This window comes from Mesorhizobium sp. A556 (assembly GCF_054489545.1).
The window spans coordinates 1-56,101 of record NZ_JBTMXA010000011.1 but is presented as its reverse complement, the minus strand read 5'-3'; the positions used below and the strand labels follow the sequence as shown (position 1 = coordinate 56,101).

Annotated in this window: 53 protein-coding genes, 1 other RNA gene and 2 pseudogenes (1 of these 56 cut by a window edge); 26 read left to right on the top strand and 30 right to left on the bottom strand. The window is 61.7% G+C overall.

The genetic code is table 11. The features are described 5' to 3' along the window. Positions 1-1,101, top strand: partial view of a DNA methyltransferase gene (locus ACX3P0_RS19380; protein WP_459091041.1) — the 3' portion only. It extends 624 nt beyond the left edge of the window; the window shows 1,101 of its 1,725 coding nt (coding positions 625-1,725); the start codon falls outside the window, past its left edge; its stop codon occupies positions 1,099-1,101. A 31-nt stretch (positions 1,102-1,132) separates the two neighbouring features. Here the strand turns inward: ACX3P0_RS19380 and ACX3P0_RS19375 are convergent, their stop codons facing one another. From ACX3P0_RS19375 to ACX3P0_RS19355, 5 genes are all read right to left on the bottom strand, one after another. Then, complete coding sequence (locus ACX3P0_RS19375) at positions 1,133-2,251, bottom strand: hypothetical protein (RefSeq protein ID WP_459091039.1); 1,119 nt, start codon at positions 2,249-2,251, stop codon at positions 1,133-1,135. Positions 2,252-2,312: 61 nt separating this feature from the next. Next, positions 2,313-2,642 (bottom strand): hypothetical protein, encoded by a 330-nt coding sequence (locus ACX3P0_RS19370; protein WP_459091037.1) that lies wholly within the window; start codon positions 2,640-2,642, stop codon positions 2,313-2,315. Positions 2,643-2,806: 164 nt separating this feature from the next. Further along, entirely contained in the window at positions 2,807-3,160 is a 354-nt protein-coding gene (locus ACX3P0_RS19365; RefSeq protein WP_459091035.1) for a DUF6074 family protein, read from the bottom strand. Continuing rightward, positions 3,144-3,917, bottom strand: coding sequence for a DUF1376 domain-containing protein (locus tag ACX3P0_RS19360; protein ID WP_459091033.1), 774 nt, complete (start codon positions 3,915-3,917; stop codon positions 3,144-3,146). The genes ACX3P0_RS19365 and ACX3P0_RS19360 overlap by 17 nt, the downstream gene beginning before the upstream one ends. 271 nt (positions 3,918-4,188) lie before the next feature. Further along, the gene (locus tag ACX3P0_RS19355) at positions 4,189-4,353 is read right to left on the bottom strand and encodes a hypothetical protein (protein WP_459091031.1); all 165 of its coding nucleotides are present in this window, start codon (positions 4,351-4,353) and stop codon (positions 4,189-4,191) included. A 346-nt stretch (positions 4,354-4,699) separates the two neighbouring features. On the opposite strand from ACX3P0_RS19355, the gene ACX3P0_RS19350 reads away from it, so the two are divergent. Then, positions 4,700-5,173, top strand: a complete 474-nt coding sequence (locus ACX3P0_RS19350; protein WP_459091029.1) for an Arc family DNA-binding protein — start codon at positions 4,700-4,702, stop codon at positions 5,171-5,173. Here the strand turns inward: ACX3P0_RS19350 and ACX3P0_RS19345 are convergent. Next, complete coding sequence (locus ACX3P0_RS19345) at positions 5,170-6,450, bottom strand: tyrosine-type recombinase/integrase (protein WP_459091027.1); 1,281 nt, start codon at positions 6,448-6,450, stop codon at positions 5,170-5,172. The two genes, ACX3P0_RS19350 and ACX3P0_RS19345, sit on opposite strands and share 4 nt — an antisense overlap. A gap of 172 nt (positions 6,451-6,622) precedes the next feature. Here ACX3P0_RS19345 and ACX3P0_RS19340 point away from each other — a divergent pair. Continuing rightward, positions 6,623-7,054, top strand: a pseudogene (locus tag ACX3P0_RS19340) (magnesium chelatase domain-containing protein); the annotation flags it as partial. 284 nt (positions 7,055-7,338) lie between these two features. Here ACX3P0_RS19340 and ACX3P0_RS19335 read toward each other — a convergent pair. Genes ACX3P0_RS19335 through ACX3P0_RS19325 form a run of 3 tightly spaced genes read right to left on the bottom strand, consistent with a single transcriptional unit; the run spans position 7,339 to position 10,687 of the window. Beyond that, positions 7,339-8,235: a plasmid partitioning protein RepB C-terminal domain-containing protein gene (locus ACX3P0_RS19335; RefSeq protein ID WP_459091025.1), complete on the bottom strand. Its 897-nt coding sequence runs from the start codon at positions 8,233-8,235 to the stop codon at positions 7,339-7,341. After that, positions 8,232-9,125: a plasmid partitioning protein RepB C-terminal domain-containing protein gene (locus tag ACX3P0_RS19330; protein WP_459091023.1), complete on the bottom strand. Its 894-nt coding sequence runs from the start codon at positions 9,123-9,125 to the stop codon at positions 8,232-8,234. Before ACX3P0_RS19330 ends, ACX3P0_RS19335 begins: the two co-directional genes overlap by 4 nt. After that, positions 9,122-10,687, bottom strand: a complete 1,566-nt coding sequence (locus ACX3P0_RS19325) for a recombinase family protein (RefSeq protein ID WP_459091021.1) — start codon at positions 10,685-10,687, stop codon at positions 9,122-9,124. Before ACX3P0_RS19325 ends, ACX3P0_RS19330 begins: the two co-directional genes overlap by 4 nt. Positions 10,688-10,729: 42 nt before the next feature. On the opposite strand from ACX3P0_RS19325, the gene ACX3P0_RS19320 reads away from it, so the two are divergent. After that, entirely contained in the window at positions 10,730-11,158 is a 429-nt protein-coding gene (locus ACX3P0_RS19320) for a hypothetical protein (protein WP_459091019.1), read from the top strand. 367 nt (positions 11,159-11,525) lie between these two features. After that, a pseudogene (locus tag ACX3P0_RS19315) lies at positions 11,526-12,437 on the top strand (YifB family Mg chelatase-like AAA ATPase); the annotation flags it as partial. Between the two features lie 170 nt (positions 12,438-12,607). Here the strand turns inward: ACX3P0_RS19315 and ACX3P0_RS19310 are convergent. The 7 genes from ACX3P0_RS19310 to ACX3P0_RS19280 all read right to left on the bottom strand — a co-directional run bounded on the left by ACX3P0_RS19310 (position 12,608) and on the right by ACX3P0_RS19280 (position 22,140). Next, a complete protein-coding gene (locus tag ACX3P0_RS19310) occupies positions 12,608-13,549 on the bottom strand; it encodes a 2-hydroxyacid dehydrogenase (RefSeq protein ID WP_459080860.1) in 942 nt (313 codons plus the stop codon). Between the two features lie 35 nt (positions 13,550-13,584). Next, a complete protein-coding gene (locus ACX3P0_RS19305; RefSeq protein WP_459091017.1) occupies positions 13,585-15,216 on the bottom strand; it encodes an ABC transporter ATP-binding protein in 1,632 nt (543 codons plus the stop codon). Beyond that, positions 15,213-16,367 carry an ABC transporter permease gene (locus ACX3P0_RS19300; protein ID WP_459091015.1) on the bottom strand — a complete coding sequence of 385 codons (1,155 nt, stop codon included), beginning with the start codon at positions 16,365-16,367 and terminating at the stop codon, positions 15,213-15,215. Before ACX3P0_RS19300 ends, ACX3P0_RS19305 begins: the two co-directional genes overlap by 4 nt. After that, positions 16,367-17,470 carry a microcin C ABC transporter permease YejB gene (locus tag ACX3P0_RS19295; protein WP_459091013.1) on the bottom strand — a complete coding sequence of 368 codons (1,104 nt, stop codon included), beginning with the start codon at positions 17,468-17,470 and terminating at the stop codon, positions 16,367-16,369. The genes ACX3P0_RS19300 and ACX3P0_RS19295 overlap by 1 nt, the downstream gene beginning before the upstream one ends. Positions 17,471-17,500: 30 nt before the next feature. Beyond that, positions 17,501-19,369, bottom strand: a complete 1,869-nt coding sequence (locus ACX3P0_RS19290) for an extracellular solute-binding protein (protein ID WP_459091185.1) — start codon at positions 19,367-19,369, stop codon at positions 17,501-17,503. Then, positions 19,369-21,252 (bottom strand): extracellular solute-binding protein, encoded by a 1,884-nt coding sequence (locus ACX3P0_RS19285; protein WP_459091011.1) that lies wholly within the window; start codon positions 21,250-21,252, stop codon positions 19,369-19,371. The genes ACX3P0_RS19290 and ACX3P0_RS19285 overlap by 1 nt, the downstream gene beginning before the upstream one ends. A gap of 156 nt (positions 21,253-21,408) precedes the next feature. Next, entirely contained in the window at positions 21,409-22,140 is a 732-nt protein-coding gene (locus ACX3P0_RS19280) for a c-type cytochrome (RefSeq protein ID WP_459091009.1), read from the bottom strand. Positions 22,141-22,334: 194 nt separating this feature from the next. Here ACX3P0_RS19280 and ACX3P0_RS19275 point away from each other — a divergent pair, with 194 nt between their 5' ends. Beyond that, on the top strand, positions 22,335-23,063 hold the full coding sequence (locus tag ACX3P0_RS19275; RefSeq protein WP_459091007.1) for a 3-deoxy-manno-octulosonate cytidylyltransferase: 729 nt from the start codon (positions 22,335-22,337) through the stop codon (positions 23,061-23,063). A gap of 11 nt (positions 23,064-23,074) precedes the next feature. Further along, positions 23,075-23,956, top strand: a complete 882-nt coding sequence (locus ACX3P0_RS19270) for a prephenate dehydratase (protein ID WP_459091005.1) — start codon at positions 23,075-23,077, stop codon at positions 23,954-23,956. Between the two features lie 3 nt (positions 23,957-23,959). On the opposite strand, the gene nudC is transcribed toward ACX3P0_RS19270, so the two are convergent. Both nudC and ACX3P0_RS19260 read right to left on the bottom strand, forming a co-directional pair. Beyond that, a complete protein-coding gene (nudC, locus tag ACX3P0_RS19265; RefSeq protein WP_459091183.1) occupies positions 23,960-24,904 on the bottom strand; it encodes an NAD(+) diphosphatase in 945 nt (314 codons plus the stop codon). A 59-nt stretch (positions 24,905-24,963) separates the two neighbouring features. After that, entirely contained in the window at positions 24,964-25,383 is a 420-nt protein-coding gene (locus ACX3P0_RS19260; RefSeq protein WP_459080831.1) for an HIT family protein, read from the bottom strand. A 184-nt stretch (positions 25,384-25,567) separates the two neighbouring features. On the opposite strand from ACX3P0_RS19260, the gene ffs reads away from it, so the two are divergent. The 6 genes from ffs to ACX3P0_RS19230 all read left to right on the top strand — a co-directional run bounded on the left by ffs (position 25,568) and on the right by ACX3P0_RS19230 (position 31,024). After that, positions 25,568-25,664, top strand: an RNA gene (ffs, locus tag ACX3P0_RS19255) — signal recognition particle sRNA small type. A 116-nt stretch (positions 25,665-25,780) separates the two neighbouring features. Then, on the top strand, positions 25,781-27,673 hold the full coding sequence (locus ACX3P0_RS19250) for a DNA polymerase III subunit gamma/tau (RefSeq protein ID WP_459091003.1): 1,893 nt from the start codon (positions 25,781-25,783) through the stop codon (positions 27,671-27,673). 33 nt (positions 27,674-27,706) lie between these two features. Further along, a complete protein-coding gene (locus ACX3P0_RS19245; RefSeq protein ID WP_459080833.1) occupies positions 27,707-28,030 on the top strand; it encodes a YbaB/EbfC family nucleoid-associated protein in 324 nt (107 codons plus the stop codon). 210 nt (positions 28,031-28,240) lie between these two features. Further along, the gene (locus ACX3P0_RS19240) at positions 28,241-29,116 is read left to right on the top strand and encodes a cell wall hydrolase (RefSeq protein WP_459091001.1); all 876 of its coding nucleotides are present in this window, start codon (positions 28,241-28,243) and stop codon (positions 29,114-29,116) included. A gap of 59 nt (positions 29,117-29,175) precedes the next feature. After that, a complete protein-coding gene (gene recR, locus ACX3P0_RS19235) occupies positions 29,176-29,781 on the top strand; it encodes a recombination mediator RecR (protein ID WP_459090999.1) in 606 nt (201 codons plus the stop codon). A gap of 10 nt (positions 29,782-29,791) precedes the next feature. Further along, on the top strand, positions 29,792-31,024 hold the full coding sequence (locus ACX3P0_RS19230) for a lytic murein transglycosylase (RefSeq protein ID WP_459091181.1): 1,233 nt from the start codon (positions 29,792-29,794) through the stop codon (positions 31,022-31,024). A gap of 5 nt (positions 31,025-31,029) precedes the next feature. On the opposite strand, the gene ACX3P0_RS19225 is transcribed toward ACX3P0_RS19230, so the two are convergent. Then, the gene (locus ACX3P0_RS19225) at positions 31,030-32,031 is read right to left on the bottom strand and encodes an LLM class flavin-dependent oxidoreductase (RefSeq protein ID WP_459080836.1); all 1,002 of its coding nucleotides are present in this window, start codon (positions 32,029-32,031) and stop codon (positions 31,030-31,032) included. A gap of 177 nt (positions 32,032-32,208) precedes the next feature. Between ACX3P0_RS19225 and argB the strand changes: the two genes are divergently transcribed. Continuing rightward, on the top strand, positions 32,209-33,102 hold the full coding sequence (gene argB, locus ACX3P0_RS19220; RefSeq protein ID WP_459090997.1) for an acetylglutamate kinase: 894 nt from the start codon (positions 32,209-32,211) through the stop codon (positions 33,100-33,102). 24 nt (positions 33,103-33,126) lie between these two features. On the opposite strand, the gene ACX3P0_RS19215 is transcribed toward argB, so the two are convergent. Next, positions 33,127-33,747, bottom strand: a complete 621-nt coding sequence (locus ACX3P0_RS19215) for a glutathione S-transferase family protein (protein ID WP_459090995.1) — start codon at positions 33,745-33,747, stop codon at positions 33,127-33,129. Between the two features lie 111 nt (positions 33,748-33,858). Continuing rightward, positions 33,859-34,308: an Lrp/AsnC family transcriptional regulator gene (locus ACX3P0_RS19210; protein WP_459080840.1), complete on the bottom strand. Its 450-nt coding sequence runs from the start codon at positions 34,306-34,308 to the stop codon at positions 33,859-33,861. A 129-nt stretch (positions 34,309-34,437) separates the two neighbouring features. Here ACX3P0_RS19210 and rocF point away from each other — a divergent pair, with 129 nt between their 5' ends. Together rocF and ACX3P0_RS19200 are read left to right on the top strand one after the other, a co-directional pair. Then, positions 34,438-35,364: an arginase gene (gene rocF, locus ACX3P0_RS19205; protein WP_459090993.1), complete on the top strand. Its 927-nt coding sequence runs from the start codon at positions 34,438-34,440 to the stop codon at positions 35,362-35,364. After that, the gene (locus ACX3P0_RS19200; protein WP_459090991.1) at positions 35,361-36,407 is read left to right on the top strand and encodes an ornithine cyclodeaminase; all 1,047 of its coding nucleotides are present in this window, start codon (positions 35,361-35,363) and stop codon (positions 36,405-36,407) included. Before rocF ends, ACX3P0_RS19200 begins: the two co-directional genes overlap by 4 nt. 2 nt (positions 36,408-36,409) lie before the next feature. On the opposite strand, the gene ACX3P0_RS19195 is transcribed toward ACX3P0_RS19200, so the two are convergent. The 8 genes from ACX3P0_RS19195 to fba all read right to left on the bottom strand — a co-directional run bounded on the left by ACX3P0_RS19195 (position 36,410) and on the right by fba (position 45,918). Next, entirely contained in the window at positions 36,410-38,386 is a 1,977-nt protein-coding gene (locus tag ACX3P0_RS19195; protein WP_459090989.1) for a 3-hydroxyacyl-CoA dehydrogenase NAD-binding domain-containing protein, read from the bottom strand. A 25-nt stretch (positions 38,387-38,411) separates the two neighbouring features. Beyond that, complete coding sequence (locus ACX3P0_RS19190) at positions 38,412-38,807, bottom strand: RidA family protein (protein WP_459091179.1); 396 nt, start codon at positions 38,805-38,807, stop codon at positions 38,412-38,414. 20 nt (positions 38,808-38,827) lie between these two features. After that, positions 38,828-40,024 (bottom strand): acyl-CoA dehydrogenase family protein, encoded by a 1,197-nt coding sequence (locus ACX3P0_RS19185; protein ID WP_459090987.1) that lies wholly within the window; start codon positions 40,022-40,024, stop codon positions 38,828-38,830. A 3-nt stretch (positions 40,025-40,027) separates the two neighbouring features. Continuing rightward, a complete protein-coding gene (locus ACX3P0_RS19180) occupies positions 40,028-40,870 on the bottom strand; it encodes an enoyl-CoA hydratase family protein (RefSeq protein ID WP_459090985.1) in 843 nt (280 codons plus the stop codon). A gap of 2 nt (positions 40,871-40,872) precedes the next feature. After that, a complete protein-coding gene (locus ACX3P0_RS19175) occupies positions 40,873-41,652 on the bottom strand; it encodes an SDR family NAD(P)-dependent oxidoreductase (RefSeq protein ID WP_459090983.1) in 780 nt (259 codons plus the stop codon). Beyond that, the gene (locus ACX3P0_RS19170) at positions 41,649-43,973 is read right to left on the bottom strand and encodes a bifunctional salicylyl-CoA 5-hydroxylase/oxidoreductase (protein ID WP_459090981.1); all 2,325 of its coding nucleotides are present in this window, start codon (positions 43,971-43,973) and stop codon (positions 41,649-41,651) included. The genes ACX3P0_RS19175 and ACX3P0_RS19170 overlap by 4 nt, the downstream gene beginning before the upstream one ends. A gap of 158 nt (positions 43,974-44,131) precedes the next feature. Further along, positions 44,132-44,680 (bottom strand): MarR family winged helix-turn-helix transcriptional regulator, encoded by a 549-nt coding sequence (locus ACX3P0_RS19165; protein ID WP_459090979.1) that lies wholly within the window; start codon positions 44,678-44,680, stop codon positions 44,132-44,134. Positions 44,681-44,853: 173 nt separating this feature from the next. Further along, positions 44,854-45,918: a class II fructose-bisphosphate aldolase gene (gene fba / locus ACX3P0_RS19160; RefSeq protein WP_459090977.1), complete on the bottom strand. Its 1,065-nt coding sequence runs from the start codon at positions 45,916-45,918 to the stop codon at positions 44,854-44,856. Positions 45,919-46,152: 234 nt separating this feature from the next. Here fba and ACX3P0_RS19155 point away from each other — a divergent pair, with 234 nt between their 5' ends. The 10 genes from ACX3P0_RS19155 to ACX3P0_RS19110 all read left to right on the top strand — a co-directional run bounded on the left by ACX3P0_RS19155 (position 46,153) and on the right by ACX3P0_RS19110 (position 54,663). Further along, positions 46,153-46,857 (top strand): Crp/Fnr family transcriptional regulator, encoded by a 705-nt coding sequence (locus tag ACX3P0_RS19155; protein WP_459080851.1) that lies wholly within the window; start codon positions 46,153-46,155, stop codon positions 46,855-46,857. 282 nt (positions 46,858-47,139) lie between these two features. Continuing rightward, a complete protein-coding gene (locus ACX3P0_RS19150; protein ID WP_459090975.1) occupies positions 47,140-48,453 on the top strand; it encodes a tyrosine-type recombinase/integrase in 1,314 nt (437 codons plus the stop codon). Between the two features lie 89 nt (positions 48,454-48,542). After that, entirely contained in the window at positions 48,543-49,235 is a 693-nt protein-coding gene (locus ACX3P0_RS19145; RefSeq protein ID WP_459090974.1) for a hypothetical protein, read from the top strand. 169 nt (positions 49,236-49,404) lie between these two features. Continuing rightward, positions 49,405-49,626 (top strand): helix-turn-helix transcriptional regulator, encoded by a 222-nt coding sequence (locus tag ACX3P0_RS19140; RefSeq protein WP_459090972.1) that lies wholly within the window; start codon positions 49,405-49,407, stop codon positions 49,624-49,626. A 210-nt stretch (positions 49,627-49,836) separates the two neighbouring features. Next, positions 49,837-50,664, top strand: a complete 828-nt coding sequence (locus ACX3P0_RS19135; RefSeq protein WP_459090970.1) for a ParB/RepB/Spo0J family partition protein — start codon at positions 49,837-49,839, stop codon at positions 50,662-50,664. Continuing rightward, positions 50,664-51,233 carry a hypothetical protein gene (locus tag ACX3P0_RS19130; RefSeq protein WP_459090968.1) on the top strand — a complete coding sequence of 190 codons (570 nt, stop codon included), beginning with the start codon at positions 50,664-50,666 and terminating at the stop codon, positions 51,231-51,233. The genes ACX3P0_RS19135 and ACX3P0_RS19130 overlap by 1 nt, the downstream gene beginning before the upstream one ends. Then, positions 51,230-52,447, top strand: coding sequence for a DEAD/DEAH box helicase (locus ACX3P0_RS19125; protein ID WP_459090966.1), 1,218 nt, complete (start codon positions 51,230-51,232; stop codon positions 52,445-52,447). The genes ACX3P0_RS19130 and ACX3P0_RS19125 overlap by 4 nt, the downstream gene beginning before the upstream one ends. Next, positions 52,444-52,716, top strand: a complete 273-nt coding sequence (locus ACX3P0_RS19120) for a hypothetical protein (RefSeq protein WP_459090964.1) — start codon at positions 52,444-52,446, stop codon at positions 52,714-52,716. The genes ACX3P0_RS19125 and ACX3P0_RS19120 overlap by 4 nt, the downstream gene beginning before the upstream one ends. Then, positions 52,706-53,662, top strand: coding sequence for a DUF7146 domain-containing protein (locus ACX3P0_RS19115; protein ID WP_459090962.1), 957 nt, complete (start codon positions 52,706-52,708; stop codon positions 53,660-53,662). Before ACX3P0_RS19120 ends, ACX3P0_RS19115 begins: the two co-directional genes overlap by 11 nt. Beyond that, positions 53,659-54,663: a winged helix-turn-helix domain-containing protein gene (locus ACX3P0_RS19110; protein WP_459090960.1), complete on the top strand. Its 1,005-nt coding sequence runs from the start codon at positions 53,659-53,661 to the stop codon at positions 54,661-54,663. Before ACX3P0_RS19115 ends, ACX3P0_RS19110 begins: the two co-directional genes overlap by 4 nt. A 901-nt stretch (positions 54,664-55,564) precedes the next feature. Here ACX3P0_RS19110 and ACX3P0_RS19105 read toward each other — a convergent pair. Further along, a complete protein-coding gene (locus ACX3P0_RS19105) occupies positions 55,565-55,861 on the bottom strand; it encodes a hypothetical protein (protein WP_459090958.1) in 297 nt (98 codons plus the stop codon). Between the last annotated feature and the right edge of the window lie 240 nt (positions 55,862-56,101).

Sequence of the window (56,101 nt, the reverse complement as noted above, 5' to 3'; positions counted from 1 at the left end):
GATGGTGACGGACGCCTCTACCAACTCGCTGACCTTCTCAACCCAAATCCCGACAGGCCAAACCTTACGTACGAATTTCTAGGGATGACGCGTGTATGGCGTTGGTCGAGAGAAAGAATGCAAGAGGCTTTCAAATCTGGGCGAATATACCAAGCCGGGCCCGGCAAGGTGCCGCGATTTAAGAGATACCTCGATGAGATGAGAGGTATGCCGCTTGGTGATGTATGGACTGATATTCCACCACTCAACTCTCAAGCCCGTGAGCGTCTTGGCTATCCGACACAGAAACCGGTGAAACTGCTCGACAGGCTTATCCGCGCCGCGACCAACGAGGGTGATGTAGTTCTGGATCCCTTTTGCGGCTGTGGCACGACAGTTGCCGCAGCGCAGGCGACGGGCCGTCGGTGGGTCGGGATTGACGTTGCATATCATGCCATCCGCGTCATCGAGGACCGACTGGCCGACATGCCAGGGAAGGTCGAATACGATCTCGGGGGCATTCCTCGTGACTTTGCGAGCGCCGCTCGCCTGGCGGAACGCGATAAATATCAGTTCCAATGGTGGGCGAATTATCTCGTTGGCGTACAAGCGCTTAAGGAGATCAAGAAGGGGCCGGATCGCGGGATCGACGGGCAGATGTATTTCATGAACGGGCCGCGCGGCTGGGGACGTATCCTAACTTCGGTGAAGGGAGGCCAGCATGTCGGCACAAAGGATGTTCGAGAATTCAAGTCCGTCATTGACCGCGAAAGGGCGGAGATGGGACTTTTCATCTGTTTGCGCGAACCTACGCGAGATATGAAATCTGAGGCGGCTTCGTTTGGTTTCGTGGATACGGCACATGGGCATTTGCCGCGGTTGCAGATTGTCTCGATAGAGCGATGGTTCAACGGTGAGCGGCCAGTAACCCCGTCGCTTGGGCACGTTTCTCGTGAATATTTTCGCCAGGCGCCGAAACCGGAAAAGGCATCAAAACAGAGACGCCCGGATCCGGGGGCACCGGAGTTTCCATTCAGCTTTGTCGGCGACAAGAAGGACAGCGTCGTTCACTTCAACCCGACGGTGGTGCACAAACGATCGGGCACCGGTTCATTGTTATGAGAAAGGCGCGGCCGAAGCCGCGCCCCTCCGTTCACTCAGCCGCGGCGAGCTCACCGTCGCGACCCAAGAAATTGCATGGGTCGCCCAGATTTACGCAACCCTCCAGTTCGATAAAATGGTCGCCGGTTGAGCCACTCTGGCGACGGTATTCTTTCTCAGCGTCGAAAGCGTCTTTTCCCTCCGGCGTGTCCGTTCGAAGGGCAACCTCGGCAGCGACGGCGGCGTCCGCCGCCAAGCTCGGAACGTTGTGAACCCAACGTCTGCCACAGATGATGGGCGTCCCAAACTCGTCGGCCTGATAGGCGAAATGCTTGGTGGCAAACACCTCGACATCTTCGAGACCAGGGCGCGGGGGCTGTGGTGTAGGTTCTGGCTCTGGTGCGCGGTCGACAGCAGCAGGGGTGCCGGCCCGCTTCGCAGCGGCTCGGGCGCGCAATCTGTCTGACAGAAGCAACTTTGCGGGATTTCGTGCTGCGGCGGGCAGCGCCTCCTCGACGAATGTCTGCGGGACAGTCTGGTCAAGGCTGAATAGGCGTTGCAGAATGTGCGTTCGGCCCCGCGCTGAATCCTGAGCCTCGAATGCATCTGGCGCCGCAGCAAACAAGCTTTCTGCGAGAATCGCTGCCAAGATCTCATTCCGATTGTAACGATCAGCGTTGGAGCGAGGATGACCTAACGGGCGGGCCCAGGGCCTACTCTCGACCACCGCCAAGCCTTCCGGCATGCGCGCCAGATAGGCTGTGCACGCCTTGCTGATTGCCGCTGTAGCGGTGGCAATCGCTGGGGCAAATTCCCGGTCAACGAAGTCGGCCAGAGCTTCGTCGGCGTCGGCGGCTGTGTCCCTTTCTGCCTGGTCACGTGCAGATATAAGCGCGGAACGCAGTTCGATAAGCTGCTCGTCTGCCTCCGTCATCGATTCTGTGATCGCCTCTAGGTGATCGCGGGCAATCGAGACGGGGTGACGAAGTTCGGCGGGTGGATCCAGGGTCGGGTTGTCGCGGACGAATGCGCGCATCGTCGTTTTGTGCTCGGCGAGCAACTGCTCGACGATCGTTTTCTTCTTCTCGAGCTCGGCACGCTGGGCTTCGAATTGCGCGATCTGCTTTTCAATTTTTGAAATAGCGGTCTCTTTTTGGAATGGATTTTTCATTTTGGTGCTCGCAGTAGGGTTGAAGGGGTGGTGAGAGCCGGCCCGAAGGCCGGCCCACAATTCATGCGGCGCTGCGGCTGGCGGCTTTCACGGCTCCTGCCCAACCAGACTTTGCGGCCTCGCCGGAGCCGACGGCATTCGGATCGGCATTGAGGCCGCGGTGGGCGTGAGCCGCTACCTTGGCCCAGCCGTCGTCAGCGACGGTCTTGCCGGCCGCCGGCGGATCGGTGCGCTGCGATGCGGCGTCGAGATCGGCGCCGACGGCGGCGAAAACGGCGTTGGCCAATTCCGCGTCGATGCCGGTTTCGTGTGCGAGAAACGCGGCCAGGCTGGGGGTACGTTTCCCGGCGGCGGTGATGGCTGCGATCCGCTGTTGTTCTTCAGTGCTCATTTTTGTCTCCGATGCCCTATGACTCTGGGGCAATTTGAGGTTAAAAAACCGATCGGATAGTCTGATCGGGCTCGTTATCCTTTTTCGGGCCTCCCGTGACCGCGCACACGGATGGACGCCGCTCCTGCCAGGGCGGCGTTCTTCGTCTGATTTGATGGCGTTGGTCATGCAGTACCGTCCTGGCTGCCACCATTCATGGCCTGCCAAATAAGCCGGTTCCGCATCTCGCTTTCGATTCCGGCGCGGTAAACACCAACCTCGGTGGAAATTTTGGAAGGGCTAATACCGAGGCGCTGCAGCCGAAGCCGAAGTAGCCCGACCTCTAGTTGAAGCCTTGTGCTCTGACGCTTCGGTGGTAGAGCCAAGATGTCCGCTGCTGCGTCGCGCATGGAACCGACCATTCTTTCGGACGGAAACGCGAACAGTTTTGCGCACGGCACCCCCTGCTGAAGCTGTAGAATCGGGAAAAAATCTAATTGAGTTCCCGATCCTGCAAACGGCTTAGTACGGGCATTCATCGAGTTCGATCTCCCCTGTGGGCAGAATTTTGAAGAGCTCAGAAACATCAGTGTCAACATCTCGTGCTGAGAGGCGAGCACCTTCCTGGAGGATCTCTTCCACCGTGTAGACATGATCCTCGTGATAGATGGTTTTGCCGACGCGATACTGGAGTTTCGGCTGAGACGCGCCCGCCAGGGGCGCGTCATCTCCCACTATGGTGCTACCTTTGATCGTAGAGCGAGGACCGAATGGGCGCTCTGAAAGAGCGCCATCTATCTCTATACTCTTATCTCTATATGCGTCTGCATCGGTTATCTTTTGTTTTTGCTTGTTTTTTCCCCATCTCTCCGACGAATTTTCACTCGCTTTTTTTGATTTTTCCTTCCGGTGATCGACTTCGTCCTGAACCTCTCCATTCCAAAGTCCAGCGCTCTGACGAACGATAATCCGTTCCTCCACGAGCATCCCGAGAACTTTCTTGAAAAGCGCCTCAGTCGTGCCGCAGGACCTCGCCAAGCGCCTGTGATCTTCAGGAAGTGGCTCACCTCGCTGCTGCATCATGACAAGCAGATCGATCCAAATGCCTTTTTCCGCCGGCTTCCATCCTCGAGTTTTTGTCGTCCACTCCGACGGAAAGAACCGGAAAAACCAAAGTGCAGTTTGGCTTGTCTTTCCTTGATGTTGGGAATACGTTCCTGTCTTACCCTGATGATCCATATTTACCGGCGCGGCTGTTTCCGCAGCCGGCCGGCCTTGTCTCGCGACCGCGCTCATGTCGTTAGCCTCCCGCATCTGCAACGGAAACGAGCCCGCCCCAGCTTGCTGGTTGGGACCTTCACCGTAGCGGAATGGCCGCACCGGCAAGTCACCTTGCGGGTGATGGTGCCGGCCGCCGCCAAGGCGGCCTGGGCCTCGGCGCGCAGTTCAGATTTTGGGGTGCGTCGTTTGGGCGGCCCGAAAACTATGCCAGCGCCGTCGATGCTCTCGGCTCCCTGACGCGCCATGCGCTGCTGATCGCGGTTCTTGGTCCAGTCGCGGCCCGCGCTCATGTCTCCCTCGATCGGATCAGATTTGCCTGGCGAATTGTTTGGCAGGATTCTTTAGCTGACAGCCCAAATTTTTCGGCCAAGAGCGGGACCACCGGGCGATCGGTGCGCGGCGAGGCCGCCAGCCAGGTGGCCGCTTCGGCGATAACTTCGGGGGCGACCATCAGGCCGCCCTCTCCGCAGTGGAAGCGACAGGCTTTGAAAGCCGCTGCTCCGCCCACTCGTCCAAGTCTATCGGCCGATACAGTGGGATTCTGCCTGCGTACTGCATAACGGGTCCACCGCCCACGGTGGCCCACTTGTTCAGTGTCGCCACGGCAACCGGAATCCCGTGCTTTTCCCTGAGATATCCAGGCACCTCTGATCGGCGCATGCGAGGTCTATCGCTCGTCGTCATTTTAATGTCTCCTCTAGATCATCGCACAATGTGCGATTACTGGATAAAATGAGAAAACAGTGATTAAGTCAAGAAAATAGTAGCACGGAGTGCGATCGTGCACGAAAAGCAAAATGGCTAAACCAACGCGCGTTAGAGACTATGATCAGTTTGTTGTCAGGCTGCCGGACGGCATGAGAGAACGCATTTCGCAAGCAGCTGATCACAATGCCCGCTCCATGAATGCCGAGATAATTACTAGGCTTGAGCAAACGTTCGACCCGTCAATGATCAGCGAGGAAATAGCTGATCAAATCGAGGCTCTGCATCAATGCGAAACCGCGCTCGACAAAAACCGAGAAGATTTAAACAAAGCCAACGAGATCCGTGAGCTGCTCGGAAAGTACGTCCAGTCAACGGAGAGACAGAACGAAGCCCTGCGCAAGGCCGGCCTGATTTCAGAACAGTTAGTGATCGAGTTCGCGCACGCGATTTCAAGGGCCGCCGAAGGCGAGCTAGACGAACTGCAGAGATTGGTCGAGCGTGAGAAGTCCCAGCCGACGCTCAAGAAACTGGTGACGGTCTGGTCGATTGTCCGCGAAGATTAAGCCCGCCGCGGCATCTCCAGCACCTTCGCCGTCGCGCCTGTCATCTGCCGATAAGCTTCCCCGCATACCTTGTTCGCAGCCGCAACCAGCACACTATCGAGGCGGTGGACATACTTGCTCGTGACGGTGCCGCCAGCATGCCCGAGCATCGCCGCGATGGTGCTATCCGCAAACCCGAGGTCGCCAGCCACAGAGGCGAAACTGTGGCGCATTGTGTGGGGCGTGACGCCCTCTAGGCCCGCCCGTGTCATGAACCGCACCCACGCCCCTGCCAGCCCGTTGTAGTGCCTTAGGCCGCCCATGCGCGTGGCAGGGAGGACAAACGGGTTTCCCGAAACGCGCTGCGCCTTGCGGAGCACGTCGAACGCCTCACGCCCTACAGGCCGCACCGACGGGCCGCTCTTGCTGTCTTCCAGCCTGAAGCAACCGCCTGCCTCGTCGACCTCTTCCCAGCGCAGCGCTGCTATCTCCCCAAGGCGGCATCCGGTGAGCGCCAGCAGCCATGCGCCGGTGACGGCTTGTGGCGTATCGTATTCCGCTTCCGTCCCGCTCAGAGCCTTCCCTAGCGCCTTGTATTCGTCAGGCAGCAGTCGGCGCGTCCTGACACCATCGGCGGGCAGCTTGACGCCCAGCGCCGGGCTGGTGGGGATTATGCCCTCGTCAACGGCATAGGTCAGGATGCCGCCCAGGAGGCCCGTGGTGCGCGCTGCCGTGCCTGTGCCGCCCTTTACCTCAACCCGAGCGCCGTTCACGCCTGAGCGGTCCTTGCGCGCCGTCTTGCCGGCTGACACGTCGCGCATGAACTTGGTGATGTCCGCACGGGCGAGGTCGATCACCAGCCGGCTTCCGAGCAGCGGCTTGATGTGCCGGGCGATCCTGCCGCGATCCACTTCGATGGTGGATGCCTTCTTGGGCAGGTTCTTCCGGCGCCCGAGGATCAGCCCCTTCTCTGCCGCCTTCATGTACTGGTCGCACAGTTCCGCCACGGTGAGCGATGCCCGGCGAGTCTTCCGCTCAAGCAGCGGATCGCCCTTCTGGAGCACTATTCCGCCAAGGGTTTCGATCGCAAGCTTGCGGGCTTCGTCAGCGGTGATCGTGCCGTGGCGGCCGATCGTCATGCGCCTTCGGGCACTGTCGACGCGGTAGTCAACGAAATAGGTCTTGGCACCGGAAGGCTGGACGTAAACGCCGAACCCCTTCAGTTCCGAACACCAGACGGTGTATTGCTTTTCCCGAGGAAGCGCGGCGTCCACGATCTTCTTGGTGAGTTTTGGCACAGCGAAAGGCCCTCGGTGAGTGTCAACTCACTGTATGCTCACCACGGCGCGGGAAACAAGGGCAATGTGACGACAAGCATGGAAAGCCGTAGAGAGAACAAATCCCTTGTCCTGCAACGGCTTGGAAAGGATCAGCGAACACCGGCAAGCGTGGCCATAGATGGTGACGCCGCCCAAGGAAGGCAGCCATTACGATTTGCCGATCGCGCTCGGCCTGATGGCCGCACTCGGCGCTATTCCGGGCGACATGCTGGCCGGCTATGTGGTGCTCGGCGAATTGTCGCTTGACGGCACTACCGCAGCTGTCGCCGGCGCGTTGCCGGCGGCTATCGGGGCCAATGCCGAAGGAAAAGGCCTGATCTGTCCTTTCGCCTGCGGGCCGGAGGCGGCGTGGGCAGGTGCCGACATCGACATTCTGGCGCCGCGCAGCCTGATCGCCATCGCCAATCATTTTCGCGGCACGCAGGTGCTGTCGCGGCCGGAGCCCGGCATGCATGCATCCGCCAGCGACCTGCCCGATCTCGCCGACATCAAGGGCCAGGAAACGGCCAAGCGCGCGCTGGAGGTGGCGGCTGCCGGCGGCCATAATCTCTTAATGGTTGGCTACATTAATTTTCAAGAGGCCAAAGGACTCCGGCATGGGCTGGCGGGCTGACCAGGCATACGAAGACGCGCAACGGGAGGGCTTGCAGCGCTAGTGGAAGGCCTTGACGTGGGCAGAAAATCTCGGCTGGGAAGTCAGCATATCACCCGACCGACTAGCGCACACTCAGCTTCTGGTACGTGGTCAGCCAGTTCGATGTATCATGCGTAGCAAGTGACCCTTCGGCGAGCTAGCACGAGCACGCTGTACTTGGCGGCGTTGGTCCCCTAGTCTCAGTTACGTAACTATCCAGAAGCGGTTTGATCTAGCGATGTCGCAGATATGATTGCCTGAAACTCGCGGAGAATTTCCGCGTGATGCTCACTGAGGTAACGCTTGATTTCCACATTGCCGACCATGCGGGTCAAGTAACCTGACGCGATAACCAGATGCAGGATGTCGTCGCCATAGGACTCCTCGATTTGTTTGAAGTCCCGGTGCAGCGAGGACATTTCGCGTTCCATGCGGGCCATCTGCTCGCTTGTCATGCCGGGGATTTTCTTTGGCTTGTCTGGATGAGCCAAATCCTCCTGACGCGTTGCGGCCAGAAGGGCCTTGGCATAGCTCGTGGTGAAGTTCCCGGCCGTGGTCATCAACTCGACCGCCTCGAACTGGCGTAGCGGCTTCATCTTTCGCAAGGCGTCGAAGGTGGTCGGATTCACCGATTTGTCTTTCAGAAGCTCAACCGCTTCAGGGCAAATGCCATCCAGCAGTGTCCGTCGGCGTTTGATTGCGCCAATGTCCAGATCCAGCGCGCGTGCGAGTTTTTCTTCGGAAACGCCATTCTTGATCGCGCGCAGGAGCATGAAGTGTTCCTGCACAGTGGCGAGGCGGTTTATCCGCTTGTTGTGCGTGAAGGCTTCATCATCGTTGGAAACGAGGCATGGCACGGCTTCAGCGCCGAGCTGGACGAGCACCGTATAGCGAATGTGGCCATCAAGAAGGAGGAATTGCTGATCTGCGCCCTTGAGATAGGCGACAGAAATCGGCTCGATGATGCCAATTTCTTCAACGGACCTTGCAATTCGACGATACTTCACCGTGTTTTTCAGCGCCTCCGAGATGACCTTGCGCGGCAGGATGGAGGCGGTCGGCAGCATCTTGACCGTGTCTTCGAACGCGGTGCGTATTTGTTCGCTCATGACCGTACCTCCGGACCGAGACGCTCCGCGAGAGGCGCAGGGATGGTGTTCATGGCTTCGGCGCGAAGCAGCGTCACGAAGTGATCATCGGCCAGAAGACGCTTGAGCGCGTTGACCACGAACAGCAAGCGGCTCTGGGCTAGCGTTGCCTTCCGAACAAGCAGCTTCTGGCGTTCCGTCTCTTTGTGGTATGCGCGAATGAGCGCCGCGGCTGTTACCTGCTTTCGCGCGCTTTGCGGGGCGCGACCGATGGCATGAAGCGTCTTTCCCGTCAGATTTCTCTGGTCGACGATTTTGCGGATTGCCAGAATCTGATTGCCAGGAAGCGTTTTCTGCTCGTAGGCATCGGCCAGGGCTTTCTGGACGTCGGCTTCCTTGGCGCGGGCGATCTCCATCGCGATGGATGGCGGGATGATGCCCTTCTCTACGCCGGTCAGTAGTCGCTCTTCCCCATGGTCGAGCAGATAGCAGATGGCATAGACGTACTCGTCGCTGAAGTCGGTCTTCGCTGCAATTTCGCTGATTGAGTATCCCCGTTCACGCAGGCTACCCATCTCCCGCACCATTTCGAGCGGGGAGTGCTGGCGCCGCGCAAGGTTCTCGACAAGGCTCATCACGTAACAATCCTCGACCGATGCCTCGATAATGATCGCCGGGATTTCGCTTTGTCCCAGTTCGATGAAGGCCTCTAGCCGCCCCTGGCCGCAGACGAGGTCATAGCCGTTCCCCTCGCTATTCCGGCTCACTGTGATCGGCTTCTTCAGGCCCAGATGCGCAATGCTGGTCACCAGTTCCTGGAAAATCTTCTTGTTGCGGGCGCGTGGGTTGATGACCTTCACGTCGGCGATGGGGATACGGCGGATTTCACGCTCTTCGTTCCTGCTGGTCATGCTGCCCTCCTGAGAGTTCGGCGTCGCGTCAGTTCAAACAGGGGTTGAAGGGTTTCGAAGCGGTAAGCATCGAAATGCAGGCCGTTTTCCTCGGCCAGCCGGATGGCCCCCTGAGGAAAATCGAGACGGGGAAAGAGATAATAGTCGGCGGCCACCGCATTGGAGGCGTCCATGCGCACCGCCACTGTTAAGTCCGGTTTGAGGCCGGTATCGAAACGTAGCTTCCATCGCGAGGACCCGGCATGCGTTGAAAAGCAGCGGGAGATAACGACCGAAAGGGTGAATTCGTGATTGACCCAGAGCAGGTCCGTCTCGTCGTCCTGTTCGATGGACCCGCCGGCTTCTTGAATGCCTGAAATGACCTGTTGGACGAACTCCGGATAAAGGGTACGGAGGCGCCGATTGATCTCCAGGTATCTATAGTCCCGCGCGGGGGTGAAGCCGATGAGCGCATAGGCGCGGATAAGGCTGCCGAAACGGTGTCGATAGGCACCGCTGGATGGCATATCATCCTGTTCATCGATGATCAGCGCCGACAGCCAACCGTGCGCAGCAACTAGTGCTCGAAGGCGGTCCAGCATCTCCTGGTCACTGAAGTGCCGATTCCGATCGTCGATAATGAGGCGTGCGGCTTCGAACAATTCCGCGCTTACGATCGGTGTGAAGACGCCGATCGCCCGGACCAGAAGATCAGGCGGATTGCGCACCCGTTGCAGCTTCAGCTTGTACGACACCCGATTGAAGACATTGTTGCCGATATATTTCTCATTGGTTAGAAGCTGATGGATCGTACCGCGAGACCAAGGGCGGTCCAAATCGGTGCGAATTCCTTCATCGTTAAGCAGATTCGCGATTTCGCGTTCGGTGCGTCTGCCTTCGACAAAAAGGCGGAAGATGCGATTGACCGTCGCAACCTCCTCGTCTGGACCAGGGACAAGGATCACACGGTCCGTCTGAAGGCTCTTCCTTTCGCCGAAATTGAGCACTGTTTTAGGAACGCCGTTTTGGTCAATCATCAGGCGGCGTAGCCCGTATCCCGCCATGCCGCCTTGCCGGAACCCTCGCATGACGTGCATGCACTGGCCCGCAAACACCTTATTCGACAGATCGCGGCTGTATTCGCCGGCCATGGCGCGCTTCATGTTCTTGAGAACGGTCGCGACCAGGCTGCCGTCGTTCTCGAACTGCTCGGCGCAGTACTGCACGCCGATGCCGGCCCGCTTGCACAGGTGCTCCAGATAGGCGCCCTCGTCGGCGTCCTGGAAGCGGCCCCACCGACTGACATCATAAACCAGGATGAGAGAAAAATCGGACTCGCCGGTGACAACGTCGCGGATAAGCTTCTGAAGGGCCTCCCGTCCGTCGACCTTCAGGCCACTCTTTCCTTCGTCGGCGTAAGTCCTGACAATATCGATGCCGCGGCCTTCAGCGTAGCGACGTATTGCTTCTGCCTGATATTCGGTAGAATAGTTCTGATGCTCGGTGGACATGCGAACATACTGCGCAGCCCGTATCGGACGACGTTCCTCGTTTTCGGAACCTGATCGACCCTCGTCCGTCACGTCGTGCACCTCTCGGGGCAACTGTTCTTACTACCGGGCACAGTGGGCAGTCGGGCACTCACCTTTATCGGAAGGAAAGGTGGTATGTCGTCTGTAAAGAAGGACCGAAACATTCGGTCCAATTCAGGAACAACTTTACCGCCCGATCCTCCGGACACGCGGCTTGGCGCTGACGGCTTTGCAAAGGCGATCTCGGAGGCGCTCAAGAAAGAGTTCAACGGCAATGCCAGTGCGATCAAGGCCATTGTCGCACTGACGCACGCCAACGAGCGGACTGTGAAGAACTGGTATGAGGGGCGAAATGGCCCCAGCGGGGAGTCCCTCATCCAGCTTTGCCGTCATTCGGACGCGGTGTTGGAGACTGTGCTTCTCCTGGCGGGCCGCCCCTATCTGGTCACGGAGAAGAAGTTCATCGACACGCGCACGAAGCTTTCTGAGATGATCGCGCAGCTTGATGAACTTCTAAAATAGCAAGGATGGTCATGGCGCGGTTGTACAAACCTCTGCTATCACAAGCTCCTTTCGTTCAAGTCTTTCACCGCGCGCTTGACGTGACTTCTCGAAAGATTGGAATAGCTCCAGATCTTTTGGAGCGTCCTACGGCCAAAGATTTCGGCCATCTCGATGAGCTTAGACGCGCGCGGCTGGCCAATCGCCGCGCGTGCGTGCGGTTCTCGAGGTCAACTGTCGGGATCCTCAATCCAGCGCTGCGGCGTCTGAAACGGGGTACGTTGCGGCCGACCATGCGGCCAGAGGATGGCAGCTTCCCCAATTTCGCTTTCCCCAGAAACGGGCGGGCTGGAGGCCAACCAAAACCGTTATTTAACATTGCCTAATATCTGGCGGGCTTTACTTTTTGATGGTCGGGCCGCCAGGGTCAGGCAAGTCGATGCTGGCGCAGCGGCTGCCGTCGATCCTGCCGCCGCTGGCGCCTAAGGAACTGCTCGAGGTTTCGATGATCGCTTCGGTCGCCGGCGAGCTGGGCGAAGGCAAGCTGACGGACCGGCGGCCGTTCCGGTCTCCGCATCACTCCGCCTCGATGGCCTCCATGGTCGGCGGCGGGCTTCGCGCCCGGCCGGGTGAGGTTTCGCTGGCGCATCATGGCGTTCTGTTCCTCGACGAATTTCCCGAATTTTCGCCGCAGACGCTTGACGCCCTGCGCCAGCCGCTGGAAACCGGCGAGTGCATGATCGCGCGCGTCAACCACCGTACCACCTACCCCGCGCGCATTCAGTTGGTGGCGGCGATGAACCCGTGCCGCTGCGGCATGGCCGGCGAACCGGGCTACCGCTGCGTGCGCGGCGAGCGTTGCCGCACCGACTATCAGGCACGCATTTCCGGGCCGCTGCTCGACCGCATCGACTTGCGGATAGAAGTGCCGGCGGTGTCGGCAAGCGACCTGATTCGCCCGGGCCGGGCTGAAAACAGTGCGGCGGTGGCGCAGCGAGTGGCGCGCGCCAGAACGATCCAGCGCGAGCGTTTCGAGCGGCTTGGCATTTTCGGCGTCACCACGAACGCGCATTGCCCGCCGGCCGTTATCGAGCAGATCGCCGCGCCCGACGCCGCCGGAATGGCGCTGTTGAGCGACGCCAGCGAAAAGCTGGGCTTTTCCGCGCGCGCCTATCACCGCGTGCTGAAGGTGGCGCGCACGCTTGCCGACCTCAATGCCAGCGAGACGGTGGGCCGTCTTCACCTGGCGGAAGCGATCGCCTACCGGATGAACTCGCAACGATTGGCGCAGGCAGCCTGAAGTACGGCTTCATCCGCCCCGTTTAATGCAACAATGAAAGCGACGTGGACTGCTGGTCGTCCTGTGGCCTGCGGGTTCTGCCGGTGCCGGACCCGCAGATGCCAAATCCAAGGGCGGCCGCCCTTTTGTATCCCGGCGGCTTGGCCACGCTCGCCACGAACGTCTACGGATCAGTAGTTTTCTTTGCGATCCACCAGATTCTGCAGTTTCTCGCCACGCTCGAAGGCATCCATCTGCCTCAGCATGCCCGGCACGAGGTGCGTCGGGTCCGAAGTCGCTGCCGCGTGCGGCGTCACGAACACCTTCGGGTGCCCCCAAAGCGGGCTGGTCTTGGGCAGCGGCTCGACCTCGAAGACGTCCAGGCTCGCCTCCTTCAACGTGCCGTCGTCCAGCGCGCGCAGGATGTCGGCATCCTTCTGCAACCGCCCGCGCCCGGCATTGATGAGCACCGCGCCGCCCAGGCCGTTGCGCCTACGCAGTTCCTTCAGCACGCCATAATTCACCATGCCCTGCGTCGCAGGCGTCAGAGGCAGGAGCACAACCAGTATATCGGTCGAATTCAGGAACGGGATCAGTCCGCTTTCGCCAGCGAAAGTGGTGACGCCGGCCACGGCTTTTTCGGTGCGCGACCAACCGTTGACCCGGAAGCCGAGCGCCAGCAGCGCCGCCGCCGCCGCCTGGCCGAGGTTTCCCAGCCCCATGATGCCGACGGCGATGTCGCCAGCCGGCCGCTGCGGCGGCTCATGCCAGATCTTCTTCTGCTGCTGGGCACGGTAGAGAATGCCCTGGCGGTGATGGTCGATCACGCGCCACACGACATATTCGGTCATGTGCTGGGTAAGGTTGTCGGCCACGACCTTGACGATCGGCACATCGGGGACGGTCGCATCGGCGAAGATATGATCGACGCCGGCGCCGACGGAAAAGATCGCGCGCAGATTGGGCAGGCCCGACAAAAGGTTCGGCCGCTGCTTCCAAACCACCGCATAGGTGATCGAGGGATCGTTGGGACCGTCCGGCTCCATCGCCACCTCGCGCTCGGCAGACAGCAATTCGTGCCAGCGTTGCGGATGGAAGCCGGTGATGGCGAGCAGGACGCGGCCTTTTTCCAATGTGGGCATGTTGTGTCGGGTCTCCTACGAATGCGCTACTGACTGACGATCCCGGCGGGCGCCGTTTCTATCCTGAAGGCAGCAGAAATCAGCGCCCGAGTATAGTCGGTTTGCGGGTTTTCGAAAATCTGCTCGCAAGAGCCGGCCTCGACCACCTTGCCGTTGCGCATGACGATGACGTCGTTGGCCAGCGCCCGCACCACCTTCAGGTCATGGCTGATGAACAGATAAGCGAGGTCGTGCCTGGCCTGCAGGTCGCGCAACAGATCCACGACCTGCGCCTGCACGCTCATGTCGAGCGCCGATGTTGGTTCGTCCAGCATGACGAAACGCGGCTTCAGCACCATGGCGCGGGCGATGGCGATGCGCTGGCGCTGGCCGCCGGAAAATTCGTGCGGATAGCGGATGCGGGTCGCCGCATCCAGGCCGACTTCCTTCAGCACGGCAACGACACGCGCGTCGCGCTCGTCAGCTGACAGTTTCGGCTCGTGGATTTTCAGGCCTTCCTCGATGATCTCCGACACCGACATGCGCGGGCTGAGCGAGCCGTAGGGATCCTGGAAGACGATCTGCAATTCGCGCCGCAGCGGCCGCATGTCGTTGAAGGAAAGCTGGTTGATGTCCTGCCCGTTGAAATTGATCGCGCCGGTGGACGAGATCATGCGCGACAGCGCCAGGCCAAGCGTCGTCTTGCCCGAGCCGGACTCGCCGACGACGCCAAGTGTATGGCCGGCGCGCACGGTGACGTCGATGCCATCGACCGCCTTCACATGGTCCACCACCTTGCGGAAAAAGCCCTGCTTGATCGGGAACCAGACTTTTATCGCCTTGCCCGTCATCACCGCTTTGGCGGCGGGGTCGGGTGCCGGCGGCCTGCCCTTCGGCTCGGCGGCCAGCAGATGGCGGGTGTATTCGTGCTGCGGGTTGTCGAAGATTTCGCGGGTCGGGCCGGTTTCGACGATCTTGCCGTTGGTCATCACGCAGACACGGTCGGCGATTTTTCTGACGATGCCGAGATCGTGCGTGATGAACAGCATCGACATGCCTTTACGGCTCTTCAGCCCGGCCAGCAGTTCGAGAATTTGCGCCTGCACGGTCACGTCGAGCGCGGTCGTCGGCTCGTCGGCGATCAAGAGTTCCGGTTCGTTGGCCAGCGCCATAGCGATCATGACGCGCTGGCGCTGGCCGCCGGAAAGCTGGTGCGGATAGGCGCCGAGCCGTTTTTCCGGCTCGCGGATGCCGACCTCGTTGAGCAGCGCCAGCACGCGAGCACGCGCCTGCTTGTCGCCCATGCCCTGATGCAGTTTCAGCACCTCGACAATCTGCTGCTCGATCGTGTGCAGCGGATTGAGCGAGGTCATCGGCTCCTGGAAGATCATGGTGATCTTGTTGCCGCGCACGCTCCGTAGTTTTTTCTCGTTGAGCGCCAGCAAGTCCTTGCCGTCGAACAGGATCTTTCCCGATGGGTGCGATGCCGGCGGATAGGGCAGAAGCTTGAGCACAGACAGCGCCGAGACGGATTTGCCGGAGCCGGACTCACCGACCAGCGCCACCGTCTCGCCCTTGGCGATGTCGAAGGAGATACGGTCCACGGCGAGCACTTCCCGCCCGCCCTGCGTGAAGGCAACGGAGAGATCGCGCACGGAAAGCAAAGGGGTGGCGCTCATTTGAACGTCTTCCTCGGATCGAAGGCGTCGCGCGTCGCCTCGCCGACGAAGATCAGCAGCGACAGCATGATCGACAAGGTAACGAAGCCTGTAATGCCCAGCCATGGCGCGTTGAGGTTGCGCTGGCCCTGCTTCAGCAGTTCGCCAAGCGAGGCAGAACCCGGCGGCAGGCCGAAGCCGAGGAAATCGAGCGAAGTCAGCGTCGAGATCGAGCCGTTGAGGATGAAGGGCAGGAAGGTCAGCGTCGCCACCATGGCGTTGGGCAACATATGCCGGAACATGATGGTGCGGTTCGGCACGCCGAGCGCGCGGGCCGCATTCACATATTCGAAGTTGCGGGCGCGCAGGAACTCGGCCCGCACGACACCGACGAACGCCACCCAGGAAAACAGAAGCATGATGCCGAGCAGGATGAAGAAGCCCGGCGGCAGGATCGCCGCAACGATCAACAGCAGGTAAAGCACAGGTATCGCCGTCCAGATTTCGATGAAGCGCTGGAACAGAAGGTCGATCCAGCCGCCGAAATAGCCCTGCACAGCACCTGCCGTAACACCGAGGATGGCCGAGCCGAGGGTCAGGATCAGGCCGAAAAGCACGGAAACGCGAAAGCCGTAGATGGCGCGCGCCAGCACGTCGCGGGCCTGGTCGTCGGTGCCCAGCCAGTTCCAGTTGCCGACGATGCAGTCGGGATCGGCCGCGCCTTTCGCATACTGGCTGCAGCGGGTCTTTTCGTCATATTGCCAGGAAGGCCGGGCAGGTGCCGCCTCGGGAATGGCATTGTTGACGGTGGTGTAGGAATAGCGGACCAGCGGCCAGAGCATCCAGCCATTGGCTTCAATCTCGTCGCTTATGACCGGGTCGCGGTAGTCCGCCACCGCATAGAAGCCGCCGAACTTTTCTTCCGGGTAGTCGACCAGAACGGGAAAAAGGATCTCACCCTTGTAGGACGCGAGGATCGGCTTGTCGTTGGCGATGAACTCGGAAAACAGCGACAGCACGAACAGGACAAGAAAGATCCACAGCGACCAGTAGCCACGGCGGTTGGCCTTGAAACTTTGCCAGCGCCGCTGGTTGAGCGGCGACAGGAACGGCCGGCGCATGGGCCGGTCGCGCTCTTCCTTCACCGCTGCCTTTAGCTGGATATCCGACATCACACGTCTCTCCGCTCGAAGTCGATGCGGGGATCGATCCAGGTATAGATGAGGTCGGAAATGAGGCTGACGGCGAGGCCCATCAGCGAGAAGATGAACAAATTGGCGAACACCACCGGATAGTCGCGCTCGACGATGGAACGGAAGCCGAGCAGGCCGAGCCCGTCCAGCGAGAAGATGTTCTCGATCAGCAGAGAGCCGGTGAAGAAGGCCGAGATGAACGCGCCCGGAAAGCCGGCGATGACGATCAGCATGGCATTGCGGAAGACATGGCCATACAGCACCTGGCGTTCCGACAGGCCCTTGGCGCGCGCCGTCACCACATATTGCTTGCGGATTTCATCAAGGAAGGAATTTTTCGTCAGAAGCGTCGTGGTGGCGAAGGCCGACAGCGACATGGCCGTCAGCGGTAGCGCCAGGTGCCAGAAATAATCGAGGATGCGAGCCGGCCAAGATAACTGTTCCCAATTGTCGGAGGTCAGGCCGCGTAGCGGAAACCAGTCGTAGAACGAACCGCCTGCAAACAGCACCATCAACAGGATGGCGAACAGGAAGCCGGGAATGGCGTAGGCGACGATGACGATGCCGCTGGTCCACACGTCGAAGGCCGAACCGTCCTTGACCGCCTTGCGGATGCCGAGCGGGATGGAGATCAGGTACGAGATCAGCGTGATCCACAGGCCGAGCGAAATGGAGACCGGCATCTTCTCAAGGATCAGGTCGAGCACGGAAATGTCGCGAAAATAGCTGTCGCCGAAATCGAAGCGGGAATAATCCCAGATCATCTTGCCGAAGCGCTCGAGCGGCGGCTTGTCGAAGCCGAACTGCTTTTCCAGCTTGGCGATGAATTCGGGATCGAGCCCCTGCGCGCCGCGATATTTGGAGCCGGTATCGCCGCCGACCTCGAAATTGCGGCCGCCGCTATCCCCGCCGCCCCCGCCGCCGAGGCGGTCGCTGGCGCCGCCGCCCGGACCGGTCAGATTGGCGATGATCTGCTCGACCGGCCCGCCCGGCGCGAACTGGATGACGGCAAACGAAATCGCCATGATACCGAGCAGCGTCGGGATCATCAGCAGGATTCGGCGCAGGATGTAGGAACCCATCAGGCGAGCATCCTTGCCAACGTCAAAAGACTACCGCTTGCCAATCTTCGCCGCCTTTTCCTCGTCGAACCACCACAGCGTTTCCACCGGAAAGCCGAAATCGGGCTTTTGCTCGACGAAGCCGAACAGGTCCCAAAAGGCGGCACGGTGATTCGCCAGATAGTATGTTGGAATCCAGTCGAGCCGCGCGCGCAAGACCCGGTCGAGCGCCCGGAGCGCCGTAACCAGCTCAGTGCGGCTTTGCGCCCGGCCGGCGGCGGCCACCAGCGCATCGATCGCCGGGCTTTTCACGCCGGGATAGTTGCGCGTACCGGGCCGGTCAGCCGCGCGTGAAGAATAGAGCGATTCCAGGCTATCGACACCCGGCGTGGCCCCGATCGAAACCCTGAGCATGTTGAGGTCGAAATCGAAAGTGCTCTGCCGCTCTTCATACTGGCTGGAATCGACCAGCCGCACCGAGGCGTCGATGCCGATGGCCTTCATGTTATCGGCCCATGGCGAAAAAATACGCACCAGCGAATCGTCCTGCGCCAGCATCTCGACCGCCAGCTTTTCGCCCTTGGCGTTGACGACAAAGCCGCCCGACCGCTTCCAGCCGGCTTGCGTCAGCAATTTTGCCGCTTCGCCCAGCAATTTCCGGTCGCGGCCCGACCCGTCGGAAACGGGCTGCATGACCGGCTCGCCGAAGGTTTCCGGCGGCAGTTCGGCCCGGAACGGCTCCAGCAGCGCCAGTTCCTGTGGTGAAGGCAGGCCATCGGCGCGAAAGTCCGACTGCTCGAAGTTCGATTGCGAACGGTCGTAGGAGCCGGAAAACAGCGTGCGCTTGGTCCATTCGAAGTCGAAGCACAGATCGAGCGCGCGCCGCACCCGCACGTCGCTAAAACGCTCGCGACGCTGGTTGATGGCAACCGCCTGCATGGCTGGCCATTTCTCGCCGGGAAATTCGCGCTTGACCACCTTGCCCTGCGTCAACGCCGGAAAATCGTAGCCGGTGGTCCAGACGCGCGCGACGAACTCCTGCCGGAAGGTGGTGTCGCCCTTCTTGAACGCCTCGAACGCCGCCTGCCGGTCGCGGTAGAAGTCGATGCGGATGCGGTCGAAATTGCTCTGGCCGCGATTGACGGCGAGGTCGCTGCCCCAATAGTCGGCGGCGCGTTCAAATTCGATGAACTGGCCGGCTGAAACCCGCCCGACCTTGTAGGCGCCGGAACCCAGCGGCGGGGTCATGGTGGAGGCTTCGAAAGCGTTGGCCGTATAGTAGGCCTTCGAGACGATGGGCATGGTGACGACGGTGAGAATGGTCTGCGCCGACTGTTTTCCCGAAAATACCAGCCGCACGGTGCGCTCGTCCAGCACCGACGCTTCTGTCAGTTCCGCCAGCGGCAGCAGCAGGTCGGGATGGCCCTTGTCCTTGTAGAGCAGCAGCGAAAAGGCCACGTCATGGGCGGTCAAACCCGTGCCGTCATGCCAGCGCGCCTCAGGCCGCAACGCGAAATCGAAGCTGTTGCGATCCCCGGAAAGCGTGACGCTTTCCGCAAGCAGGCCGTAAACGGCGTCCGGCTCGTCCAGCGCGCGGGTCATCAGCGTGTCGAAGCACAGTTCCATGCGCGGCGGCGCATCGCCCTTCAAGGCAAAGGAATTCAGCGTGTTGAAGGTCAGCGGGCTTTGGTTGAAGGTCCAGTTGGGCGGCGCGAAATTCATCGCCCCGCTCTTGGGCGCTTGCGGGTTCACATAGGCGAAGTGCGGGAAATCGGCAGTGTATTTGAGATCGCCGAAAGCCGACAGGCCATGCAGCCTCACACCCGTGGGCGTGTTGGCGAAGGCCCTGCCGGGTAGCAGGGCAGACACTGCCGCAGCCGCCCCAAGGGCGAGAAAATCGCGGCGGGGGAGGGAGAAAATCAATTGCCGCTCTTGTATTTGGCGGCCAGCGCCTTTTCCTTGGCCTGGTCGACCCACCACGACTCGATGTCGGCGCCGATATAGGCCGGCTGCTTGTCGGGAATGCCGAACTTGTTCCAGTAGGCGAGCCAGACGACCGAGCGGTGCCACTGCGGCACGACGTAGTAGTTCCACAAAAGCACGCGGTCGAGCGCATGCGTGGCGGTGACGAGATCGTCCCGGTCGGTGGCGTAGATGACGCGGTCGATCAGCGCATCGACCACCGGGTTCTTGATGCCCATCAAATTGCGCGATCCCGGCGTGTCGGCGGCCCTGGAACTCCAGAAATCGCGCTGCTCGTTGCCGGGTGAGTCGGACTGGCCGAACATGCCGGTCACCACGTCGAAATCGAAGCTGCGCACCCGGTTCACATACTGGCTCGGATCGACGATACGCAGCGAGGCGCTGACGCCGATCTTCTTCAGATTGTCGATGAAGGGGTTGGCGATGACCTCGTCGGTCGGGTCGCGGCCGAGGATTTCGAGCTTGAACGGCACGCCGCTCTGGGCATTGACCATCTTGCCGCTCTTGATGAGCCAGCCGGCCTGTTCGAACAGCTTTACCGCGTGTCCGAGGTTTCTGCGCTCCGCCTGGGGCGTGTCGTAGACCGGCAGCTTGAAGGGTTGCGTAAACAATTCCGGGGGCAATTGATCGCGGTACGGTTCGAGGATTTTCAGTTCCTGCGGCGACGGCAGGCTACTCGATGCGAGATCTGTTCCAGAGAAATAGCTGGTGGTGCGCGTGTTGTAGCCGAAGAACAGCGTGCGGTTCATGCTCTCGAAATCGAGCGCGTAGGTCAGCGCCTCGCGCACCCGGCGATCCTGGAACTGCGGATGCCGCTGGTTGAGCACAAAGCCCTGCATCGGCTCGGGCGAAGCGGTCTTGAATTCCTTCTTGACGACGTCGCCGGCTTTCAGGGCCGGGAAATTATAGGCGGTGGCCCAGCGTCGCGAGCTGTTTTCCGGCTTGATGTCTTCCAGCCCGCCCTTGGTGAAGGCCAGCCATTCGGCGTTGTCGTCCTGGATGTAGACATAGCGGCGGATGTCGAAATTCTCGCGCCCGATCTTGACCGGCAGTTCTGCGCCCCAGTAATCGGGCACGCGCTCCCACACGATCTCCGACCCCGGCTTGAAACTCTTGATCTTGTAGGCCGCCGAGCCGAGCGGAATTTCCAGCGTCGGCTTGGTGATGTCGCGCTTGTTGCCCTTGGCGTCGGTGCCCTCCCACCAGTGTTTCGGCAAGACGACCAGACCGCCGAGAATCTGCGGCAGTTCGCGGTTGCCCTTCTGGTTGAATTTGAACTCCACCTCGCGGTCGGACACGGCCACCGCTTCGGTGACGTTCTCGAAATAGCGGTTGTACATCGGGCTGTTTTTCTTCAGCACGTTGAACGACCAGATCACGTCATCGACGGTGATTGGCTGCCCGTCATGCCATCTTGCGCGCGGGTCGAGGCGGTAGGTGGCGGAGGAATAGTCCGGCGGGTATTTGTAGGCGTCGGCCACGAGCGGATGGTTGACGCTGCCTTCGTCGGTCGCCTGGTCCATCAACGTATCGTAGAGCAAGCCGCCGCCGAAGGAAGCAAGACCAGCCCCCGCCGCGCCCTGGATGATATACGGATTGAAGCTGTCGAAGGCGCCGCTGACGACGGTGTTCAGCGAGCCGCCCTTCGGCGCATCCGGATTGACGTAGTCGTAGTGCTGGAAGTTTTCGCCATATTTGGATTCACCGATCAGCGACGAGGTGGTGCGCCATTCATCCGCCGAGGCGGCGGCAAGGGAGCCTGCCAGCGCGGCGGCCGCCAGCACCGTCTTCAACACCGCCATCGTCCAGCAAACCCGCATCCGCATCCCTTTTTCGATTCTGCTGTTTCAGCAATGTAGATTATTCGCCCGGTATGGGAACCGTCGGAAACGCTTTGCGGCAGCCGGCTTGCCCTCACCAAGCAAAAAGCCGGGCAGAACCCGGCTTTTTCAAGAATTTCAGCGATTACAAGTTCGTTACTGGGCGGCCGGTGCAGGCTCGGCCGGCGCTGCGGCAGGTGCAGCGTCCTTGGCCGGTGCAGGTGCTGCACCTTCAGCCGGAGCAGGTGCCGCACCTTCAGCCGGAGCAGGTGCCGCACCTTCAGCCGGAGCAGGAGCGGCGCCTTCGGCTGGAGCAGCACCTTCGGCAGGCGCGGCGGCAGCAGGTGTCGGCAGCGGCAGCGGCGTATCGGCCAGCGTGCGCAGATAAGCGATCACGTCGGCGCGCTCGTCGTCCTTCTTGAGACCGGCAAAGCCCATGGCCGTGCCCTTCACGAAATTCTTCGGCGAAATCAGGAAATGGTTGAGATTGTCATAGGTCCACTTTTCCGAACCGTCCTTGGCGAATGCCTTCATGCCGGAAGAATAGGCAAATCCTTCATGGTGGGCGACCGGACGATCGACGATTTCCCACAGGTCGGGGCCGACCTTGTTGGGTCCGCCTTTTTCACCGGAATGGCAGGCCTGGCACTTCTTGAAGACGGCCTGGCCCTTGGTTGCGTCCGCCTTTGCCAGCAAATCGGCGATCGGCACCGCCTTCTCGGCAGGAGCCTCAGCGCCCTCGGCCGGTTCGGCCGCCTCGATGACGAAACCCGGCTTTTCCGGCGTCGGTGAGGCAAACAGCGAATCGGAAACGATACCGACCGAGAACACGATGAATACGGTCCCCAGTAATCCGCCGATCAGTTTATTGATTTCAAAAGAGTCCATTCGCCCCAGGCTCCTGTTCCGAAAAGGCCGATCCATCCAGCCTGTTTCGTCGGTGTCGCGACCCACCCCGCGGAGCTGGTCAAATCGGGCGGAAACTAGGTCTTTTGCTCGGGCGTTGCAACACCTATAAGGACGCTGCCAGTGAGACGTTTTGACACTTTTCCTTATCCTTTTTTCGAATATCGCATCCGCTCATGTCCACATTGATCCTCATCCCGGCCCGCATGGCCTCGACCCGGCTGCCGGGCAAGCCGCTGGCCGATATCGCCGGCAGCCCGATGATCGTGCATGTCGCGCGTCGTGCCGCGGAAAGCCGGCTCGGCCGCGTCGTGGTCGCAACCGACGCGCAAAGCGTCGCCGAAGCGGTCCGCGCCCATGGCTTCGAGGCCGTGATGACGAGGCCCGACCATGAATCGGGATCGGACCGCATTTTCGAGGCGTTGAACGCGCTCGACCCGCACGCCAGGGTCGAAACCATCGTCAATGTCCAGGGCGATCTGCCGACGATCGATCCGGCGCTGATAAGAGCGGCGCTGAAACCGTTCGACGATCCCGCCGTCGACATCGCCACGCTGTGCGTCGAGATCGTGCGGGAGGAAGAGAAGCTCGATCCCAACGTCGTCAAGGTGATCGGCTCGCCGCTGTCGGGCTCGCGGCTCAAGGCCCTGTATTTCACCCGCGCGACAGCCCCCTGGGGCGAGGGGCCGCTTTATCACCATATCGGGCTTTATGCCTACCGCCGGGCAGCGCTCGAGCGCTTCGTGGCGCTAAAGCCCTCGCCGCTGGAACGGCGCGAGCGGCTGGAACAATTGCGCGCGCTGGAAGCCGGCATGCGCATCGACGTCGAAATCGTGCAATCGGTGCCGCTGGGGGTCGATACGCCCAGTGACCTCGAGCGCGCCCGAACAATGCTTTCAAACTGAGAAATCCGACCATGGCAGACAAGACACCCAAGGACAAAACCAACAGGATCGCCTTCCAGGGCGAGCCGGGCGCGAACTCCGACACCGCCTGCCGCAACGTCTATCCTTCGATGGAGCCCCTGCCCTGCCCGAGTTTCGAGGACGCCTTCAACGCGGTCGAGACGGGCAAGGCAGACCTCGCCATGATCCCGATCGAGAACACGATCGCTGGCCGGGTCGCCGACATTCATCATCTGCTGCCGGAATCGAAGCTCTACATCGTCGGCGAATATTTCCTGCCCATCCATTTCCAGCTGATGGTGCTGCCCGGCGTCAAGCGCGAGGAAATCAGGACCATCCATAGCCATATCCATGCGCTCGGCCAGTGCCGCAAATATATCCGCAAGAACGGCTGGAAGCCGACGGTCGCCGGCGATACGGCGGGCGCGGCCAAGCTGGTGGCCGAGGTGCAGGACCGCACCATGGCGGCGCTGGCGCCGTCGCTGGCCTCGTCCCTCTACGGGCTCGACGTGATCGAGGAGAATGTCGAGGATACCGAAAACAACATCACCCGCTTCGTCGTCCTGTCTAAAGCCAAGAACTGGGCCGAGCGGGCCACTGCTGCTACCGCCATGATGACGACCTTCGTGTTTCGCGTGCGCAACGTGCCGGCGGCGCTCTACAAGGCGATGGGCGGCTTTGCCACCAATGGCGTCAACATGACCAAGCTGGAAAGCTACCAGCTCGACGGCGGCTTCACCGCGACGCAGTTCTACGCCGACATCGAAGGCCACCCCGAAGACGCCAAGGTCGCGCGGGCGCTGGAGGAACTGCGCTTCTTCTCGCGCGAAGTGCGTATCCTCGGCGTCTACGAAGCCAACGAATACCGGGCTTCGCAGGGGTCGAAGTACTGAACCCTACCCGGCGTCCACCCATGCGCGGATGAGATGGTGGGCGATGGCGCCCGGCGGCGGCGTTATCAGGCCGCCGGCATGGGTGCGCGCCAGCATCGGGCGAACCTCGTCGCGAGAAAACCAGCGGCAGTCTTCCAGTTCGTTGAGATCCGCCTGGATGTCCTCGTTGATCGGCTCGCCGAAGCAGCCGATCATCAGCGAATAGGGGAACGGCCATGGCTGGCTGGCATGGTAGACGACGCGGCCCAGCCTGATCCCCGCCTCTTCCAGCGTCTCGCGCCGCACAGCGTCCTCGATGGTTTCGCCCGGCTCGATGAAGCCGGCCAGCGCCGAATACATGCCCGGCGCAAAGTGTGGGCCACGGCCAAGCAGGCATTTTTCGCGGGTTGCCGTCAGCATGATCGCCACCGGATCGGTGCGCGGAAAGTGTTCGGTGCCGCAGGCGGCGCATTTGCGCCGATAGCCGCCCGCCTTCATGGCGGTCTCCGCGCCGCATTTGCCGCAGAAACGGTGGCTGGCGTGCCAGGCGAGCATGGAAACGGCTTGCGCCAGCGCGCCGAGCCCCGCCTCGTCGATCAAGCCTTGCGTATAGACGGACCGGTAGTCAATCGCCTTGATCGTCTCCGGCAATAGTTCCGGCGCAAGCGCGGATGGCATGGCAAGCACAGGCGTGCCGTCCGCCATGCCGAGCAGGATCGCCTCGCTGAAGTTTTGCGCGCCAAGCGCTTTGCTTTCAGCGACACCGAACCAGCCGTCGAAATTCGCGCCGTCCATTTTCAGGAACAGCCTGCCGTCGCGGACCAGCAGCAACCTTGCCGAAGGGTCGGCCAGCGCGCGTTCGACGCCGTCGTCGGAGCGGTTTTCGGATTGGCGGTCCAGGCGGTTGCCGGCGAAGCCGACGAACTGGCTCGGTTCGCGCAAGGGCGCGTCAAACAGGCTGAAGACCATGGGCAGAACAGACTCGGGAGGGTAGGCTCGAAAAAACGGCGGATGGAATTTGGGCAGCCTCATAGCGCCGCCTTGATCGTTTCGGCAAACTTGCGCAACTCGTTGCCCCCGTAAGGTTCGCGCAGGCCATGGCCCCAGACCGGACCCGGCCAGCCGGGGTCGCCCTCGGAGCGGGCGATAACATGCACATGGAGCTGCCGCACGATATTGCCGAGCGCGCCGGTATTGATCTTACTGCAGCCGGTCGTCTTTTTCAGCGCCTGCGCCACCATATTGACCTCGAAGGTCAGCATGGTCTGGTCGAGCGGCGTCATTTCATGGATTTCTTCCGCGCCCGGCCGCTGCGGCACCAGCAACAGCCAGGGCCAGCGCCGATCGTTCATGACCCGCAATTCGCACAGGCCGAGCCACATCAATTGCTCGCTGTCCGCCTCCAGCCGGGCGTCGAGCGTGAATCCGGCCTGCAGGATCGGCATCATCGGCCTTTTTTCCTCGTTACGAATTCCTGGCTACGAAATTACGGCTGCGAATTATGGGCTGTACCTTCGGAAAGCTATTGCGCGTTCCCCGGCGCGGCAAGCGATTCGTTGGGCTTTGCGGCATGCCGGCAACGATTTCGCGCAACCCTTGCATTTCTTCTCCGAATTGCCGATATGGAGGTCGGGAGGTTGGTGGTGGACGAGCCACTCGCCAACCGGGTCAGGTCCGGAAGGAAGCAGCCCTAACGAGCCCGGAACGGGTCATTGTTCCAGCCTCCCACCTCTTCGCAATCCGCCGCTCCGGACAGCCGCCTTGTTGACGGAGCACCGGTACGCGGGCGAAACTCTGTTGTTGGAATCGGCAGCATAAAAGACGGCCGGGGAGCAAAACGGACGGATGAGCGAAGCCGGCAATAACGATACGGGTCCAAGCGAGATAGGCCCAGGCGAGGCAGGCCCAAGCGGGGTAGGCCCGAGCGAGGCAGGCAAGGCCACCGCCGCCTATCGGGTGCTGGCGCGAAAATATCGCCCTTCCAATTTCTCCGAACTGATCGGCCAGGAGCCGATGGTGCGAACGCTGACCAATGCGTTTTCCACAGGCCGCATCGCGCAGGCATGGATGCTGACCGGCGTGCGCGGCGTCGGCAAGACGACGACGGCGCGGATTCTGGCGCGCGCGCTGAACTACAAGACGCAAACCGCCAACCAGCCCACCGTCGATCTCGCCGTCCTTGGCGAGCATTGCCAGGCCATCATGGAAGGCCGCCATGTCGATGTCATCGAGATGGACGCCGCCTCGCATACCGGCATCGACGACATTCGCGACATCATCGAGCGCGTGCGCTACGCCCCCGTTTCGGCGCGCTACAAGGTCTATATCATCGACGAGGTCCACATGCTGTCCAACCAGGCCTTCAACGGCCTGCTGAAGACGCTGGAAGAGCCACCGCCGCACGTCAAATTCATCTTCGCCACCACCGAAATCAGGAAAGTCCCGATCACGGTGCTGTCGCGCTGCCAGCGCTTCGACCTGCGCCGCATCGATGCCGGCGCGCTGGTGGCGCATCTTGCCTCGATCTCGGCCAAGGAAGGCATCGCGGTCGACGACGAGGCGCTGGCGATGATCGCCCGCGCGGCGGAAGGTTCCGCACGCGATTCGCTTTCCATTCTCGACCAGGCGATCGCCCATGGCGGTGGCATGGTCGGGGCCGCCGAAGTGCGCGCCATGCTGGGCCTGGCCGACCGCACCCGTATCGTCGACCTGTTCGAACAGGTGATGCGGGGCGACGTGGCGGCGGCCCTTGCCGAGTTCCGCTCGCAATACGACACGGGCGCCGACCCGGCGACCGTGCTGACCGATCTTGCCGAGTTCAATCACCTCGTCACCCGCCTGCGGTTCGTGCCGGAGGCGCTCGATGACGCCTCGCTGTCGCAGGACGAGCGCAGCCGGGGCGCGGTTCTTGCCGGGACGCTGTCGGTCAGGGTGCTGTCGCGCACCTGGCAGATGCTGTTGAAGGGTATCCCCGAGGTCCAGAATTCCAGCCGGCCGGTAAGTGCTGCCGAAATGGTGCTGATTCGTCTGGCGCACGCCGCCGACCTGCCGACGCTGGACGAGGCGCTCAAATCGCTGGAAAGTGAAGCGGGTTCCGCCAGTGGCGAGGCCCGGCAAAATGGTGCGTCCAGCACGCCGGCTCCATCTGCCTCCGCACCTTCCGGCAATGGCGGGGCCAGCGCGGTCGCCCATGCGCGCATGCCGTCGAGCGGCAGCGGCGCGCAGGCGATGCGGCTGGTGGAAGCGGCACCTGCACCGGAACCGGTAGCGCCCGTCATTGTGCCCGAGCCTTCGCCGGAGGCGCCGCCTTCCGTTCAGGTAAAGTCGCTGGCCGACCTGGTGGCGCTCGCCGAGACGCATCGCGACCAGTTGCTCAAGGTCAATCTGAAGGCGCATGTGAGGCTTTTGAAGGCTTCTCCCGGCAGGCTGGACGTCGGCCTTACCGACGCGGCTCCGAAGACGCTGCTCGGTGAACTCAAGAGCAAGATAGAAACCTGGACCGGCCAACGCTGGATGGTTTCGCTTTCCAAGGACGAGGGTGGGCTAACACTCGCCGAGATGGAAGCAGCCAAGCGCGAAACCGCCTTTCTCGACGCGCGCAGCGATCCGGCCGTCGCGGCCGTTCTGGCGCGGTTTCCCGGCGCGAAAATCATCGACGTGCGCATTCCCGATGCGCCGGACGCTGACGGGATCGAGGCCGACCTGCCGGTGGAGCCGGTGGCCGGCGACGACGACTGACCGCAACGACAATAACCGGCAAAGGATCGCACCATGAAAGACCTTCTCGGCCTGATGGGCAAGGCAAAGGAAATGCAGGCCAAGTTCCAGGCCATGCAGGAAGAGATCGCCAGCGTCGAGGCTTCGGGGCAGGCTGGCGGCGGTCTTGTCCAAGTGACGCTTTCCGGCAAGTTCGACATGAAGGCGCTGAAGATCGATCCGTCGCTGTTCAAGGAAGACCAGGTCGAGATCCTCGAAGACCTGATTTTGGCCGCCCATAACGACGCCAAGGGCCGGATCGATCAGGTCATGCAGGAGAAGACCCAGGCGTTGACGGCCGGCCTTCCGATCCCGCCCGGAATGAAGCTGCCGTTCTGAAGTCCTGCCCCCAGTCACGCAATGTAACTGACCAAGGCGGAATGTTGATCGCATTCAAAGCCTTGGCTTGCGGTGTCAATCGTTCTTATTAAGGCGTTAGCCATCTTTTTGCCTGATATTGCCCCATTCTTGCCATGACGCGGGGGCGGGACAGCAGCAGAAGAGGCCAGTTTGTCGATTATCCAGAACCTGGTCGCTCTGCGATGGAAGATGCCTGCGCTGCTGGGCATCCTGATCTCCCCCTTGCTGCTGGCCGGCTGTAACCAGACCACGGGAAGCATTTCCGCCGCCAGCCTCACGCCGAGCTTCATGAGCACGCACGCCTACAGATACACTTCCAGGGACAAGGAATGCCTTGCGCGGGCGATGTTCTTTGAATCCAACCGCTCCAGCCGTGAAGGCATGGTCGCGGTGGGCACGGTGGTGATGAACCGGCTTCGGTCGGGCCGCCATGGCAATACGATCTGCGGCGTTGTCGGCGAACCGCGCCAGTTCGCGCCCGGCGTGCTGACGCGCAAGATGAATTCGAAGGCGATGCCGGACGTCGAGGCGGCCGCTCAGGCCGTTTTGAAGGGTGAGCGCGCGCCGAAACTGAAGAATGCCATGCATTTCCATACGGCGGGCCTGAAATTCCCCTACAAGAACATGCATTATATCGAGGTTGCCGGCGGCAATGCCTTCTACGAGAAGCGCGGCCGCAACTGGAAGCCGCTGCCGGACGAAGGCCTGTTTGCGATTGCCAGCGCAACACCGGCGAAAGATGCTCCCGCCAGCGCCGCAACGACCGCCCAACCGGAGGTGCTGCTGGCTTCGGCAGCGCCGGTCCCGACGCTCAAGACGACCGCGACGCCGGCTGCCAAGCCGCTGCCGGATAGCAAGACGCTCATCGCCATGCAGGAGCCCGACGCCGCGCGTTTCGGTTCGGCGCAGGACTTCGACACCGCGGCAACGCAGGCCCCCGTCATGGCCGCAGCCGCAACCCGCGACGTTTCGCAGCCGGTGCTGTCGTTTCAGTCGACGCCTGACGACACCAACGCCATCGGCGAACTGATCATGAGCCAGAGCCGGCCGATGACCGAATACTGACGGCGATTGCGCCGTCGCCCCCGCTGTTCGCATTTGGCGATTGGCTTTATATGGACGTCATGTCCAAGCGAATCGCCGGCCCCGAGATTGAGCGCCTGATCCAGCTTCTGGCCAAGGTGCCGGGGCTAGGGCCACGTTCGGCCCGCCGCGCCGCCCTCCACCTCATCAAGAAGAAGGAGCAGTTGCTCCAGCCCTTGGCGCAGGCCATGGCCGAGGCGGTCGACAAGGTGCGCATCTGTTCCACCTGCGGCAATGTCGATACTGCCGACCCCTGCATGATCTGCACCGATCCCCGCCGCGATCCCGCCGCCTTGATCGTGGTCGAGGATGTCGCCGATCTGTGGGCGCTGGAGCGCGCGACCGCCATGAACGTGCGCTACCATGTTCTGGGCGGAACCCTGTCGCCGCTCGACGGCATCGGCCCAGATCAACTGAACATCCGCTCGCTAGTCGACCGCGTCGCCGGCGGCGAAGTCAAGGAAGTGATCCTTGCCGTCAACGCCACCGTCGAGGGGCAGACCACAGCGCACTACGTGACCGACCAGCTTTCCGGGTTCGAGGTGAAGATCACGCGGCTGGCGCATGGCGTGCCGGTCGGCGGCGAACTCGACTATCTGGACGAGGGAACGCTGGTCGCCGCGCTGAAATCGCGGACGGTGTTTTGACATGGGTTGGATGCGTGGTGTGCTCGCCTTCGCCGCCCTCACTATGCTGCTGATATCTCTCGCGCCCGTCTCCGCTGCCCAAATCGACGACCAGTTCCAGGCATGGCTGCGAACCGATCTGTGGCCGCAGGCGAAGAGCCAGGGCATCTCCCAAAAAACCTTCGACGCGGCGTTTGCCGGGATAAAGCCCAATCTGAAGCTGCCCGATCTGGTCATGCCCGGCGAGAAACCAAAAACGCCGAAAAAGCAGCATCAGGCGGAGTTCGGTTCGCCGGGCAGCTATTTTGCCGAAAAGACCATTGGCGCGGTAAGTTCGGGCGGGCGGGCGCGCGCCTCGGCCAATGCCAGAACACTGGCGTCCGTCGAAAAGCGGTACGGCGTGCCGGGCGGCATCGTGCTGGCGATATGGGGGCGCGAAACCGGCTTCGGGGCGGCAAAACTTTCCTACGATGCCTTCGGCGTGCTTGGCACCAAGGCGTTCATGTCGACGCGCAAGGACATGTTCCGCACGGAACTGCTGGCTGCGCTCGAGATCGTCCAGAAGGGGCTGGTCCCCCGGGCTGCGATGAAATCCTCCTGGGCCGGCGCGCTCGGACAACCGCAATTCATGCCGACCTCCTTCCTCAAGCATGCGGTCGATTTCGACGGCGACGGGCACCCCGACATCTGGAATTCGACGCCGGATGTTCTTGCCTCCATCGCCCATTATCTGGCCGATTACGGCTGGCAGAAAGGCCGCGACTGGGGTTTTGAGGTGACCGTGCCGGCCAGCGTTTCCTGCTCGCTGGAAGGGCCGGATCGGGGCAAGAAGTTCGTCCAATGGGAAAAGCTCGGCATCAACCGCGTCAGCGCAAAGCCGTTTCCGGCAAGCGAGGCGCGGGCCGAAGGGTTTTTGCTGATGCCGGCCGGACGCGAAGGGCCGGCCTTCATCGTCACGCCGAATTTCTACGTGCTCAAGGAATACAATATGAGCGACCTCTATGCGCTGTTCATCGGCCATGGCGCCGACCGCATCGCCTATGGCGACAAGCGGTTTTCGGCGGGCTGGGGCGCGGTCGGCGGACTTTACCGCTCCGACATTGCCGCGATGCAGCGCGGGCTGGAGAAGCAGGGTTACGATGTCGGTTCCGCCGACGGGCTGCCCGGCTTCAAGACCCGGCGCTCGATTGGCGCCTGGCAGGAAAAGAACGGCCTTGCCGCCACCTGCTTTCCCGATGCGAAACTGGTGAAGGCGCTGCGCTAAATTAATTAAGCCGCCTTCGACAACGCCCCATGCGCTTCGGCCAGGATCTCGAACGATTTTACGCGCGCCGCATGGTCGGCTATCTGCGCGGTGACCATCAGTTCGTCGGCGCCCGTGCGGCGGATGAAGGCCTCGACGCCCTGCCGGACCGTTTCGGGCGAGCCGACAACGGCCTGCGAAAGCGCCTGGCCGAGCATGGTTTTCGCGACGGGATCGAGGGCCTGCTCGTAGCCTTCGATCGGCAAAGGCAGCGGCCCGGCGCGGCCGGTACGCAAATTGACGAAAGCCTGCTGCAGCGAGGTGAACAGCAACCTCGCCTCGGCATCGGTCGGTGCCGCAACGACATTAAGCCCCAGCATCACATAGGGCTTGTCGAGTTGCGGCGACGGCTGAAAGCGTGTCCGGTAGACGTCGAGGGCGTGATCCATTTCGGCCGGCGCGAAATGCGAGGCGAAAGCATAGGGCAGGCCGAGGATCGCGGCGAGCTGCGCGCCGTAAAGGCTGGAGCCGAGTATCCACACCGGCACCTGCTGGCCCTCGCCGGGCACGGCGCGGATGCGCTGGCCTTCCTCGGCGGGCTCAAAATAGCGCATCAGTTCGACCACGTCCTGCGGGAACGTATCGACGCCGGCCTCCATGTTGCGGCGAAGTGCGCGCGCCGTCAGCATGTCCGTGCCCGGTGCGCGGCCAAGCCCGAGATCGATGCGGCCCGGATGGAGCGCTGCCAGCGTGCCGAATTGTTCGGCGATGATCAGCGGCGCGTGGTTGGGCAGCATGATGCCGCCCGCGCCGACGCGAATGGTTTTTGTGCCGCCCGCAATATGCGCGATGACGACGGCGGTTGCGGCGCTGGCGATGCCCGGCATGTTGTGGTGCTCGGCCAGCCAGTAGCGCTTGTAGCCCAGCCGCTCGGCATGGCGGGCGAGGTCGAGCGAGTTGGCGAGCGACTGCGAGGCAGAACTGCCTTCGACGATGGGAGACAGATCGAGAACGGACAGAAGGGCCATGAGCGGGTATCCAGTGGGAAGAACAGCACCGGATATAGGGAGCCGCTCTCTCCGCCGCAAACGGCAGGAACCGGATGTCGACGCCCTTTCCACTCCAGCCGGCGAAATGCCGTTTGCCCCTCGCCGAAAATCCCGCTACACCGCCGCCGTTCTTCCATGCCGCCGGGACCCAAGCCGATGAACGACGTCGCCGCCACCGCCGAAATGCAGGCCGCGCTGCTCTCCGCGGCGCTGCCCTACATGCAGCGCTACGAGAACAAGACGGTGGTGGTGAAATATGGCGGGCACGCCATGGGCAATGCTGAACTGGGCAAGGCCTTTGCGCGCGATATCGCGCTGTTGAAGCAGTCCGGCGTCAACCCCATCGTCGTTCATGGCGGCGGGCCGCAGATCGGCGCCATGCTGGCCAAAATGGGCATCGAATCGAAGTTCGAGGGCGGCCTGCGCGTCACCGACGCCAAGACGGTCGAGATCGTCGAGATGGTTCTGGCCGGCTCCATCAACAAGGAGATCGTGGCGCTCATCAACGCCGAGGGCGAATGGGCGATCGGCCTGTGCGGCAAGGACGGCAATATGGTCTTTGCCGAAAAGGCGCGCAAGACCTTCACCGATCCCGACAGCAACATCGAGCGCGTGCTCGACCTTGGCTTCGTCGGCGAGCCGATCGAGGTCGACCGAACCTTGCTCGACCTCCTGGCGCGCTCGGAAATGATCCCGGTGATTGCACCCGTTGCACCTGGGCGCGACGGCCACACCTACAACATCAACGCGGACACCTTTGCCGGCGCGATTGCCGGCGCGCTCGGTGCGACGCGGCTTCTGTTCCTGACCGACGTGCCGGGCGTGCTCGACGCCGACAAGAAACTGATCGACGAACTGACGGTTGCGCAGGCGCGCGACCTCATCATCGACGGCACCATTTCAGGCGGCATGATCCCCAAGGTCGAGACCTGCATCGAGGCCATCGAGCGCGGCGTCGAGGGCGTCGTTATCCTGAACGGCAAGACGCCGCATTCGGTGCTGCTCGAACTGTTCACCGAGCACGGCGCGGGAACGCTGATCGTTCCGTAGCCCCGAGTATCAGGCTTGGGGACCTCACCACATCTCATGCCTGGCGTTGAGTTCTTTCAGAACCGGATGCTCGCGCAGCACGCGGCATAAGCGCTCGATATTCGGCCATGTCGCGCGGGCGCGCGCCGTCTCCGGGTGCCAGCAAAACAGCATCAGCAGATAGATATCGGCAATCGACAGGCGGTCGCCGACCAGCCATTCGCGACCGGCAAGGGCCGCATCGACCACGGCAAGACCCTGGTCCATCTCGACAACCGCCGCCTGCCGGACGGCTTTCTTGCCATCCGGATCGGTCGTGTAGCGGTGGGGGTAGTAGAAGCGCAAATCGGCGGGATAAAGCGACGACGCCATGAACGCCATCCAGCGCAGGAATTGGGCACGATCGGCGGAACCGGCCATCGGAGCCAGATCGGCTTCGGGGTGACGCTCGGCCAGCAGGATGCAGATCGCCGCCGATTCCGTTATCGAAATGCCATCGGGCAAGGTCAGCGCCGGAACCTTGTTCAGCGGGCTGACCGCGAGGAAAGCGGCCTCGGGCCGGTCGGTTTTCGCAACGTCGATCTGCTCGAAGGGCTCGCCGGCCAAAAGAAACGCCGCTTCCACGATAAAGCCGCCGCTGCCCGGCCGCGTATAGAGTGTGTACATCTGGTTTCTCCCGCCATGCCGGCCGGCGGCGATTTGACCATGCAAACGCCCCGCCGCTCAAGCGGCCAGCGACAAGGCCAGTGGGTTTTTCCTGCGGTCCAGGTCGATCTATCAGCTTTGCGGCGTCAGCCGCGCCCTGGTGCTGCGCGGCGTCGCCAGCAAAAGGTTGGTTTCGCTGCCGGTGACGCCCGGTATCAGTCGGACACGGCGCAGCACCGCGTCGAAATCGGTCAGCGTCGCGGTCGCCAGTTCGACCACCAGATCCCAGCGCCCATTGGTGGTGTGGATGGTCGAAACCTCGGCAAAGCCGCCCAGCGCCCGGATGGCCCGGTCGGCGGCGTGGCCTTCGATCTCGATCATCATGATGCCGCGAACCGGCAATTCGACCGCGTCGGCGCGCAGGATGACCGTGTAGCCGACGATCTCGCCGGCGCGTTCCAGCCGCTCGATACGCGAGCGCACCGTGGCGCGAGAAACATCGAGATGGATGGCGAGATCGGACACGGTACGGCGCGCATCGTGGCGCAGCAGCGTGATCAGCTTTTGGTCCAAGGAATCCATGATCTACCAATTCGAGAAACCTTACTGCCGTTTTGATAAGCCATTTCGTTTCATTTGCCAATTCATCCTGTTCAATCCGCCAGTCATTCAGGTTCTGATGGCGGAACGAATTTCGCTTGGGGAAATGGGATGCACTGCACGATACTGGGAGCGCCGGTTCAGGTCGGCTCCGGCCGGATGGGATGCGAGATGGGGCCGAGCGCGCTGCGCACGGCGGGCCTTGCTGGCGCCTTGACCGAACTTGGCCATACGCTGACCGATCTGGGCACGGTGACGCTGCCGGCCGTCAAGCCGGTCAGCCACGCCAACGCCGCGTTGAAGGCGCTGCCGGAAATCGTCGCCTGGACGGATGCGATCGCGCGGGCTTCCTACGAAGCCAGCGCCGACGCCATGCCGATTTTCCTCGGCGGCGACCATGCCATCTCCGCCGGCACGGTCACCGGCCTGTCGCGGCGGGCGGCGGAAGTCGGGCGGCCGCTATTCGTGCTGTGGCTCGACGCGCATCCCGATTTTCACACGCTCGACACCACGACCAGCGGCAATCTGCACGGCGTGCCGCTTGCCTATGCCAGCGGCCAGAAGGGGTTTGCGGGCTATTTCCCCGACCTTGCAGCCGCCGTCTCGCCGGAACGCATCTGCGTGCTCGGCGTGCGCAGCGTCGATCCGGCCGAACGCTCAGCGCTGAATGCCGCCGGCGTCACCGTGCACGACATGCGCGCCATTGATGAGCACGGCATCGCGCCGCTGCTTCGCGAATTCCTGGAGCGCGTGGCGCGCGAGGGCGGCATGCTGCATGTCAGCCTCGATGTCGACTTTCTCGATCCGTCGATAGCGCCTGCCGTCGGCACCACCGTTCCGGGCGGCGCCACCATCCGCGAGGCGCATCTGGTGATGGAGATGCTGCACGACAGCGGCCTCGTCACCAGCCTCGATCTCGTAGAACTGAACCCGTTTCTCGATGAGCGCGGGCGCACGGCAACCCTCATGGTCGATTTGACGGCAAGCCTGATGGGCCGCCGCATCATGGACCGCCCGACACGGAGCTATGGAGCATGACCGCCAAACTGAACGTCGTTCCCTTCGTCAGCGTCGATTCGATGATGAAGCTGGTGCTGGCCATCGGCGTCGAGCGCTTCCTGACTGAACTGGCGGCCTATGTCGAAGAAGATTTCCGGCGTTGGGAACTGTTCGACAAGACGCCGCGCGTCGCCTCGCACAGCGCCGACGGCGTCATCGAACTGATGCCGACCAGCGACGGCCAGCTTTACGGCTTCAAATATGTCAACGGCCACCCCAAGAACATGCGCGAAGGCCGCCAGACGGTCACCGCCTTCGGCATGCTGGCCGATGTCGGCAACGGCTATCCGATGCTGTTGACCGAGATGACCATCCTGACCGCCCTGCGCACCGCCGCCACCTCGGCGGTTGCCGCCAAATATCTGGCGCCGAAGGATGCCGACACGATGGCGATCATCGGCAATGGCGCGCAATCGGAATTCCAGGCCGTCGCCTTCAAGGCGCTGCTCGGCGTCGACAAGCTACGGCTTTTCGATATCGACCGTTCGGCGTCGGAGAAATGCGCGAAAAACCTTGCCGGCATGGGCTTCGACATTACCATCTGCCACTCCGGCCAGGACGCGGTCGAGGGTGCGCAGATCATCACCACGGTCACCGCCGACAAGCAGTATGCGACCATCCTGACGGACAACATGGTGGGCCGTGGCGTCCATATCAACGCGGTCGGCGGCGACTGCCCCGGCAAGACCGAACTGCACCGCGATATCCTGCTGCGCTCGGGCATCTTTGTCGAATACCCGCCGCAAACCCGCATCGAGGGCGAGATCCAGGCGCTCGCGCCGGACCATCCGGTCACCGAATTATGGGAGGTCATGGTCGGCAGCGCGACGGGGCGCACGGATGCTGCCCAGATCACGCTGTTCGATTCGGTCGGCTTCGCCATCGAGGATTTTTCGGCGCTGCGCTATGTGCGCGACCAGCTTGTGGCGACCGGTCTTTTCGAGGAACTGGATTTGCTCGCCGACCCGGACGAGCCGCGCGACCTGTTCGGCATGCTGCTGCGCGCCGCCAAGGCGAACTGAAGTCAACCGCCTCGGTCGGGATTATCAGCCACGAACATCGGCCCGCCCTTGTAGGCGGGAAAGCCGTAGCCGTTTATCATCACCAGGTCGATGTCGCTCGAGCGGGCGGCGATGCCTTCGCCAAGCAGTGCCGCGCCCTCCCCTGCCATGGCCGAGAGCAGCCGCGTCACGATTTCGGACGGGGTGAAGGCGCGGGGCGCAAGCTTGCGGGCCAGGCGCGCTTCCTCGATCAGCGCGGTCACCTGCGGATCGACCGCGCGCTCGCCGCTGGAATAATCGTACCAGCCACGGCCGTTCTTGCGGCCCAGCCGTCCGGCCTCGCACAGTCTGTCGGCGATCGCGACATAACGCTCGGCGGGATCGCGTGTCGCGGCCTGTCTTTTGCGCCGTGCCCAGGCGATCTCCAGCCCGGCCATGTCGCAGACGGCGAAGATGCCCATCGGGAAACCGTAGCTTTCCAGCGCCGCGTCGATCTCCTGCGGCATGGCTCCGTCTTCCAGCATAAACTCGGCCTCGCGGCGATAGGCCGAAAAGATGCGGTTGCCGACAAAGCCTTCGGTAACGCGGCAGACAATGGCCAGTTTGCCAAGGCGCTTGACGAAGACCAGCGCGGTGGCCAGCACATCGGGCGCGGTGGCCGCACAGTCGACGATTTCGACCAGCCGCATGATGTTGGCCGGCGAAAAGAAGTGCAGCCCCAGGACGCGCTCGGGATGCGCGGTCGCTGCCGCGATCGTATCGGGATCGAGATAGCTGGTATTGGTGGCAAGGATGGCGTCCTGCCGCACGATGCCGTCCAGGCGCTTGAACAGTTCGATCTTTATCGCCAGATCGTCGAACACCGCGTCGATGACAAGGTCGGCGACCGCCAGGGCATTTGCGTCGGCCGTTACCGTCAGGTCGGCGAGGCACCGTTCGCGCGCTGCATCTGTCATGCGCCCGGATTTGACCGAGCGGTCGAGTAAAGCCGTTATCCGCTGCCGGCCCTGTTGCGCGGCGTCCGGCGTCTGTTCGAGGCCGATGACACGGTAGCCGGCGGCAAGTGCGGCGGCTGCGATGCCCGCGCCCATCAGGCCAGTGCCGGCGATGCCGACCGTTGCGATTTCAAGCAGGAGCGCCGTGTCCAGCCCCCCGACCCGTCCCGCCGCGCGTTCGGCAAAAAACACATGGCGAAGTGCCACCGATTCGCGCGAGTCGCGCAGGAGCAAGAAAGTTGCCCGCTCCTCGGCAAGCCCCTGCCGCAAGTCGACTTCGCCGGCCAATTTGACGAGACGGACAGCCTCGGCCGGCGCGGCCTGCCCGCGCGCCTTCGAAAGCACGCGCTTCGCGGCCGCTTCGACCAGAGCATCGTCGCCTGCGGGGACCTTCATCGTGCCCGTGCGGCGCAGGGGCATGCCGGCAAGCGTGCGTATGCTCGCCCGTGCGGCGTCGAGGCAATCGGCCGCCACCGCATCGACAAGCCCTATCTCGGCGGCCTCCGGCGCCTTGATCGTGCGGCCGCTGCCGATAAGGTCGATGGCTCGTTCCGTGCCGATCAGGCGCGGCAGGCGCTGGGTTCCGCCGGCACCCGGCACGATGCCGAGCTTTACCTCCGGCAGGCCGAATGTCGCTTTATCGCTGGCGACCCGGCCGTGGCAGACCAGCGCGATCTCCAGTCCGCCTCCCAGCGCCGCGCCGTTGATGGCGGCAACGACCGGTTTGTCGAACGCCTCGATCCGCTCGACCAGATCGGGCAGCGTCGGTTCAGCCATCGGCTTGCCGAACTCCCTGATGTCGGCCCCCGCGATAAAGGTGCGACCGGCACCGATTATAACCACGCCGGCGACGTCGCCATGCGCTGCCGCCTGCTCCAGCGCTTCGGCCAACCCTTGCCGCACATGCGCCGACAACGCGTTGACGGGCGGGTTGTCGATGGCAACGACGAGGATGCCGTCCGTGACTTCGCCCGAGACACTTTGCGAAAAGCGGATCGCGGTCATGAACCTTGCCTCATTCCGGCCAACCTCATTCCGGAACTACGGCGGTCGCCTGGATTTCGATCTTGGCGCGGTCCTCGATCAGGGCGACGACCTGCATCGCCGCCATGGCGGGGAAATGCCGGCCGATGATATCACGATAGGCCTGGCCGATGCCGGGCAGGTTCTGCGCATATTCCTGCTTGTCGACGAAATACCAGGTCATGGACGTGATGTGCTGGGGACCGGCCCCGCCGGCGCGCAGGACGGCGACGACATTTTCCAGCGTCTGGCGTACCTGCCCGACAAAATCGTCGGTCTCGAACTGGCAATTGCCGTTCCAGCCGATCTGCCCGCCGACGAAGATGGTCTTGCCCTTGGCGGCGATGCCGTTGGAATAGCCGATCGGCTTGGCCCAGCCTTCCGGCTGCAAGATGTCATGCATCGACTTGTCTCCAGATGTCGTCATTTCGCCGCCTTCATCAATTCGCGGCCAATGATAAGTTTTTGCACTTCGGTCGCGCCTTCGTAGATGCGCAGCGCCCGGATTTCGCGGTAAAGCCGCTCGACGATCTCGCCGACGCGAACGCCACGCCCGCCGAACAGTTGCAGCGCCTGGTCGATGACCCATTGCGCGTTCTCGGTCGCCGTCAGCTTGGCCATCGCCGCCTCGCGCGTCGCCGGCAGTTTCTGCACGTCGCGCCGCCATGCCGTGCGGGCGGTCAGGAGGGCTGCGGCATCGATTGCCGTGGCCATCTCGCCCAGCGTGCTTTGCGCGGTCGGCAGATCGGCCAGCGTCGCCCCGAACATTTTTCGCGCCTGCGCATGGGCGACGGCTTCGTCCAGAGCGCGGCGGGCAAAGCCAAGTGCCGCCGCTGCAACCGATGGTCGGAAAATATCCAGCGTGCGCATGGCGATCTTGAAGCCTTCGCCCGGACTTCCAAGAAGCTGCGACGCGGGGATGCGGCAGCCATCGAAACGGATGCGGGCCAGCGGATGCGGCGCGATGGTTTCGATCCGCTCCACGATGGTAAAGCCGGGCGTATCGGCAAACACCACGAAAGCAGAGATGCCGCGCGTGCCGGGGGCTTCGCCGGTGCGGGCAAAGACCGTGTAGAAATCGGCGATGCCGCCATTCGAGATGAAGGTTTTTTCGCCGTCGAGCACATAGGCGTCGCCGTCGCGCAGCGCCGTGCAGCCCATGGCCGCGACATCCGACCCGGCGTCCGGTTCGGTCAGCGCGAAGGCCGAAATCAACTCGCCCCTGGCGATTTTGGGCAGGACGGCCTGCTTGATCGCGTCGGTTCCCGACAGGCTGATCGCGCCGGTGCCCAGCCCCTGCATGGCGAATGCGAAGTCGGCGAGGCCGTCGGCATAGGCAAGCGTCTCCCGCGCGATGCACAGTGCGCGGCTGTCGATTTCTTTCGACGCGCCGCCATAGGCCTGCGGCACGCAATGGCGCAGGAAGCCGGCCGCGCCGAGTTGTTTCACCAGAGCCTTGCAGGCTGCATCGGCGTCGGCGTGATCGATGACACCCAGCCCGTTGGCCGCGATGAAGCCATCCAGGTCGCCAGCAAGCGCGCGATGCTCCTGCCCGAAGAACGGCCATTCGAGGTGATCGCGCGAGGGGGCGCGTAGCGCGTCAGTGCCATGCGCGGCCATCGCTCAGTCTCCCTTGAAGGCGGGTTTTTCTTTGGCGGCAAAGGCTTCGAAGGCGCGGCGGAAATCGCCGGTCGCCATGCAAATCGCCTGCGCCTGCGCCTCGGATTCGAGGATTTCCTCGATGCCCATCGACCATTCCTGATCGAGCATCTTCTTGGTCATGGAATGCGCGAACCACGGACCGTCGGCGAGATTGCGGGCAAAGCGCTGCGCCTCGCCGAGCAGGGCGGCGCGATCATGCAGACCGTTATAAAAGCCCCAGGCATGACCTTCGGCTGATGTCATGACCCGGCCGGTAAACAGCAATTCCGCCGCGCGGCCCTGGCCGATGATGCGCGGAAGGATCCCGCAGGCACCCATGTCCGCGCCGGCCAGGCCAACGCGCGTGAACAGGAAGGCGGTCTTGGCTTCCGGCGTGGCAAGGCGATAATCCGCCGCCATCGCCAGAATGGCGCCGGCCCCGGCGCAGATGCCATCGACGGCGGCAATGATCGGCTGCGGGCAGGCGCGGATCTGGCGCACCAGATCGCCGGTCATGCGGGTGAAGTCGATCAGGTCCGGCATCGCCATTTTCGTCAGCGGCTCGATGATCTCGAACACGTCGCCGCCCGACGAAAAACTGCCGCCGGCTCCGGTCAGCACCACGGCGCGAACGTCGCTGGCGCGGTGCAGCAAGCGGAACAGGTCGCCCAGTTCCTCGTAGCTTTCGAAGGTCAGCGGGTTCTTTTGCTCGGGCCGGTTGAGCGTGATGGTGGCGACGCGGCCATCCTCATCGGTCTCGAACAGGAAATGTTTGGCCTTGTGGCCTTTGAAGGGGTGGCGCTTGGCCTGCATTTCACTGGTCATTTTCAGCTTCCCATCACTTCGCCGCCGGCCACCGGAATGGCCTGCCCGGTTATTGCCGTCGCATTGTCGCCGACCAGCCACAGCACCGCGTCTGCGACTTCTTCAGGCGTCACCAGTCGTCCTTGCGGGTTCGCGCGCGCCAGCGCGGCCCGCGCCTCGTCGGCCGTGCGGCCAGTTTTGCCGGTGATCGTCTCGACGGCACCTTCCAGCAGCGGCGTATCGGTGTAGCCGGGGCACACCGCGTTGACGGTGATGCCGGTGCGCGCCAGTTCCAGCGCCAGCGAGCGCGTCAGGCCGATGACGCCATGCTTGGAGGCGCAATAGGCCGACACGTAAGGATAGCCGGTCAGGCCGGCCGTGCTGGCGACATTGACGATCTGACCTTTTTTCATTCGGCGGATCGATGGCAGCACCGCTTGGGTTACCAGAAACACGCCGGTCAGATTGATGCCGATGATACGGCTCCACAGCTCGAGCCCGGTTTTGTCAAAAGGTGCTGACGCCGCTTCGCCGGCGCAATTGACCAGCACCGACACGTCGCCATGCGCCGCGAGTGCCCGTTCCACGCCGCGTTCAACGGCTTGGCTGTCGGTGACATCAAAACCATCGACCACAAAGCCGGTGCCGCCGCCCGCTGCGATTTCTTGCAAAACGCTTTCAAGCGGTATCGCGCGCCGTCCGGCCAGCGATACGGAAAAGCCTTTCGCCGCCAGCGCCAGCGCGATGGCGCGGCCGATGCCGCTGCCGGCACCCGTCACGAAGGCATGCCTGGCGGCGCTCATCGGGTCTTGCCCGCGTCAAGCGCTGCGCGCGCCAGATTGTTCTCGTATTGCGCGCGGGCCGAATAATACTGTTTTGGCCAGGCCAGGCCGGCATAGCCGATCCTGGCCGCCTCATGCAGGGCGAAGGACGGGTCGGCCAGATGCGGCCGGGCAATCGCGCATAGATCGGCGCGGCCGGCGGCGATGATCGAATTGGCATGGTCGGCTTCCGAAATCGCCCCGACCGCGATGGTGGCGATGTCGATCTCGTTTCGGATCTTGTCGGAAAACGGCGTCTGGAACAGGCGTCCATAGACCGGTTTTTCTTCCTTGACGACCTGACCGGAAGAGCAATCGACAAGGTCCGTTCCTGCGTCCTTGAACATCTGCGCAAAAATGGCCGCATCGTCCGGCGTGTTGCCGCCCTCGAACCAGTCATTGGTGGAAAGGCGAACCGAAGTAGGCTTCTCCTGCGGCCACACGGCGCGAATGGCGCGAAAAACTTCGAGCGGGAAGCGCGCGCGGTTTTCGTGGCTGCCGCCATAGTCGTCGTCACGGTGGTTGGTCAGCAGCGACAGGAAGCTGGACAGAAGATAGCCGTGCGCGGCATGTAGTTCGAGAATGTCGAAGCCGATTTCTGCGGCGCGCTCGGTTGCCGAAACGAAATCGGCGATCACGCGGTCCATGTCCTGCCGGGTCATGGCGCGGGGCGTGTCGGAATGCTCCAGGTACGGCAGGGGCGACGCCGAGATCAACGGCCAGCCGCCTTCGCTCAACGGTTCGTCGCCGCCTTCCCAGGCGACGCGGGTGGCGCCCTTGCGCCCGGCATGGCCAAGCTGGATGCCGATCCTGGCTTGTGTCTCGCGGTGCACGAAATCGACGATGCGCTTGAAACCTTTAGCCTGCTCGTCGTTCCATAGGCCGAGGCAGCCGGGCGTGATGCGGGCGTCCGGCGACACGCAGGTCATCTCCGGAAAGATCAGCGCGGCACCGCCCATGGCTCGCGCGCCAAGATGCACCATGTGGAAATCGTCCGGCATGCCATCCGTGGCCGAATACATCGCCATCGGCGAAACCACGATGCGGTTGTGGAGCGTCAGGTCGCGGACCGTGAAGGGCGTGAACATGGGCGGCGGAACAGTACCGTTCGGTGCAGGATCGACGCCGGCGCGCTCGGCGAACCAGCGCTCGTAATTCTCGAGCCATGTCTTGTCGCGCAGCCGCAAATTCTCGTGGCTGATGCGCTGCGAGCGCGTCAACATCGAATACATGAACTGTTCCGGCTCCAGCGTGTCGGCGTAGCGGGTGCCGACGACCTCGAACCATTCCATTGCGTTGCGGGCGGCGTTCTGGATGCGCGCGACATCGACGCGGCGCACCTCTTCATACGCCGCCAGAACCGCCGGAATGTTGGCGGCGTCGTGGCCGGCGATATCGAACTGTTTTGTCAGTTCGATCGCATCGTCGAGCGCGAGCTTGGTGCCCGACCCGATGGCGAAATGCGCGGTGTGCGCGCTGTCGCCCATCAACACGACATGGCTGTTGCCGTTGAAATGACTCCATTTCTCGCAGATCAGCCGGCCGAAATTCAGCCATGCCGAGCCGCGCAGATGGCGCGCGTTGCCCATCAATTTGTGGCCGTCCAGCGTATCGGCAAACAGCTTTTCGCAAAAGGCGATCGACTGGTCCTGGTCCATCTCGCCAAGGCCGTGCGCGTTGAAAACGTCCTCGGTCGTCTCGACGATGAAGGTCGAGGTGTTGTCGTCGAAGCGGTAGATATGCGCCTGGAACCAGCCATGGTCGGTTTTGCGGAAATCGAAGGTGAAGGCGTCGAAGCGCTTGTCGGTGCCGAGCCAGACATAGCGGTTCGGCCGCATGACCATGTCGGGCTTGAAGATGCCGGCGTATTTGGCGCGGATCTTCGAGTTCACGCCATCGGCGGCGATGACAAGATCGGCGTCCGCGAATTCCTCGTCGCTTAGCACTTCACGCTCGAACACCAGTTCGACGCCAAGCTCGATGCAGCGCTCCTGCAGGATGTTGAGCATCTTCTTGCGGCCGATGCCGACAAAGCCATGGCCGCTGGTGCGGATCTTGCGGCCCTTGAACACCAGTTCGATATCGTCCCAGTGGTTGAAAGCGTCCTCGATGCTGGCCGCCGTCTTCGGGTCCCACTGGCGCATCGACTGCATGGTCGCGTCGGAAAACACGACGCCCCAGCCGAACGTGTCGAAGGGCCGGTTGCGCTCGACCACCTTGACCTGATGCGCGGGATGCTGGAGCTTCATCAAAAGGCCGAAATAAAGCCCGGCTGCTCCGCCTCCGATACAGACAATGCGCATGGACGACCTCCCGTGGCAGCACCCTCCGCACGAAAACAGGAGGCGTATTTATGCCACGTTTCGAAGAATAGGCTTCTTCCCCTGAATTTCAAGCTTAAAAGCTTTAAGCTTGAAATTGTTTACCGAGAACGCTTCCTCGCGAGTGCCGGATGCCGCGATCAGGTCCGCGTGGTCCCGCCCTTCGCGGACTGGCCCAATGCCGCGACGATGGAGCGCTTGAGCACGGCGAGTTCATCGAGCAGCTTGGCTTCGTCCTGCGGCGCCATTTCGCCGAAAAGCTCGGCTATCCATTCGGCGTGGGCTGCCGCCATCTTTTCGAACTGGGTGCGCCCGAACGGGGTCAGGGCGATGATCTGCACGCGCCTGTCGCTTGGCGATGTGGTGCGGCTGATAAAGCCGTCCTCGACCAGCCGCTCCACCAGCACGCTGATGTTTCCGGGCGACACCATCATCCGCTTGGAAACCTCGCCCAGCACCATGCCGTCATGGGCGCGCACCAATTGCGCCATCAGGTCGAAGCGCGGAAGCGTCGAATCGAACTCCGTGCGCAGGCGTCGCCGCACTTCCGTTTCCACCAGCGTCGAGCAGGTGAGCAGGCGCAGCCAAAGCCGCAACTCGGAGCCGTGGTCGCCGGGCGATTCCAGAACCTTCGTCTCGCCGTCGACCCATGCGGTCGGCTTTTCGTCCATGCCGGAAATCTCGCCCATTTCCCTATCGTCCGCCTCAGATCATCCTGACCGGCCTTATAGGCGATAGTTGCCCAAGGCACCACTTAGTTCAAGTCAGGAGTATTTTTTGGACGCTTCCGGCACGAAACGACGAAGCGCGTGCGTCCATTCGGGCGCACGCGCTTTAAAGCGATTGGCGGTTCAGCCGAGCGTCAGCCGAATTTCGGGTCGAGCGAGCCGCTCTTGTAGCGCTTGGCCATCTCGGCGACCGGAATGGGCCGGATCGACGAGGCGTGGCCGGCGGTGCCGAATTCCTCGAAACGCTGCTTGCACAGCTTCGTCATCGCCGCCATCGCCGGCTTCAGGTATTTGCGCGGGTCGAACTCGCTCGGGTCCTCGGTCAGCACCTTGCGGATCTGTCCGGTCAGCGCCATGCGGTTGTCGGTATCGATGTTGATCTTGCGCACGCCGTTCTTGATGCCGCGCAGGATTTCCTCGATCGGCACGCCCCAGGTCGGCTTCATCTTGCCGCCATAGGCGTTGATGATGTCCTGCAGTTCCTGCGGCACCGACGACGAGCCGTGCATGACCAGATGCGTGTTCGGCAGCTTGCGGTGAATTTCCTCGATGACGTTCATGGCCAGCACCGAACCGTCGGGCTTGCGCGTGAACTTATACGCGCCGTGCGAGGTGCCCATGGCGATCGCCAGCGCATCCACCTTGGTTTCGGCCACGAACTTGACCGCCTCGTCCGGATTGGTCAGCAACTGGTCGTGGCTGAGCTTGCCCTCGGCGCCGTGGCCGTCTTCCTGGTCGCCCATGCCGGTTTCCAGCGAGCCCAGCACGCCGAGTTCGCCTTCCACCGAAATGCCGCCGAGATGCGCCATGTCGGCGACGGTTCGGGTGACGCCGACATTGTAGTCCCAGTCGCCGGGGGTCTTGCCGTCAGCATGCAGCGAGCCGTCCATCATCACCGAGGTGAAACCGGACTGGATCGCGGTCATGCAGGTGCCGGGTTCGTTGCCGTGATCGAGATGCACGCAGACCGGAATATGCGGATAGATTTCCGTCACCGCGTCCATCATGTGCTTGAGCATGATGTCGTTGGCATAGGTGCGCGCGCCGCGCGATGCCTGCAGGATGACCGGCGCGTCGCAGGCGTTTGCCGCCTCCATGATGGCGAGCGCCTGTTCCATGTTGTTGATGTTGAAGGCCGGCACGCCATAACCGTGTTCTGCGGCATGGTCGAGCAGTTGCCTGAGTGTGATGCGGGCCATTTGTCCTCCGTGGTCCTGAAAAGCAACGTTTAACGACGCGGGGCGCAAGGCGGCAATTTCTCGACGCCAAACGCCCACTCGCCCCGTTCATGGCCAAAAGCCGGGCGTTTGTCGAGTGGTGTTCATCTGTCCGCGGCCAACTTGCGGTTTGAGCCATGAAGTGTGAAATTGCGCCGATTCAAGGGTGCCGCGCGGTCTTTTGCCGAAGCAGGCTTATCCCGTCGGGAGACCGTGTTGAGCCATCTCGATCGCTCGCTGATTGCGAACCTGCCTCAGTTCGAGGGCATGGAGCCGCGTGATCTCGATCACGTGCTGGGGGGTGCCCGTGCGCAGCGCGTTGCGCGGGACGCCACGATCTTCGAGCAGGAAGGCGAGGCGCATTTCTTCTACCTGTTGCTGGACGGGCATGTGCGCGTGGTGAAAACCACGGCGGACGGCCAGCAGGTGATCGTTCGCTACATCAGCGCCGGCGAATTGCTGGGCATCGCGCACGCGCTGGGGCGCACCACCTATCCGGCGAGCGCGATCGCCGCGGTCGACTGCGTCGTGCTTGCCTGGCCAAGCCGTCTGTGGGCAGAATTTTCGCAGCTTTACCCGGCCTTCGGCGCCGCGACATACCGAACGGTCGGTGCGCGGCTGCAGGAAGCCCATACGCGTGTCGTCGAAATGTCCACGCAGCAGGTGGAACAGCGTGTCGCGCACGCCTTGCTGCGCCTGGTAAAGCAGACCGGCAAGAAGTCGGACGAAGGGATCCTGATCGATTTTCCGATCTCGCGGCAGGACATCGCCGAAATGACCGGCACAACGCTGCACACGGTAAGCCGCCTGCTCAGCCTGTGGGAGACGAAAGGGCTGGTGCGCAGCGGCCGGCAAAAGGTGACGATTGTCGAACCGCACCGCCTGCTCCTGCTTGCCGAAGGGCGTTTGCAGAAAGACTGATTACAGGCAGCTTTCCGCCGGTGCGCGGTGCCTGAGCCTCGTCGGATAAGGAAAAACGTCGTGGTGGTGGAGAAAAAAATGGTGCGCTTAGGTGACTCGAACACCTGACCCCGTCATTACGAATGACGTGGACCTGTTTTCGTTCATGTTCCGTACCTTTCCCCGCGTTTCCGCAACCTACTGGTTTTTAGTTCGTTTCATGTTATGTTCTTTCCTGTCGTTTCCGGGAGATGCCTTTTCGGGGGTGCCCTGGGGGTGCCCCGCAGATTTGAAAGCACTGACATGTCGCCAACTCAGAAGTCGGTCAAAATCACCAAACGTGTCGTTGATGCCATCAAGCCCAACGACACCGATGTCTATGTTTTTGACAACGAGCTCATTGGCTTCGGCATTCGCGTTCGCAAGACCGGAGCGATGTCCTATATCGCGCGGTATCGAGCCGCTTCTGGCAGATCGGCCCCTGTGCGGCGGATCACTATCGCTAAGGTAGGCAAGATCACCCCGGATCAAGCCCGCGACCGCGCGAAAGAGCTGCTTGCCGATGTCGTGAAGGGTGCCGATCCTGCAAAGGAACGATCGGAATATCGCAAGGCTCCCACCTTCGAAGAAGTCGCCAAAAAATTCCTGGAACACATAGAGGCCAAGCGCAAACCGGCGACGGCCCTTTCGTACAAGCAACTCCTTGCCAAACATGCCTATCCGGCTTTCGGCAATAAGAAGGCCGGGGAGGTATCAGCCGAGGATATTGAAAAGCTGCATTTGAGGTTAGCGGACAAACCGATGGCGGCGAACAGGATCCGGGCGATTATCAGTTCCATGTACAATTGGGCGACGACCGGGAAGAAGAAGCATCTCCCCGGGCATACGGAAAACCCCACTGCGGGACTGACCAAGTATGCTGAAACGCGCCGCGAGAGATTTCTCACCACCGATGAAATTTCGCGTCTTGCGGCAGCCATCCACGAAGGTGAGACGAAGGGCATCCCGTGGGAGCCTGATGTTACGAAAAACATCAAGCACTCAAAGAAGCCTCACAATCGTTTCGTCAAAATCAACCCATCGGTGGCCTTGGCGCTCCGTTTGCTGCTGCTCACCGGAGCCAGGCTCCGTGAAATCCTCCATCTGAAATGGGAGCATATTGATTTTGAGCGCGGCCTCTTGTTGCTTCCCGATAGCAAGACCGGTCAGAAGACCATTATTCTTAACGCCCCTGCTCTGGCTCTTCTGGCAGCCGCCCCGAGGTTAGGCGTCTACGTTGTAGCCAGCGACAGCGCCGGCACCGAAGATGAAAAACCGCGTGCGGATATCAAAAAGCCATGGGCCGCCATCACCAAACGCGCCGGACTGGGCAGCCTTCGCATTCATGACCTTCGGCATAGTTTCGCCAGTTTCGGTGCTGGTGGCGGAATGGGCCTTCCTCTGATTGGTAAATTGCTAGGTCACTCGCAACCGGCGACGACCGCCCGTTACGCGCATCTCGACGCCGATCCGGTTCGGCGGGCGTCAAACCAGATCGGGCAACGCATTGCAGAAGCGATGGATGGCGAGAGCAAGCCGCCAAAAGACAATGTGATTCAGATAGCCGGAAAAGGCTGACACAAACCGCAGGGATAGGAGGCATCCGACAAGCCGGTAAGCACCACCGGTTTCCCTGCGGCCCTCGAGGTGCATCGTGAGGTGTGGCGATGGATGCGCGGCTGCAACGTCTACGGTCTGATATTGAACGAAACCGGGCCTATAAATTTTGGGGTGACTTAAGTTCATGGCCGTTTGATGCCCCCGAATATGTATTTATTCCAAGGGCGCTCGACATGTTGGGTAGAAGCCTTTTTGCCAACGAGTGGCCACCAGAAATACTCAGCATCCGCAAATCCCCCCAGTTCGGGGACGTTATACTGTCACTCCGAGAGCATTGCGCCTTTGGGCGGCTCGTCGCAGCAATTCAGCGGTACGATGGAACATTTGAGCCGATCCCCGCTGAAATATGGAATACCCGGGATTATGAACAGTGGTTCGCCACCGATTTTAAGGCACCGAGTACGGCTACAGGAAAACATGGCCACTCTTCGGCTGCTGTTCCTGACTGCTGGTTGTTCGTGGAGAGAGCCGGCTTCAGCGCGCTCACGGTCACCGTAAATCATCCAGTGGAAGGTTCCGAAACTTATCAATCTTCCTACATGCAGCTTATGTGCGACGCTGTGCGTGACTTGGGTATCTCGCTAGATAACCAGTCCAAGGTTGAGGAAGTAATCAAGCCCTATTTGCTGGAGCAGTGGAAATTGCGTGGCCTGCCCGAGAGCAAGAAAGCTCGAGAAGTGATGGCAACGATGTTGAGAAACCCAGAAAGCCAGAAAGGTCGAGCGCTCAAAAAGGGGTAACCCCTTAATGTAATTATTTTTCAGCTAGTTAAGGGCTGGGGTGATCCCTTTTTAACACCTCCGAACTGTCGAAGGGATGGCGGGTTTACCCCTTCGACATTACGACCCGCTCCATGATGTTCCTGCTGTTAGCCGCGATTGCGCGGTGTTTCAGACAGAAGGAACTACCATGAACGACCCCTTTCCGGCACGCCAGATGCTCCGCACGCCACAGGCTGCGCAGTATCTCGGCATCTCTGCATCATCGTTGAATAAATATCGCGTCTTCGGCGGCGGCCCTGTCTTCTGCAAGGTCGGCCGCTCGGTCGTCTACAACCCCACCGACCTCGACGCATGGCTGGCATCGTGCCGCCGTACCTCTACGTCTGATAATGGCAAGGAGGCTGCGTAAAATCATGCACCTCCAAAACGAAACCGCCGCCCCGACTGGCATCGGGAACGGCGGAAAAGGTATTTCGAAAGCGTTGACTGCCGAGAGATACCAAAACCCCTCCACCACTGCAACGGAAATCGCCACCAGCATCATCGCGGCGCGCTTCCGTCTGTCTCCCTACATGGCCCGCCTCGTTTGCGAATTGGCCCAGATCGGGGGGCGCGCGTGATGGAGGTCAAACACCTTCCGATTGAAGAAATTCGGTACCGTACGGACGCCCGCCAGCGTAGCTATGAAGCGCTGGCGGAGCTTGAGGCTTCCATCAACAAGATCGGCTTGATCAATCCGATCCGTGTCCGTGCGGTTGGCGATGCCTACGAAGTGATTGCCGGCGCTCATCGTCTCCAGGCACTCGACCTGCTTGGCTGGCGCGAAATCCCCTGCATCATCACGACTGACGACGACATTGCCGCTGAAATGGCGATGATCGCGGAAAACCTGCATCGCGCGGAACTCACGGCGCTGGAGCGTGACGTTCAGATCGCGCGTTGGGCAGAACTTGAGGTGCAGAGACTGCCGGCGCAGGTTGCGCCGGCAGTCCTGTCTGATGGTCGAAATGCTGGTCCGCAGCACAGCCCGAGCGGTATCAATGCCGCCTCTCGTGGGCTTGGCATCGAACGCACCGATGCCCAGCGCGCCGCAAAGGTTGCCAGCCTCTCGGACGAGGCAAAGGAAGCTGCCCGCGAAATCGGCCTGGACAACAATCGCACGGCGCTTTTGGAGGCGGCAAAATATCCGACCCCAGAGGCACAGGTGCAGGCGCTCCAGCAGCGCAAGGCGGGCGGCATTGCTTCCCGTTTCGCGCCAGCCACCACTCTTTCTCAGCCTGAGGTGCCGTCCAGGATATTCGAGCGGTTCGTTTCTCTGGTCGATGAGATCGAGGCGGTGCCGATCCCCGAATTGCACCAGTCGGCGGGCCGCCATCGCTCTGTCCTCGGACAGCGTGCATCCGGCCTTGCCGACCGCATGGGCAAGATCATGGAGGCCCTGGACTAATGAGCCACTATCGCAAGATCGATGTTCGTATTTGGAACGACGCGAAGTTCAATAGCCTGAGCGCAGATGGCAAACTGGCGTTCTTCATGCTCCTGACACACCCGATGATGACCGCCCTTGGCGCGATGAGGGGCACACCGGAAGGCCTCGCATCGGAAATCGGAATGGACCCGGAACCGTTCAAGGAAGGGTTCCGGGAACTGTTGCTGAAAGGGATGGTGGAACACGAAACGGATGGTCGCCTGATCGCCCTCCCAAACTTCCTGAAATACAACCCGCCAGCCAACCCGAACGCGGTCAAATCGTGGGTGAGGTCCCTTGAATTTCTCCCCGAGTGCCCACTGAGAAACCTTGTAATTCAACGGGCTAGGCTGTCTGCAAAAGGGTTCAAGGAACCGTTGCCAGAACCGTTCCTTGAACCAGAGAACAGAGAGCAGAGAACAGAGAATTACTATCCTACTATCCAAGGGGGAGAGTTTTCAGAACTAGGTACTGTAGGGGATGGGGGCAGCCGCCTGGCGCTCGCTGTCGTCAACGGCGGCATAATTGGCGGGGAGGACGAGCTATGAAGTTCACCCTCCTTGGCCACCAGGAGCGTGCTCTCGACATGCTTCGTCACTCTCTGGCCATTGGCCATAAGCGCCCGATGATCCAGAGCCCGACCGGCAGCGGCAAAACCGTTATCGGCACGGCCATAGTCGAAGGCGCATTGCGGAAGGGCAACCCGGTACTGTTCACCGTGCCGTTTCTGAGCTTGGTCGATCAGACCGTCGAGCGGTTCGCTGAACAGGGCATCCACAGCATCGGCGTCATGCAGGGCTATCATCCGGCGACCGATGCCGACCAGCCGGTGCAGGTGGCAAGTATTCAGACGCTCATGCGCCGCAATCTTCCACGAGCCGCCATAGTCATGATTGACGAGGCGCACCGCTGGTTCGATTTCTACGGCAAGTGGATGGCAATGCCCGATTGGCAGAACATTCCATTTATCGGCTTGTCGGCAACGCCATGGGCGAAGGGCCTCGGCAAACACTACGACGATCTGCTGATCCCGACGACGACGAAGGCGCTTATCTCGGAGGGCTTCCTTTCGCCGTTCCGCGTATTTGCTCCGGCCCACCCCGATCTGACGAACGTACGCACGGTGGCCGGCGACTATCACGAAGGCCAGCTTTCCGTTGCCATGAGCCAACCCGTCCTGATCGCGGATACGGTATCGACATGGCTCCGGCTGGGTGAGGATCGCCCGACGCTCTGCTTCGCGGTTGACCGCGCCCACGCTCGCAAGCTTGCTGACCAGTTCGAAGCGGCAGGCGTGCCTACCGGCTATGTGGACATGGATACGCCGTCAGACGAGCGCCGTCGGATCGGTGAACGCCTGAAGCATGGTCAGATCAAGGTCGTGTGCAACGTCTACACGCTCACGACCGGCGTTGATTGGGATGTGCGCTGCATCATCCTGGCTCGCCCTACCAAGTCGGAAACGCTGTTCACGCAGATCATCGGGCGCGGACTGCGCACCGCCGCCGGCAAGGTGGATTGCCTGATCCTCGATCATAGCGACACAACGCTTCGCCTCGGCTTCGTGGATGATATCCATCACGATCGTCTCGACATGAGCGCGCACCAGAAGGGGAGCAACTCCCGAAAAGACCGCGATACCCCGTTGCCGAAGGAATGCTCTGCATGCTCGCGTTTGAGCCACCCGGCGTCCGCAAGTGCCCCTCCTGCGGTTTCGAGCCCGAGCGGCAATCGCCCATCGAAGAACGGCAAGGCGAATTGATCGCGCTGAAGGGCAAGCGGAAGGATAACCGGGAGGCCACACACGAAGAAAAACAGCGGTTCTATTCGATGCTGCTCTGGCTCCAGCAGGAGCGCGGATATGCGTCTGGCTATGTGGCGCACAAGTTCAAGGATCGCTTCGGCGTCTGGCCACGCGCCATGGAGGATCGCACGGCCGAGCCCGATGCTGTGTTCTTGAACTGGACCAAGTCCAGGCAGATTGCGTGGGCGAAGGGGAAAAAGAAGCAGGAGGCGGCCCATGCAGCGTGAACCGATATGGGAACGCGCCCACGGACGCTGGCCAGGTATCCTTGCGGCGATAGGCGTCCCGTCGAAGGCCCTCAGGAATAAGCATGGTCCCTGTCCCATGTGTGCCGGCAAGGATCGGTTTCGCTTCGATGACAAGGGCGGCAACGGCACCTGGATTTGTAATCAGTGCGGGGCCGGCAATGGTGTCCAACTCGTTCAGATGTTCATGCGGACAGATTTCAAAGGTGCTGCGCAGGAGATCGAAAAGCATCTGGACGCTGCCCTGATGCTGCCAACGCGCGAGGGCCAGCGTCAAGATGACGGCAAGATGCGCGAGGCGATGACTGCGATTTGGCATCGTGCCAAGCCGATCACGCTGGATGATGCTGCCGGGCGATATCTGAATCGCCGCCTTGGCCTGACAGCATTCCCGCCAACTCTGCGTCAGGTGGCGGACGAACGGTATGTTGAGACAGGACAGCGCGCCACGTGGCATCCCGCAATGATTGCACGTGTTGATCCGAGCGACGAAGCCAGGGCCGCCGGAGAGCGTGCGGCGCTTCATCGAACCTATTTGACCCCGGATGGCTTCAAGGCTGAGGTGTCGTCGCCTCGCAAGATGATGGGAGCCATGCCGGCCGGCGCGGCTGTTCGGCTAATGCCTCACGGCGATATTCTCGGGATTGCCGAGGGCATCGAGACCGCATTCGCGGCTGCCGAGCTTTTCGGTGTCCCGGTCTGGGCGGCACTCACCGCCGATCTGCTCCAGGCGTGGGAACCTCCAACGTCGGTCCAAACGGTGATGGTATTCGGCGACAATGATGCAAGTCTGACCGGGCAAGCAGCGGCGTTTGGGCTTGGTCGTCGCCTTCGTGCCAAAGGGGTTGGGGCATCCGTGGAAATACCAGCCCGCACAGGAACCGACTGGAACGATGTCTTGAATGATCGCCGGGTGCTTGCAGCATGACGGTCCATTGCGCGTCCAATTTGGACATCGGGAAATTCCGCAAGGTCTATGCGCTGGTGACGGGCGGTTTGACCGAAGGCGAGCGTATGGCGGCGGAAGCCCGCGCCGAAGTCATGGCAGCTAAAGCCGGCCTGACGCTGAAACAGGCCGTGTCCGATTTGGACGCTCAGCCTGCCGTGAAGCCCGTCAATTTCTTTGAGGGCTTCGATGACTGGATGGAGGGCAAGGAGCCGGGATACAAATTAAAAAGGGCACGCGAGCATGCTGAGAGGCAGACCCGATACGCGGCGCGGCGCTCGGAAATCCTGAAAGAGTTCGGCACCGTCCGCGCCTTCATGGACCCGACGCCGAATGAATTGCTGCTGCTGGAGGCGGGAAAACCGTTCGTCACAAAGAGGTCGTCCTATGTCGATGTGTGCGGCACGAGGCGACAAGGTGCCAGCGAGTTTGCTGGCGTGGCGGGACAGCTTTTCAAGCTGGACGATGTGAACCCGAACGCAATCGTAGCCATCAAGGCGGCGCTACCCTTCCCGGCCTGTATCCGCGATGCCTTCGAGGAATTGAAGGTTTGGGACAGGCTGAACCGTGACCGGGCGCATTTCTACGATCATCACGAATATTATTTCGATCTGCCGATTGAACTGCGGGTCGAATTGCTACGCGACCTGATGAGGACGCAGCCGGTCACGTCGTGGGCCGATCTGGAAGCACGGTTCCACTACAAGGCATATGACTGGCAGCAACAGTGGATTGACGATCTGGAATTTGAAGACCCGGAATGGTCCCGCCTGTTCGATGATTTTCGCATCCTTCGAGCCAAGGCAGAAGATGGGCGGCAAGCGCCTGTCCAATCTGGACGGCGCACCAATGCAGAAAAGCGCGCTGACGTACTGTCCATGCTGACGACTGGCCCGGAACTTTCAGACCGCGAAATTGCCCGCCGTGTCGGTGTCAGCCCGCAAACGGTGAATACCTGGCGGAAGAAGAGCGAGCGTCCGTAGACGTGCCCGTTCATCATGTTCGGGGAGAGCCTGGCGAAGATACTGGCGTGGTTTCGGGGTTGAGCGCAACAAAAAGCCCCACCGAAGCGGGGCTGAGTTGGTAGGTGGGGAGGCGCTGGGAGGGAGCACCTCGACAGCTAGGCTACCCGGCACACGATGAGACGCAACTTAATTGGGTTGGGCCAACAAAAAGCCCCGGTGGTGAGCCGAGGCTGGGGGAGGTGGTTGACGCGGCAACCATTCAGGCGTGACGATGCCGGATGCTTGGGGACTTGGATTCTTTATGACTGAGGACGAGTGGGTCGAGTTCGTCGTTACGGGGCGACGGCCGATAGCTTCGGTTGGTCGCCTCGACGCTGGGCTTTGCTCAGTCCTCGGCGCATCTACAAACTTGGTCCGAATTCGTCACGACTACGCTCGGAAGATGGTGCACAAACACCAATATCAGCCACACCGTCTCCCGATGATCGAACAAGCTATGACGTTCGGGCGAGTGATATCAGACCGTCGGTGGCACCTGACGTTTTTCCATTATGACGAGGTTGTATTTGGCGGCTGGAACCAACTCACGATCAAATCGGCAAGCGGCGGTAACGAGATTTGGGTGGCGACATTTCATCCTATCTCACCAGCAGAAGTTGCTCGCGAGTGCAGGAGATATCCGGTCATTCGTTCTGACAAAATATAACGGGCAGCCTAAGCCGCCCGTTTTGCGAGGTAGGGACTCCAACATCCCCTACATAATGCACGTCCGCTAAAAGAGCTTCGCTATCCCTATCAGCGTCGGCTACGGCCTGGAGAATTCACCGTGTCGCTCGCCCTCAAAACATAGGGCCTTGACTCTGAAAAGTCAACACGTTACCGCCGGACGAGCGGTAACGTGAACGACCCGAATCAACCCCTACGCATTCCCCTCAGGCTCGTCGTCCCTATCGTCCAGCAATCCCGAATAGGCGTCGACGATAGCCTGCGCAATCGCCATGGCGAGAAGCTGGTTGTTTGCTTCAATCGCCGGCTCGTCCAATCCGCGGGCGGACAAGGCGAGAGCCGCACCTTCGCGCATCACAATCGCGCGGGCGCGCCGCGCGGCAAGCGATCTGATTTCTGCGTCAAGATCGTCGTCCTCCATACCCGATCTAACCGTCTTTCCCCGCTGATAACAAGCAACCAGCTTCCACCATCTTCCCGACGCCAGCAATATGGTCGCCCGCTCCGGTTTGCCGGGGCGGTTTTTGCGTTTTAGGAGGCCGCCTTGGGCTTTCTGCCACGTTTGGCAGGAGCGGCTACCGGCTCAGCCTGTGCCGTTGGCTTCCGACCAAGCCCCATGGTCTTTGCTGGCCGGCCCCCCTGAGGTGGTCCGGGTTTAATGTTAGTGCATGACGGGTCTTGGCGCTACGGCCGGTGTGGCCGGCGAAGCTGGTCCGGGTTGCGCAGCCGG

Bases quoted from the DNA above. Each gene is read 5' to 3' on its own strand.
- ACX3P0_RS19260 (WP_459080831.1), bottom strand. From the start codon at position 25,383: ATGATGCCGATCCTGCAGGCCGGATTCACGCTCGACGCCCGGCTGGAG.
- ACX3P0_RS19200 (WP_459090991.1), top strand. From the start codon at position 35,361: ATGACCGCCAAACTGAACGTCGTTCCCTTCGTCAGCGTCGATTCGATG.
- ACX3P0_RS19115 (WP_459090962.1), top strand. From the start codon at position 52,706: ATGCAGCGTGAACCGATATGGGAACGCGCCCACGGACGCTGGCCAGGT.
- ACX3P0_RS19215 (WP_459090995.1), bottom strand. From the start codon at position 33,747: ATGTACACACTCTATACGCGGCCGGGCAGCGGCGGCTTTATCGTGGAA.
- ACX3P0_RS19330 (WP_459091023.1), bottom strand. From the start codon at position 9,125: ATGACCAGCAGGAACGAAGAGCGTGAAATCCGCCGTATCCCCATCGCC.
- ACX3P0_RS19185 (WP_459090987.1), bottom strand. From the start codon at position 40,024: ATGGCCGCGCATGGCACTGACGCGCTACGCGCCCCCTCGCGCGATCAC.
- ACX3P0_RS19210 (WP_459080840.1), bottom strand. From the start codon at position 34,308: ATGGATTCCTTGGACCAAAAGCTGATCACGCTGCTGCGCCACGATGCG.
- ACX3P0_RS19350 (WP_459091029.1), top strand. From the start codon at position 4,700: ATGGCTAAACCAACGCGCGTTAGAGACTATGATCAGTTTGTTGTCAGG.
- ACX3P0_RS19125 (WP_459090966.1), top strand. From the start codon at position 51,230: ATGAAGTTCACCCTCCTTGGCCACCAGGAGCGTGCTCTCGACATGCTT.
- ACX3P0_RS19110 (WP_459090960.1), top strand. From the start codon at position 53,659: ATGACGGTCCATTGCGCGTCCAATTTGGACATCGGGAAATTCCGCAAG.
- ACX3P0_RS19285 (WP_459091011.1), bottom strand. From the start codon at position 21,252: ATGCGGGTTTGCTGGACGATGGCGGTGTTGAAGACGGTGCTGGCGGCC.
- ACX3P0_RS19295 (WP_459091013.1), bottom strand. From the start codon at position 17,470: ATGGGTTCCTACATCCTGCGCCGAATCCTGCTGATGATCCCGACGCTG.
- ACX3P0_RS19275 (WP_459091007.1), top strand. From the start codon at position 22,335: ATGTCCACATTGATCCTCATCCCGGCCCGCATGGCCTCGACCCGGCTG.
- ACX3P0_RS19135 (WP_459090970.1), top strand. From the start codon at position 49,837: ATGGAGGTCAAACACCTTCCGATTGAAGAAATTCGGTACCGTACGGAC.
- ACX3P0_RS19365 (WP_459091035.1), bottom strand. From the start codon at position 3,160: ATGAATGCCCGTACTAAGCCGTTTGCAGGATCGGGAACTCAATTAGAT.
- ACX3P0_RS19280 (WP_459091009.1), bottom strand. From the start codon at position 22,140: ATGGACTCTTTTGAAATCAATAAACTGATCGGCGGATTACTGGGGACC.
- ACX3P0_RS19150 (WP_459090975.1), top strand. From the start codon at position 47,140: ATGTCGCCAACTCAGAAGTCGGTCAAAATCACCAAACGTGTCGTTGAT.
- ACX3P0_RS19195 (WP_459090989.1), bottom strand. From the start codon at position 38,386: ATGACCGCGATCCGCTTTTCGCAAAGTGTCTCGGGCGAAGTCACGGAC.
- recR (WP_459090999.1), top strand. From the start codon at position 29,176: ATGTCCAAGCGAATCGCCGGCCCCGAGATTGAGCGCCTGATCCAGCTT.
- rocF (WP_459090993.1), top strand. From the start codon at position 34,438: ATGCACTGCACGATACTGGGAGCGCCGGTTCAGGTCGGCTCCGGCCGG.
- ACX3P0_RS19145 (WP_459090974.1), top strand. From the start codon at position 48,543: ATGGATGCGCGGCTGCAACGTCTACGGTCTGATATTGAACGAAACCGG.
- ACX3P0_RS19230 (WP_459091181.1), top strand. From the start codon at position 29,792: ATGCGTGGTGTGCTCGCCTTCGCCGCCCTCACTATGCTGCTGATATCT.
- ACX3P0_RS19360 (WP_459091033.1), bottom strand. From the start codon at position 3,917: ATGAGCGCGGTCGCGAGACAAGGCCGGCCGGCTGCGGAAACAGCCGCG.
- ACX3P0_RS19130 (WP_459090968.1), top strand. From the start codon at position 50,664: ATGAGCCACTATCGCAAGATCGATGTTCGTATTTGGAACGACGCGAAG.
- ACX3P0_RS19180 (WP_459090985.1), bottom strand. From the start codon at position 40,870: ATGACCAGTGAAATGCAGGCCAAGCGCCACCCCTTCAAAGGCCACAAG.
- ACX3P0_RS19375 (WP_459091039.1), bottom strand. From the start codon at position 2,251: ATGAAAAATCCATTCCAAAAAGAGACCGCTATTTCAAAAATTGAAAAG.
- ACX3P0_RS19165 (WP_459090979.1), bottom strand. From the start codon at position 44,680: ATGGGCGAGATTTCCGGCATGGACGAAAAGCCGACCGCATGGGTCGAC.
- ACX3P0_RS19335 (WP_459091025.1), bottom strand. From the start codon at position 8,235: ATGAGCGAACAAATACGCACCGCGTTCGAAGACACGGTCAAGATGCTG.
- ACX3P0_RS19175 (WP_459090983.1), bottom strand. From the start codon at position 41,652: ATGAGCGCCGCCAGGCATGCCTTCGTGACGGGTGCCGGCAGCGGCATC.
- ACX3P0_RS19190 (WP_459091179.1), bottom strand. From the start codon at position 38,807: ATGCATGACATCTTGCAGCCGGAAGGCTGGGCCAAGCCGATCGGCTAT.
- ACX3P0_RS19270 (WP_459091005.1), top strand. From the start codon at position 23,075: ATGGCAGACAAGACACCCAAGGACAAAACCAACAGGATCGCCTTCCAG.
- ACX3P0_RS19170 (WP_459090981.1), bottom strand. From the start codon at position 43,973: ATGCGCATTGTCTGTATCGGAGGCGGAGCAGCCGGGCTTTATTTCGGC.
- argB (WP_459090997.1), top strand. From the start codon at position 32,209: ATGAACGACGTCGCCGCCACCGCCGAAATGCAGGCCGCGCTGCTCTCC.
- ACX3P0_RS19300 (WP_459091015.1), bottom strand. From the start codon at position 16,367: ATGTCGGATATCCAGCTAAAGGCAGCGGTGAAGGAAGAGCGCGACCGG.
- ACX3P0_RS19240 (WP_459091001.1), top strand. From the start codon at position 28,241: ATGCCTGCGCTGCTGGGCATCCTGATCTCCCCCTTGCTGCTGGCCGGC.
- ACX3P0_RS19355 (WP_459091031.1), bottom strand. From the start codon at position 4,353: ATGGTCGCCCCCGAAGTTATCGCCGAAGCGGCCACCTGGCTGGCGGCC.
- ACX3P0_RS19305 (WP_459091017.1), bottom strand. From the start codon at position 15,216: ATGAGCGCCACCCCTTTGCTTTCCGTGCGCGATCTCTCCGTTGCCTTC.
- ACX3P0_RS19250 (WP_459091003.1), top strand. From the start codon at position 25,781: ATGAGCGAAGCCGGCAATAACGATACGGGTCCAAGCGAGATAGGCCCA.
- ACX3P0_RS19225 (WP_459080836.1), bottom strand. From the start codon at position 32,031: ATGGCCCTTCTGTCCGTTCTCGATCTGTCTCCCATCGTCGAAGGCAGT.
- fba (WP_459090977.1), bottom strand. From the start codon at position 45,918: ATGGCCCGCATCACACTCAGGCAACTGCTCGACCATGCCGCAGAACAC.
- nudC (WP_459091183.1), bottom strand. From the start codon at position 24,904: ATGGTCTTCAGCCTGTTTGACGCGCCCTTGCGCGAACCGAGCCAGTTC.
- ACX3P0_RS19245 (WP_459080833.1), top strand. From the start codon at position 27,707: ATGAAAGACCTTCTCGGCCTGATGGGCAAGGCAAAGGAAATGCAGGCC.
- ACX3P0_RS19370 (WP_459091037.1), bottom strand. From the start codon at position 2,642: ATGAGCACTGAAGAACAACAGCGGATCGCAGCCATCACCGCCGCCGGG.
- ACX3P0_RS19140 (WP_459090972.1), top strand. From the start codon at position 49,405: ATGAACGACCCCTTTCCGGCACGCCAGATGCTCCGCACGCCACAGGCT.